The sequence below is a fragment of the Streptomyces sp. bgisy130 genome, assembly GCF_057708345.1.
In genome coordinates this window covers 226,576-284,246 of the sequence record NZ_JBYISA010000004.1, presented here as the reverse complement: position 1 = coordinate 284,246, position 57,671 = coordinate 226,576, and the positions used below count along the sequence as shown (strand labels likewise).

The 57,671-nt window shown below is 72.2% G+C and carries 37 protein-coding genes (2 of these 37 only partly in view); 26 read left to right on the top strand and 11 right to left on the bottom strand.

The genetic code is table 11. From position 1 onward, the window contains the following. Both AC3EUV_RS08485 and AC3EUV_RS08480 read left to right on the top strand, forming a co-directional pair. Positions 1-833, top strand: partial view of an ATP-binding protein gene (locus tag AC3EUV_RS08485; RefSeq protein ID WP_432140239.1) — the 3' portion only. It extends 370 nt beyond the left edge of the window; the window shows 833 of its 1,203 coding nt (coding positions 371-1,203); the start codon falls outside the window, past its left edge; the stop codon is at positions 831-833. Between the two features lie 159 nt (positions 834-992). After that, complete coding sequence (locus AC3EUV_RS08480) at positions 993-1,568, top strand: hypothetical protein (protein ID WP_435602559.1); 576 nt, start codon at positions 993-995, stop codon at positions 1,566-1,568. Between the two features lie 72 nt (positions 1,569-1,640). Here the strand turns inward: AC3EUV_RS08480 and AC3EUV_RS08475 are convergent, their stop codons facing one another. From AC3EUV_RS08475 to AC3EUV_RS08460, 4 genes are all read right to left on the bottom strand, one after another. Then, positions 1,641-2,345 (bottom strand): class I SAM-dependent methyltransferase, encoded by a 705-nt coding sequence (locus AC3EUV_RS08475; RefSeq protein WP_432140241.1) that lies wholly within the window; start codon positions 2,343-2,345, stop codon positions 1,641-1,643. Positions 2,346-2,452: 107 nt separating this feature from the next. Continuing rightward, positions 2,453-3,727: an acyltransferase family protein gene (locus AC3EUV_RS08470; protein WP_435602558.1), complete on the bottom strand. Its 1,275-nt coding sequence runs from the start codon at positions 3,725-3,727 to the stop codon at positions 2,453-2,455. Then, positions 3,720-4,715 carry an alpha/beta hydrolase gene (locus AC3EUV_RS08465; RefSeq protein ID WP_435602557.1) on the bottom strand — a complete coding sequence of 332 codons (996 nt, stop codon included), beginning with the start codon at positions 4,713-4,715 and terminating at the stop codon, positions 3,720-3,722. The genes AC3EUV_RS08470 and AC3EUV_RS08465 overlap by 8 nt, the downstream gene beginning before the upstream one ends. Positions 4,716-4,913: 198 nt before the next feature. Continuing rightward, the gene (locus tag AC3EUV_RS08460) at positions 4,914-5,066 is read right to left on the bottom strand and encodes a hypothetical protein (RefSeq protein ID WP_432140244.1); all 153 of its coding nucleotides are present in this window, start codon (positions 5,064-5,066) and stop codon (positions 4,914-4,916) included. Positions 5,067-5,605: 539 nt separating this feature from the next. Here AC3EUV_RS08460 and AC3EUV_RS08455 point away from each other — a divergent pair. The 13 genes from AC3EUV_RS08455 (at position 5,606) to AC3EUV_RS08395 (ending at position 22,459) form a co-directional block, all read left to right on the top strand. Next, complete coding sequence (locus AC3EUV_RS08455) at positions 5,606-8,575, top strand: AfsR/SARP family transcriptional regulator (RefSeq protein ID WP_435602556.1); 2,970 nt, start codon at positions 5,606-5,608, stop codon at positions 8,573-8,575. 101 nt (positions 8,576-8,676) lie between these two features. Then, positions 8,677-9,888 carry a cytochrome P450 gene (locus tag AC3EUV_RS08450; protein WP_435602555.1) on the top strand — a complete coding sequence of 404 codons (1,212 nt, stop codon included), beginning with the start codon at positions 8,677-8,679 and terminating at the stop codon, positions 9,886-9,888. A 113-nt stretch (positions 9,889-10,001) separates the two neighbouring features. Next, positions 10,002-11,546, top strand: a complete 1,545-nt coding sequence (locus AC3EUV_RS08445; RefSeq protein ID WP_432140247.1) for a tryptophan halogenase family protein — start codon at positions 10,002-10,004, stop codon at positions 11,544-11,546. A 145-nt stretch (positions 11,547-11,691) separates the two neighbouring features. Further along, a complete protein-coding gene (locus AC3EUV_RS08440; RefSeq protein WP_435602554.1) occupies positions 11,692-12,270 on the top strand; it encodes a flavin reductase family protein in 579 nt (192 codons plus the stop codon). Beyond that, on the top strand, positions 12,264-13,667 hold the full coding sequence (locus AC3EUV_RS08435) for a cation:proton antiporter (protein ID WP_435602553.1): 1,404 nt from the start codon (positions 12,264-12,266) through the stop codon (positions 13,665-13,667). The genes AC3EUV_RS08440 and AC3EUV_RS08435 overlap by 7 nt, the downstream gene beginning before the upstream one ends. A gap of 166 nt (positions 13,668-13,833) precedes the next feature. Then, on the top strand, positions 13,834-16,389 hold the full coding sequence (locus AC3EUV_RS08430) for a non-ribosomal peptide synthetase (protein WP_435602552.1): 2,556 nt from the start codon (positions 13,834-13,836) through the stop codon (positions 16,387-16,389). Beyond that, positions 16,373-17,368, top strand: a complete 996-nt coding sequence (locus AC3EUV_RS08425; protein WP_435602551.1) for a TauD/TfdA family dioxygenase — start codon at positions 16,373-16,375, stop codon at positions 17,366-17,368. Before AC3EUV_RS08430 ends, AC3EUV_RS08425 begins: the two co-directional genes overlap by 17 nt. Positions 17,369-17,432: 64 nt before the next feature. After that, complete coding sequence (gene sbnB / locus AC3EUV_RS08420) at positions 17,433-18,470, top strand: 2,3-diaminopropionate biosynthesis protein SbnB (RefSeq protein ID WP_432140252.1); 1,038 nt, start codon at positions 17,433-17,435, stop codon at positions 18,468-18,470. 14 nt (positions 18,471-18,484) lie between these two features. After that, a complete protein-coding gene (gene sbnA / locus AC3EUV_RS08415) occupies positions 18,485-19,480 on the top strand; it encodes a 2,3-diaminopropionate biosynthesis protein SbnA (RefSeq protein WP_432140253.1) in 996 nt (331 codons plus the stop codon). Further along, positions 19,477-19,713, top strand: a complete 237-nt coding sequence (locus tag AC3EUV_RS08410) for an MbtH family protein (protein WP_432140254.1) — start codon at positions 19,477-19,479, stop codon at positions 19,711-19,713. Before sbnA ends, AC3EUV_RS08410 begins: the two co-directional genes overlap by 4 nt. Next, positions 19,713-20,696, top strand: a complete 984-nt coding sequence (locus AC3EUV_RS08405) for a TauD/TfdA family dioxygenase (RefSeq protein ID WP_432140255.1) — start codon at positions 19,713-19,715, stop codon at positions 20,694-20,696. The genes AC3EUV_RS08410 and AC3EUV_RS08405 overlap by 1 nt, the downstream gene beginning before the upstream one ends. Positions 20,697-20,735: 39 nt before the next feature. Further along, complete coding sequence (locus tag AC3EUV_RS08400; protein WP_432140256.1) at positions 20,736-21,704, top strand: ATP-binding cassette domain-containing protein; 969 nt, start codon at positions 20,736-20,738, stop codon at positions 21,702-21,704. Continuing rightward, complete coding sequence (locus AC3EUV_RS08395) at positions 21,701-22,459, top strand: ABC transporter permease (RefSeq protein WP_432140257.1); 759 nt, start codon at positions 21,701-21,703, stop codon at positions 22,457-22,459. The genes AC3EUV_RS08400 and AC3EUV_RS08395 overlap by 4 nt, the downstream gene beginning before the upstream one ends. Before the next feature lie 163 nt (positions 22,460-22,622). Here AC3EUV_RS08395 and tgmC read toward each other — a convergent pair whose 3' ends face one another. The 5 genes from tgmC to AC3EUV_RS08370 all read right to left on the bottom strand — a co-directional run bounded on the left by tgmC (position 22,623) and on the right by AC3EUV_RS08370 (position 26,884). Next, positions 22,623-23,744, bottom strand: coding sequence for an ATP-grasp peptide maturase system methyltransferase (gene tgmC / locus AC3EUV_RS08390; RefSeq protein ID WP_432140258.1), 1,122 nt, complete (start codon positions 23,742-23,744; stop codon positions 22,623-22,625). Continuing rightward, positions 23,737-24,723, bottom strand: a complete 987-nt coding sequence (gene tgmB / locus AC3EUV_RS08385) for an ATP-grasp ribosomal peptide maturase (RefSeq protein ID WP_432140259.1) — start codon at positions 24,721-24,723, stop codon at positions 23,737-23,739. Before tgmB ends, tgmC begins: the two co-directional genes overlap by 8 nt. A gap of 10 nt (positions 24,724-24,733) precedes the next feature. Next, the gene (tgmA, locus tag AC3EUV_RS08380; protein ID WP_432140260.1) at positions 24,734-25,006 is read right to left on the bottom strand and encodes a putative ATP-grasp-modified RiPP; all 273 of its coding nucleotides are present in this window, start codon (positions 25,004-25,006) and stop codon (positions 24,734-24,736) included. A gap of 95 nt (positions 25,007-25,101) precedes the next feature. Next, complete coding sequence (locus tag AC3EUV_RS08375) at positions 25,102-25,587, bottom strand: recombinase family protein (RefSeq protein WP_435602550.1); 486 nt, start codon at positions 25,585-25,587, stop codon at positions 25,102-25,104. Between the two features lie 94 nt (positions 25,588-25,681). Next, positions 25,682-26,884: a helix-turn-helix domain-containing protein gene (locus AC3EUV_RS08370; protein ID WP_435602591.1), complete on the bottom strand. Its 1,203-nt coding sequence runs from the start codon at positions 26,882-26,884 to the stop codon at positions 25,682-25,684. A 292-nt stretch (positions 26,885-27,176) separates the two neighbouring features. Here AC3EUV_RS08370 and AC3EUV_RS08365 point away from each other — a divergent pair, with 292 nt between their 5' ends. The 4 genes from AC3EUV_RS08365 to AC3EUV_RS08350 all read left to right on the top strand — a co-directional run bounded on the left by AC3EUV_RS08365 (position 27,177) and on the right by AC3EUV_RS08350 (position 49,759). After that, complete coding sequence (locus tag AC3EUV_RS08365) at positions 27,177-35,384, top strand: non-ribosomal peptide synthetase (protein ID WP_435602549.1); 8,208 nt, start codon at positions 27,177-27,179, stop codon at positions 35,382-35,384. A gap of 70 nt (positions 35,385-35,454) precedes the next feature. Beyond that, entirely contained in the window at positions 35,455-43,332 is a 7,878-nt protein-coding gene (locus AC3EUV_RS08360) for an amino acid adenylation domain-containing protein (protein ID WP_435602590.1), read from the top strand. Then, entirely contained in the window at positions 43,332-48,983 is a 5,652-nt protein-coding gene (locus AC3EUV_RS08355) for an amino acid adenylation domain-containing protein (protein WP_435602548.1), read from the top strand. Before AC3EUV_RS08360 ends, AC3EUV_RS08355 begins: the two co-directional genes overlap by 1 nt. Then, positions 48,980-49,759 (top strand): aspartate/glutamate racemase family protein, encoded by a 780-nt coding sequence (locus AC3EUV_RS08350; RefSeq protein ID WP_432140264.1) that lies wholly within the window; start codon positions 48,980-48,982, stop codon positions 49,757-49,759. The genes AC3EUV_RS08355 and AC3EUV_RS08350 overlap by 4 nt, the downstream gene beginning before the upstream one ends. On the opposite strand, the gene AC3EUV_RS08345 is transcribed toward AC3EUV_RS08350, so the two are convergent. Continuing rightward, positions 49,696-50,475: a thioesterase II family protein gene (locus AC3EUV_RS08345; protein ID WP_435602547.1), complete on the bottom strand. Its 780-nt coding sequence runs from the start codon at positions 50,473-50,475 to the stop codon at positions 49,696-49,698. The two genes, AC3EUV_RS08350 and AC3EUV_RS08345, sit on opposite strands and share 64 nt — an antisense overlap. 227 nt (positions 50,476-50,702) lie before the next feature. Here AC3EUV_RS08345 and AC3EUV_RS08340 point away from each other — a divergent pair, with 227 nt between their 5' ends. From AC3EUV_RS08340 to AC3EUV_RS08320, 5 genes are all read left to right on the top strand, one after another. Beyond that, positions 50,703-51,902 carry an NAD(P)/FAD-dependent oxidoreductase gene (locus tag AC3EUV_RS08340; protein WP_435602546.1) on the top strand — a complete coding sequence of 400 codons (1,200 nt, stop codon included), beginning with the start codon at positions 50,703-50,705 and terminating at the stop codon, positions 51,900-51,902. Between the two features lie 238 nt (positions 51,903-52,140). Continuing rightward, positions 52,141-52,275, top strand: coding sequence for a keywimysin-related RiPP (locus tag AC3EUV_RS08335; RefSeq protein ID WP_018090024.1), 135 nt, complete (start codon positions 52,141-52,143; stop codon positions 52,273-52,275). A gap of 37 nt (positions 52,276-52,312) precedes the next feature. Beyond that, positions 52,313-54,151, top strand: a complete 1,839-nt coding sequence (locus AC3EUV_RS08330) for a lasso peptide isopeptide bond-forming cyclase (RefSeq protein WP_435602545.1) — start codon at positions 52,313-52,315, stop codon at positions 54,149-54,151. After that, on the top strand, positions 54,129-54,386 hold the full coding sequence (locus AC3EUV_RS08325; RefSeq protein WP_432140268.1) for a lasso peptide biosynthesis PqqD family chaperone: 258 nt from the start codon (positions 54,129-54,131) through the stop codon (positions 54,384-54,386). The genes AC3EUV_RS08330 and AC3EUV_RS08325 overlap by 23 nt, the downstream gene beginning before the upstream one ends. Next, the gene (locus AC3EUV_RS08320; protein WP_432140269.1) at positions 54,383-54,814 is read left to right on the top strand and encodes a lasso peptide biosynthesis B2 protein; all 432 of its coding nucleotides are present in this window, start codon (positions 54,383-54,385) and stop codon (positions 54,812-54,814) included. The genes AC3EUV_RS08325 and AC3EUV_RS08320 overlap by 4 nt, the downstream gene beginning before the upstream one ends. A gap of 87 nt (positions 54,815-54,901) precedes the next feature. Here AC3EUV_RS08320 and AC3EUV_RS08315 read toward each other — a convergent pair whose 3' ends face one another. Continuing rightward, positions 54,902-55,366, bottom strand: a complete 465-nt coding sequence (locus AC3EUV_RS08315) for an FtsX-like permease family protein (protein WP_435602544.1) — start codon at positions 55,364-55,366, stop codon at positions 54,902-54,904. A gap of 594 nt (positions 55,367-55,960) precedes the next feature. Here AC3EUV_RS08315 and AC3EUV_RS08310 point away from each other — a divergent pair. Continuing rightward, positions 55,961-56,782, top strand: coding sequence for a rhomboid-like protein (locus tag AC3EUV_RS08310; protein ID WP_435602543.1), 822 nt, complete (start codon positions 55,961-55,963; stop codon positions 56,780-56,782). Between the two features lie 127 nt (positions 56,783-56,909). Next, a protein-coding gene (locus AC3EUV_RS08305) for an AfsR/SARP family transcriptional regulator (RefSeq protein ID WP_435602542.1) crosses the window boundary here: on the top strand, positions 56,910-57,671 show its 5' end (the start). The gene runs 1,110 nt beyond the window's last position; only the first 762 of its 1,872 coding nucleotides appear in the window; the start codon lies at positions 56,910-56,912; its stop codon lies off the right edge, out of view.

Here is a 57,671-nt window from a genome sequence, read left to right as displayed (position 1 = left end):
ACCGGGTGCTGGTCGGCTCCGGTGCAGCCGTCACCGCGCTCGGCTGTGTGCTGGGCATCGTCGCGGCGGCCGGTGCGGGGCGGCGGATCACCGCGTCCGCGCGCACCGCGCAGCGGATCGCGGACGGCGATCTGACGGACCGGGTGGCGCCCCGCGGCAAGGACGAGATCGCCCGGCTCGGCACCGCCGTCAACACCATGGCCGACGCCCTGAGCGCCCGCCTGGAGGCCGAGCGACGGGTCACCGCCGATATCGCCCATGAGCTCCGCACCCCGGTGGCCGGTCTGGTGACCGCGGTCGGACTGCTGCCGCCGGGGCGCCCGGCCGAGCTGGTCAGCGGCGGTGTGGACACCCTGCGCGGCGTGGTGGAGAACGTCCTTGAGGTGGCCCGGCTCGATGTGCCGGGCGTCGAACAGGCGGAGTGTGAGGAGGTGTTGCCGAGCGCCCTGGCGCACCGGGCGGCGGCGCTGGCGGACGGGGACGTCGAGGTGCTGGTGCGCGGCGAGTCGGCGGTGACGACCGACCACCGCCGGGTCGAGCGGATCCTGGTCAACCTGGTCGCCAACGCCCGGCTGCACGGCGCCCCGCCGGTGACCCTGGAGGTGGCGGGGTCGGCGGTGCGGGTCCGCGACCACGGCCCCGGCTTCCCCGCCGAGCTGCTGGACCACGGCCCGCAGCGCTTCCGTACCGGCGCCCGCGAGCGCGGCGGAGGGGTCGGGCTGGGCCTGACCATCGTCGCCGGCCAGGCGCGGGTGCTGGGCGCCCGGGTGACCTACGAGAACCCGCCGGACGGCGGCGCCCTGGCGACGCTGGATCTCGCGCCTGACGGCTGACGGGCCGGGCCCGCGCGGCGCCGTGTCCCCCGCCGGGCGGCTCCGGGGGCGCCCGCTTGTAGGCCAAGCGGCCGTACCCGACGCCCTACCGCGGTACGGGTGCGGGGACACCGCCGGGGAGTGACGCGGGTGGGCGCGGGGCGAACTTACTGTCCCGGCATGACGAACCGACCCCCTGCCGCCGTACGGCGCCCGGACAGCTCCGCGGGCCCGCCCCGGCTGGCCGCGGCGGCCCGGCACGCCGGTCTCGCGGTGACCCTGTTCCCCGCCGGTGCCCTGGCCGTCTGCTCCACTCTCACCGGCCACCGGGAGGCCGCCCGGCGGCGGTGGCTGCGCGCCGGGCCGCTGCCGCTCGGCGCCCCCGCGCCCGGTGTCGCCCGGCTGGTGTTCCACGGCGCGCTGACCATACTTCTCGGCGTCCTCGCCCTGCTGCCGGCCGGCGTGCTCGCCCTCGCGATCGCCCGCGGGCTGCTGTACGGGTTCGTCGACCAGGCACCGCACGATCAGTCCTGGGGCGGCCCCTCCCTGGCGGGCGCCTGGCTGGCGCACTTCGCCGTCGCGCTGCCCTGCGCCGCCCTCGCCCTGGTCATACTGACCGGCCTCACCCGGCTGAACCGGCATACGACGGCTCCGCTGCGCGGCGAACGCCGCCCCGCCTGGGCGCTGCCCGCCGCGGCCGTGTCCTGCGCGCTCGGCCTGTTCTTCGTCATCGCCTTCGTGCACCAACTGCCGTAGCCCCCCGCACAGCACGAAGTCCCCCTCCCGGCGCCGGGAGGGGGACTTCGTCGTCAGATGCCGCGAACGGGCTCAGCTCTGCGGGAGGTTGAAGTAGATCATCGGGTTGTGGCGGCTCTCGCGGACCGGCTCGCTGAGGTTCAGCTCCTTCTTCACCTCGGCCAGTCGCGCCGTCACCTCGGGGGCCTTCGCCACGGACGGGGTGAAGTACTCGACGTTCTGGGCGGCCAGCCACTTGATGATGACCGAGCCCTCGCTCATGGGCTTCGGGCGGCGGCCGTGGAAGACGTCGTGGACGCTGGTGGGGGTCCCGGGACGGACCACCGGGAAGAGGTTGTCGATGTACCAGCGCGCGAAGCGGGCGCCGTGGTCGGCGTCGATGAAGAGGTAGTCGGTCTCCGCGGGGACCTTGGCGATGGTGTCCCGCAGGTCGCCCTTGGTGAACGTCCAGCGGCCCTCGGAGAGTTCGGCCGGCACGTTCTTCACGACGTTGTCGACGATGTCGAAGGAGTACAGGTGGCCGGTGCCGTTGTCGCGCAGCGCGCTCAGGATCCAGGTGGTGGACCAGCCGCGGAAGGTGCCCACCTCCACGACGACCTCGGGTGCCAGGTCCCGCAGCAGCAGGTAGGTGATCTCCGCCTCGTAGTCGTCGAGCTGCGCCTTGACCGTCTCCTTGTTGTCCTGGAGGAACTTCCGCTGCTGGTCGCGCACCGCCCTCAAGTCGTCCGCGTACTTCACGTAAAGCGTGCTTATCGATTCGAGCGTGAGGGTGGACATCAATCCTCCGGAGGGGAACGAGTGCGGGTGGTGCTGACGTACGGACAGCAGGCTTCGACGGGCCGACGCGGTGGCGAACTACCTTCTCATATCTCGTTATTGTTCAGTTATTGCTTCGGTGTGCGCCGGGAGTCCCGGTCCCGGAAGGCCGTGCCGAGCACGACGAGCACCACCACGAAGACCGGAATCCACCCGCACCGCGCCGCGAGCCAGCCCGGGGATGCCGGGCTGGTGTGCAGGCCGGGGAAGCTGTGCCCCAGGCCCAGCGTGATGACGGTGGTGGTGAGCATCGCGGTCTGGTGCCAGAGGAAGACGGTGATCGCCGAGAGGTTGAGCAGCGCCACCGCCGCCCAGAGGAACTGCGCTGGTGTGGCGCGGGTTCGGGGCGTCGTCGCGGGGGCCGGGGCGGTCACCGCCCGGCGCAGGGGGGCGCGCAGCAGCAGGGCCGCGCCGGCCTGTGCCAGGCCGAAGGCGACCGCCGCGACGGTGGGCGGGTTGAGGTGGGAGAGCGTGGAGCCCGGGACGCCGACCATGCTCGCGGGGTAGCCGCCCCAGAGGATCAGCGCCGCCAGGCCGCCGCCACCGCCGAGCAGCAGCGCCACCGCGCTTCTGCGGCGGGTGAACCCGCCGGCCGCCCAGACCGCGCCGAGGCAGTACGGGACCAGCCAGCCCGCCGGGATGTTCAGCAGGCGCAGGGTGTCGACCCAGCCGCTGTCCGGGAACACCGTGCGCGCGGCGTCCAGCGCGGCCACCACCAGGCAGGCCGCCACCGCGAGCCGGGCTCCGGCCCGGTGCACCAGCGGAGTTGCCGCGATCAGCAGCACATAGACGCCGAGGAACCAGAGGGGGGAGTACGCCAGCCACATCAGCGTGTAGATGGTCTCGTGTGCAGTGCCGGCCAGCACCAGGCCCAGCCAGACCAGCCCCCAGGTGAGGGCGAACGCCCGCGCCGGGCGGAGCAGGCTCGCCAGCCGCTGCTTCAGCCAGGTCCGGTAGCCGGTCCCGCGGGCCAGCGCCGCCTCGTAACTGCGGGCGCTGACCCGGCCGCCCACCAGGAAGAACACGGCCAGGGGCTGCAATAACCAAGTCAGCGGGGCGAGTTGGGGACGGTGTCCCAGCGGGCTGTCCCCGACCAGATGGCCGCCGGCCTGGAGGACGACACCGCTCACCAGCCAGTGGCCCAGAACCACCCCTGTGATCGCCAGTGCGCGCAGCACATCGGCCGCCCGGTCCCGTTCGGCCGGGGTCGCCGCGTCGAGGCGCAGCACCGCCGCGTGGAGGGCCTGCCAGGGGGTGCGCCGCGGGGGACGGGGGCGCAGCGGGCCGGTGGGCAGCGGGGGCCGGCGGACCGGTGTGGGCGGGCGCAGTTCCAGGTCAGTCATCGGAGACCTCCGTGCCCCGGCCGAGCGCGATCAGGGATATGTTGCGCAGCGGGAGTCCGCCGGGGCGGAGATAGTCGCTGTGGCTGCCGGGGCCCGCGGGGAAGGTCCGCGCGCCGAACGCGTCGGTGACGGGGTCGGTGCCGAACCCGACCTGTTCGCCCAGCAGATCGAGGCTGACGTGCGGCACGCCCTCGATCCAGTCGGTCGCGCCCCGGCCCGCCCACACCGGGACCCGGGTGCGCAGTTCGGCCCGGGAGCGCACGCCCGTTCCCGGGCTGCCGAAGAGCACCACGTCCGCGAGGGAGGACTCGGCCGGCGCATCCATCCGGCGCAGGGCGGTCGCGCACACCACGGATCCGTAGGAGTGGCAGAGCAGGGACACCCGGGCCGCGGCATTCACCGTCCGCAGGTCCCCGACCAGTCCGGCCAGCCGGCGGCCGCCGTCCAGGGCGCGGTCGGTGGACACGATGTCCCGGCTCATGGTGCGGGGCGCGGGGTAGCCGTACCAGGCCACCACGGCGGTCTTCCGCCGCGGCTGGAGCCTGGTCATCTCGGCGTGCAGAGCCCGCGCGCCGCCGTTCAGCGAGGCGTAGACGGTGCCCAGTTGGTCGAAGGTGTCGACGGTGGTGTCCGAGCCGGGCACCACGACCGCGATCCGGTCGGCGTGCGCGAGGTCGCCGAGCACCTCCACGACCTGGCCGTCGCCCCGCGGGCTGAAGGAGAGGAAGTGCCGGTCCTTCCGGGCGAGTTGGCCGAGGACCTTGGCCCGGCCGTCGTCGCCCATGGCGCGGGCCGCGCGCCGGGACTCGTCGATGAAGCGGTGGTTGGCCGCGTACCGCGCCGCCAGGTGGTCCGCCCGGACGGCGGGGAGTTCGGGCTGCACCGGCGTGCCCGGCACGGTGGACCGTGCCGCGGCGGCGACCGTCACCACGATGGAGCATGCGGTGAGGGCCATCGCCAGCCCACGCCTGAGACGTGCAGCGCGCATCGCCGGCCGTCCTTCCTGTCCGTTCGGGGAACTGGAAGAGGAGGTTAATGACATGACCGGCGGGAGGAATCACGCTGCGGAGCGCTCTTCGCGGTAGCTCTCAGGTAGGGGGTCGACTAGCCGGTGCGGGCCGGGGGCCGCCCGGCCGGGGCGCGGACGGGCCCGGGTCGCGGGCCCCGGGCTCCCCCTGCCCTGCTGTCACACCCAGTCCTGGTTGCCCAGGGGAGGCGCGGAGACGGCCCGGTACGGGACGTGGACGGTATCGGGGAACTCTAAGGCGGCGCAGGCGATAAGGGCCGGTGCGAGCACGAGAATGACACGCTGGGTGGTGGCGCCAAGTATCGCAGTCATGATTCCCCCTAGTGAATACGTGCACGGACGGTGGTCGACCGTCGATGCCATGAAGCATGAATTTATCCGGAGACGGCTTCACATCGTTATTGGCCGGCTTTTCGGGGCCGGCGGGAGGAAGCCGTGGGCCTTCAGTCCGACAGGCCGGGGCCGCATGCGGGTGTCGCTCCGGTGAACTCCGGTGCAACGAGGCCCGATTCAAAAATCGGCCGTCCCGTTGCGCCCTTCTGGCAGATGGCTTGATTGACCGTCAGTGCGGTGCGGCCGGACCGCCACCCTCCGGCCGGTCACCCCGGCCGGCGCCCGCAGGACACCTTCCCCTCATCGAGGGTGCTCCGCAACGGCGTTTACCGGCCATCACCCCGGCGCCGCGATGCCCCGTTCGGCGACAAAAATCACGGCGCGAAAGCCCGCAAAAGTGGTGGAGTAGACCTCTGCCCGGGCCCTCGGGAGGAGCCACGCTCAGTGACCGCGTTACGATCCCTATAGTGGCTGGATCACGGGCCTAGCGGTCGTGCTACACGGGGGGTAACACAGCCATGCCAGAAGACCGTTCCATACCTCGCGCCGTCAAATACTCCGTACTCCGACCGCTATTGGTCATCACCGACAGTGGCCGGATCGTAGGGGTCCACGGTCCACGGCAGCGCACCATTCTCACGATGCTGATCCTCGCCTGGGGTCGTGTCGTATCGGTCGACAGCCTGGTCGACGCGGTATGGGGTGATGAACCCCCGGCCACGGCCAGGACGCAGGTGGCAATTTGCATCGGGGCGCTGCGCAAGTCCTTCAAACAGGCGGGCGTCGACGGCGATGTGATTCTGACGACCCACCCCGGCTATCGGCTGGAGACCGCCGGGAGCGAACTCGACGCCCTCCAGTTCACCTCCCTCGTCGCCGAGGCCGCCGCGCAGGTCAAGCAGGGCCGCCACGAACAGGGCCGGGTCCTCTACCGGCAGGCCCTCGACCTGTGGACGGGACCGGCGCTCGCGGGGGTGACGGGACGGCCGGTCGAGGACGAGGCGACCCGGCTCGACGAGCGGCGCTACGCGGCCTACGAAGCCTGGTCCGAGGTCGAACTCGCCCTGGGCCACCACCAGGACATCATCTCCGAGCTGACCACCATCGCGAACAGTTCACCGCTGCACGAACAGCTCCGGTACAACCTCATGCTGGCCCAGTACCGCGCCGGTCTCCGGGCCGAGGCGACCGAGGGTTTCCGGATGTGGCGGCGCAACTTCGTCGATGAACTGGGCCTCGAACCGAGCGTGGCCATCAAGGAATTGCACGCCTCCATTCTTCAGGACGACCCGGGCCTGACCCTTCCGGTGCAGGTCAAGCCGATGGTGGTGCCCGCGCAGCTGCCCCCGGACGTGGACCTTTTCCAGGGCCGGGCGGGGGAACTCGTACGGCTCGACCGGCTGCTCGGGGAGAAATCCCCGCGTATCGGTCTGATCACCGGTGTGGCCGGAGTCGGCAAGACCGGCCTCATCGTGCACTGGGCCCATAAGGTCGCCGCGGAATTCCCGGACGGTCAGCTGTACGCCGATCTGGCGCAGTACGACGGCACCCAGCCGGCCTTCGTCGCGGCCGCCCTTCAGGGGCGTTTCCTCCGGGCGCTCGGGGTGCCCGGGGACCAGATACCGTCCGATCCCGCCGAGCTCGCCGCGCTCTACCGCAGTGTGCTCGCCGACCGGAAATCGCTCATCGTGCTTGACAACGTTCGCGCGATGCACCAGATCACGCCGCTGCTTCCGGGCAGCGGCCGCAGCTGTGTCCTCGCGGCCAGCCGGGAGCAACTCGCCGCCGATTCGGGCACGGTCCGGGTCGATCTGGGGCTGATGACCTCGCACGAGTCCCAGACCCTGATCACCAAGATCGCCGGGGCGGACCGGGCCTGCGCGGAGAAGGCCGCGGTCAACGAGCTCTGCCGGCTGTGCGACGGGCTGCCGCTCGCGCTGCGGATCGCGGCGGCCCGTCTGGTCGCCAAGCAGCACTGGTCCGTACAGCACCTGGTGGACCGGCTCCGCGACGAGCACCGCCGGCTCGATGAACTCAGCACCGGCGGCCTGGAGGTGCGCGCCAGCTTCGCCCTCAGCTACCGCGGCCTGACCGAGCAGACGGCGCGGATGTACCGGCTGCTCGGGCTGCTCGACGTACCGGACTTCCCGGCGTGGGTGGGCGGCGCGCTCCTGGATGTCTCACCGGCCGAGGCCGAGGACATGATCGAGCGGCTGGTGGACGCCCATCTGCTCACCCCGGTCGGCAGCGACGCCACCGGCAGCATGCGCTACCGCTTCCACGATCTGCTGCGGCTGTACGCACGGGAGCGGGCCGAGTCCGACGAGTCCGAGGACCGCCGCCGCGCCGCGCTGCACCGGGTGTTCCGCACCTATCTCACGCTGGCGGAGCAGGGCCATATCCGGGAGTACGGCGGCGACTTCGCGATCATCCACGGGTCGACCCCGCGCCGGCATCTCGATGCCCCGCTCGTCGCCCGGCTCCTGCGGTCGCCGCTCGACTGGTTCGAGGCCGAGCGCCCGTCCCTGGTGGCCTCGATCCTCCAGTCCTGCACGCTCCGGATGGCGGAGCTCGCCTGGGACCTGGCGATGTCCAGCGTGGTGCTCTTCGAGACGCGCAACTACTACGACGACTGGCGGGCCGTCAGCGAGAAGGCGCTGGAGGCGAACCGGAACGCGGGGAACGTCCGCGGTGAGGCGGCGATGTGCTACGAGCTCGCCTCCGTGGAGATGTTCCAGCAGCGCTTCGACGCCGCCATGCCGCTCTTCAACCGGGCCTTCCAGCTCTTCGACAGCGTGCGGGAGGTGCACGGGCGCGCGCTGACACTGCGCAATATGGCGATCACCGACCGGGTGCAGGGCGGTCTCCGGTCGGCCATGAGCCGGCTGGACGAGGCGCGCAACACCTTCCGGGTGGTGGGCGACGTGTCCGCCGAGGCCCACACCCTCAACCAGATGTCCCAGATCGAACTGGAGTGGGGGAACCCGGACGCGGCGGTGCGGCTCTCGCTGGAGGCCGTACGGATCGCCACCGCGCTGGGCGAGACCCGGGGCGCGGCCCAGGCGCTCAACCGGCTGGCCGCCGCCTATGTGAAGCAGCGCCGTTTCGAGGCCGCCAAGCAGTCGTACGACGGGGTGCTGCGGATCGTCCGCGGCAAGGGCGACACCCGCGGTGAGGCGTATGCGCTGATGGGCCTCGGGGAGACCCTGGTGGCCTGGGGCCAGTACGTCGAGGCGGAGAGCATTCTGTCCGACGCCCTGGAGATAGCCGAGCGGGTCGACGACCTCTTCCTCCTCGCCAAGGTCCATCTGGCGCTCGGCGCATGCAGTCAGCAGCTGAACCAGCTCACCCGGGCGAGCCAGCATTTGCTGATCGCGCGCAACACCTTCCACGAGATCGGCTCCGTGTGGGGGGAGTTGCAGGCGAGCGCGGACATCAGCCGGCTGTCGGCGGAGGCGTGCGGGGGGCGGTCACTGCCGGGGCGGTGACCGCGGGGGCGGCGGTGGGTGTGCCGTGCCGATAACGCGCGGAAAACGGCGCGGGATAGCGTCCGCTGCCGTTCGAGCCGGCACCACCGATTGAGGTTCAGATGACTGTGCGCGAGGAGACCGGGCGCGACGAGACCGGGCGCGACGAGATCGCCGTCCCGGATGCCGACGGCAGCAATGAGCTGTTCGACTGGCTCGGCAGGATGCGGGACGGGCATCCCGTGTGGCAGGAGGGGGACGGGCCGTACCACGTCTTCCGCTACGAGGACGTGCAGCAGGTCATCTCCGACCCGAAGACGTTCTCCAACGACTCCAGCCGGGTCATGCCCCATCTGAAGCCGCTGACCGCGGGCAACATCAACTCGATGGACCCGCCGGACCACGGCAAGCTGCGCCGGCTGGTCAATCAGGCCTTCACCCCGAAGACGGTGGCCGGGCTCGAACCCCGTATCGCGGCGGTGACGCACAAGCTGCTGGCGGCGGTCGACGCGGAGCGGTTCGACCTGGTGGATGTGCTGACGTATCCGCTGCCGGTGATCGTCATCAGTGAGCTGCTGGGGGTGCCCGCCTCGGACCGTGAGCTGTTCCGGGTGTGGGCGGACCGGTTCATCGCGCTGGGCGACCAGCCGATCGCGCCGGAGGATTTCGTTGCCACGTTCCAGGCCGCGACCCGCGAGATGGACGAGTATCTGCTGGGGCACTGCCGACGGCGCCGGACGGACCCGAAGGACGACCTCATCAGCCGGCTGGCCACCGCGGAGATCGACGGGGAACGGCTCACCGACGACGAAGTCGTGAAATTCACCGGAATCCTCTTTCTGACCGGGCACCTCACGACGACGCTGCTGATCGGCAATGCCATGCAGTGCCTCGACAGCCATCCGGACGCCTATGCACAACTCCGCGCCGACCGTTCGCTGATCCCCTCCGCGATTGAGGAAGTGCTGCGCTTCCGCTCACCCTTCACCACCGTCAGCCGGGTCACCGTGACCGATGTCGAGGTGGGCGGCCACCTCATTCCGGCCGACCGGATGGTCACGCCGTGGGTGATTTCGGCGAATCATGACGAGGACCAGTTCCCGGACGCGCACCGCTTCGATATCCGGCGGACGCCCAACCGGCATGTCGCCTTCGGGCGCGGCGGGCACTTCTGTGTGGGGGCGCCGCTGGCCCGGCTGGAGGCGGAGGTGGCGCTCAATGCCCTGCTGGACACCTTCCGTGAACTGCGCGTCGACCACGGCCGCGACGTCGCCTATCACGCCCGCGGAATGTATGGCGCGAAGAATCTGCCGATGACGGCCCGGCGTGACTAATATAGATCGCTCGTTTCCCGATAACGAAGTAAAAATGCACCTGTCTAACTTCTGTGCGTGAATCAGCCCACCCGCCCTTCTGAGGCCCGTTCACGAACAACAGGAGTCACAGCGTGATTAATTCAGTGGTCATTGTCGGCGGCGGCACTGCGGGATGGATGAGCGCCTCGTACCTCAAGGCGGCGTACGGTGACCGCATCAATGTCACTCTGGTGGAATCCGACCGCGTCCCGACGATCGGCGTCGGTGAAGCGACCTTCAGCACGGTCCGGCATTTCTTCGACTATCTCGGCCTGGACGAGCGCGAATGGATGCCGGAGTGCTCCGGTTCGTACAAGCTGGGCATCCGGTTCGAGAACTGGCGTGAGCCGGGGCAGCACTTCTACCACCCCTTCGAGCGGCTGCGGACCTCCGACGGGTACACGCTGGCCGACTGGTGGCTTCAGGAGGGCGACCGCAGCGAGCCGTTCGACCGTTCCTGCTTCATCACGCCGGCGCTGTGCGAGGCCAAGCGCTCGCCGCGGCTGCTCGACGGTTCGCTGTTCGCGGGGGGTCTCGACGGCTCGCTGGGCCGCTCGACGCTGGAGGAGCAGCGGGCCCAGTTCCCGTACGCGTACCACTTCGACGCGGCCCTGCTGGCGAAGTTCCTGACCAAGTACGGCACCGACCGCGGCGTCCGCCATGTCGTCGACGACGTGACGCAGGTGGGCCGCGACGAGCGCGGCTGGATCAGCCATGTCGCCACCCGCGAGCACGGCGACCTCACCGGTGACCTGTTCATCGACTGCACCGGCTTCAAGGGCATGCTGATCAACGAGACCCTGGACGAGCCGTTCGAGTCCTTCCAGGACGTGCTGCCCAACAACCGCGCCGTCGCGCTGCGCGTCCCGCAGCCCGACCAGGCCACCACGGGGATGAACCCGTACACCACGGCGACCGCGATGGACGCCGGCTGGATCTGGAACATCCCGCTGTTCGGGCGGAACGGCAACGGCTATGTGTACTCCGACGAGTTCTGCACCCCGGAGGAGGCGGAGCGCACCCTGCGCAACCACGTCGCCCCCGGCCGGGACGACCTGGAGGCCAACCACATCCGGATGCGCATCGGGCGCAACCGCCGCTCGTGGGTCAACAACTGTGTGGCCATCGGCCTGTCCAGCGCCTTCGTCGAGCCGCTGGAGTCCACCGGCATCTTCTTCATCCAGCACGGCATCGAGCAGCTGGTGAAGAACTTCCCGGACGAGCGCTGGGACCCGGCCCTGGCCGACGACTACAACAACCGGGTCGCCGAGGTCCTGGACGGGGTCAAGGAGTTCCTGGTGCTGCACTACAAGGCGGCGCAGCGCGAGGACACCCCGTACTGGAAGGAGGCGAAGACCCGCGCCCTGCCCGACGGGCTCGCCGAGCGCCTCGCCATCGGCAGCTCGCACCTGCTCGACGAGCGCACCATCTACCAGCCGTACCACGGCTTCGAGCAGTACTCCTGGATCACGATGATGCTGGGCCTCGGCCATGAGCCGGAGCGCCCGCGCCCCTCCCTCGCGCACATCGACCCGGCGAACGCGCGCGCCGAGCTCGCGCGGCTGCGGGCGGACGCGGACGAGCTGGTCGCCGCGCTGCCCAGCTGCTACGAGTACATCGCCTCGCTCAACAGCTGAGCCACCGGGCTCACTTCCGCTGCCGACGCCCCTACCCCCATCCCCCCGGCGGGTACGGGCGTCGGCGCTTCACCCGCCCGTGCGGCCGGGAGTCCGGGGCCGGCCCCGGGACGAACCGGCGCCCCCACCGGAGGACGACCTCACCATGGCAAGCCTTCCCCCACCCTCGTCCGCACCGGACACGGCCACCCGCCCGGTGCCGGCCGACGACTTCCGTTCGCTCATGGGCGCCTTCCCCACCGGCGTCGCGGTGATCACCACGTACGGGGCGGACGACCGGCCCCGCGGGCTGACGTGCAGTTCGCTGTCGAGCGTGACCACCGCGCCGCCGACCCTCTCGGTCTGGCTGACCACCCGGGGCGAGACGCTGACCGCGCTGCGCGAGTACGGCGCCTTCGCGGTGAACCTGCTGCACGAGCGGGGGGAGCGGGCCGGTGAGGTCTTCGCGCACCGCGTCGCGGACCGCTTCGCCCAGGTCGGCTGGCGGCGCTCGCCGGACGCCGGGCTGCCGTGGCTGGCCGACGACGCCTTCGCGGTCGCCGAGTGCCGGGTGACGAAGCTGGTCGAGGTCAGCGACCACACCCTGGTGGTGGGCGCGGTCACCGGTGTCACCCAGCTTCCCGGGACGCCGCTGCTGTACGGGGCGCGGCGCTTCGCGTCCTGGCCCGGCGGCGAGGTGCCCGCCGGGCCGCTCTCCGTCGGCAGCCCGGTGACCTCATGCTGAAGGTCGTCGCAGGCGTCGTCCTGCTGCTCGGGGCCGTGGGGCTGTGGTGGGGCCGGCTGGGCTCCGGGGGGTCGTCGGCCGAGGTCGACACGACGGCCAGGTTCCTGCTCGCCGTCATGGTGATCATTCTGCTCAGCCATCTGCTGGGCGCGCTGCTGGGCCGGCTCGGCCAGCCCCTGGTGATCGGTGAGATCCTCGGCGGCCTGCTGCTCGGCCCCTCGCTGCTGGGCTGGGTGTGGCCGTCCGGGCAGTCCTGGCTGCTCTCCCCCGATGTCGTCTCCGCCCTCAACACGGTGGCGCAGCTCGGGCTGATCGTCTTCATGTTCCTGCTCGGCTGCGAGTTGCGCATGGAGAGCCCCAGGAAGGCCGTCGGGACGCTCGGGGTGAGCGTGCTCGGCGCGATGGGCCTGCCGTTCGTGGCCGGGCTCGGACTCGCGGCCCTGGCCCCCGGGATGTTGCAGGGCTCGTCCCCGCACGCCGTCGGCTACCTCTGCTTCTTCGGGCTGGCCCTGTCGGTGACCGCCCTGCCGGTGCTCGCCAGGATCCTCACCGACCTGCGGCTGGACCGCACCCCCATCGGCCAGTTCGCGCTGGCCAGTGCGGCGGTGGGCGACGGGATCGCCTGGCTCGCGCTGACCGTCATCCTCGCCGCGACCGGGTCCGGTGCCTCCTCCGACATGGGCAGCACCATCGCGCTGGTGGTGGCCCTCGTCGTGTTCACCGCGCTGGTCGTGCGTCCGCTGCTGGCGACCGCGGTGCGCCGGGCGCAGGAACGGCCCGGCAAGGGGACGCTGCTGCCGCTGCTGCTGGTCGGCGCCATCAGCTATGCCGTCCTGACGCATCTGCTGGGGCTGCACGCCGTCATCGGGGCGTTCCTGTTCGGTACGGCGGTCCCGCGGGACTCCCAGGTCACCGAGCGGATGAACCAGCAGCTCCAGGGCTTCACGCTGACCGTGCTGCTGCCGCTGTTCTTCGCCGGTGTGGGGCTCAATGTCTCGGTCGGCGCCCTGGGACGAGACCCGTGGCACTGGCTGGTTCTCGCCGCCGTCATCGTCGTGGCGACCCTGACGAAGCTCATCGGTGCCGGGGGCGCCGCCCGGCTGATGGGGTACCGGCCGAAGGAAGCGCTGCGCTTCGGTGCGCTGATGAACTGCCGCGGGGTCACCGAGCTGGTGGTCGCCGGCATCGGCTGGCAGCGCCATCTGATCAGCACGACGGGCCTGACGGTGCTGGTCCTCATGGCGGTCGGCACCACCGCGATGACCGGCCCGCTGCTCAAGCTGCTGGGCACGAAACCGCCGGAGCCCCCGCCCGGGGAGAGCGACGGCCCGGCCGCGGAATCCGGCGGCCCGGCCGTCCCCGCTCTCCAGGGCGCACCGCTGCGGGCGGACGCCTGAGACGGGCGCCCGCGCGGCCGGCCGCCCTTTCCCGGCCGGTGCACTTCGGAGTATCGCCTGTGGTCGGCGGCGCGATATCTGGCCAATAAGCCGCCGACCTAGCGTCTTGTTCGCTCATGGACAGTACCGAGCCATGACAACCGGCATGGCCACAAGGGAGGTTGCGGTGACGGCTGCGGACCGCGCATTCTGGCAAAGAGTTCTCGGCGGCGGATACACCCCCTTGCCCCGGTGGCCGGGGAATCCGGCGGATTCCGCTGCCGTATGCCGCACCGCGATACCGGCCGGCACCGCGCAGGCGCTGCTTCTCCGGTCGCAGCGGCAGGGACTTTCTCCCGACATCCTGCTGCTGACCGCCTATGTGCGGGTGCTGGCGGCGGTCACGGGGGATTCCTCGGTGGTGACCGGATATCTGCCCGCCGGATATCCGCCCGGAAAGGGAGCTAAGGGAGCGCGGAAAGACCCGCAAAACGGCCCGGAGAACGGCCCGTTGCCGCTCTGGGTCGCGCTTTCCGGCGGCTCGTGGGCGGAACTGGCCACCGAGGTCGCGCAGGGGGCGGACGGGGTGCGGCGGCATTCCCCGCAGGTTCTCGACGCGCTGCGCAGGGAAACGGGCCGCACGGCGCCGCTGTTCGACACCGTCCTGGTCGAGGGCCGGGCGGCCGGCCCCGAGGACCTGACCGCCGGCACCGTGCTCGCCGCCGGCCTCTCCCGGACCGGGGACGAGCTGGACCTGGTGCTGAGCCACCGCCCCGGCGCACTGGACGGCGAGCAGGCCGGCCGGTTCGCGGGCTATCTCCTGGCCGCGCTACGCGAATTGGCCGAGCGGCCCGGGGCGGACCACCAGGAGTGGAGCCCGGTGCCGGAGCGGGAGATCGCCCAGCAGCTGGCCGAGTTCGCGGGCCCGTACCGGGAGCTGCCCGACCGCCGGGTGCATGAACTGTTCGAGGACCAGGTGCGGTTGCGGCCGGACGACATCGCCGCCGTCCACGGCACCGAGTCCTGGACCTACCGGGAGCTCAACGAGCGCGCCAACCGCGTCGCCCACGCGCTGCGCCACGGCGGGCTGCGCGACGAGGACGTGGTCGCGGTGGTCACCGAGCGCACGCTGCCGTGGCTGGTCGCCGTGCTGGCCGTGTTCAAGGCCGGCGGCGTCTATCTGCCGGTGGAGCCGCACTTCCCGGCCGACCGGATCAGCGGGATGCTGGTGCGCGCCGACTGCCGACGGGTGCTGACCGAGCGGGACGCGTCCGCTGGCCTGACCGAGGCGCTGGCCGGGCTGCCCGGCGTGCGCGCGGACCATCTGGCGGAGCTGCTCGCCGGGGACCACCCGGTCACCGATCCGGGTGTGCCGGTGGCCGCCGGGCAGAGCGCGTACATCTACTTCACCTCGGGCTCGACCGGGGCGCCCAAGGGCGCCGTGTGCGAGCACGCGGGCTTCCTCAACCATCTGCTCGCCAAGATCGACGATCTGGAGATCACCGAGGGCCGGGTGGTCGCCCAGACCGCGCCGCAGTGCTTCGACATCTCCCTGTGGCAGCTGGTGGCCGCACTGGCCGTCGGCGGGCGCACCCTGATCATCGGGCAGCCGGACATCCTGGACACCCGACGCTTCATCGAGACGCTCGCCACCGGCGGTGTCGAGGTCCTCCAGGCCGTGCCCTCCTACCTCGAAGTGGTGCTGACGGAGCTGGAGCGCAGCCCCCGCGCGCTGCCCCGGCTGCGCCATGTGTCGGCGACCGGCGAGGCGCTCAAGAAGGAGCTGGTGGAGCGCTGGTTCGCCACGTTCCCCGAGGTCGCGCTGGTCAACGCGTACGGCCTGACCGAGACGTCCGACGACACCAACCACGAGGTGATGCGCCGGGTGCCCGCACAGGGCTCGGTGCCGCTGGGCCGGCCGGTCGCCAATGTGCGGATCCATGTCGTCGACGAAAAGCTGCGTCCGGTGCCGCTCGGCTCCCCGGGCGAGATCCTCTTCTCCGGCGTCTGCGTCGGACGGGGCTACGTCAACGACGAGGAGCGCACCCGGGCCGCCTTCCTGCCCGATCCCCTGCTGCCCGGTGAACGGATGTACCGCTCGGGGGACTTCGGCCGGTGGCTGCCGGACGGGCGGCTGGAGTTCCTCGGCCGCCGGGACGCCCAGGTCAAGATCCGCGGCTTCCGGATCGAGATCGGCGAGGTGGAGAACCAGCTGCTCCGGGTCGACGGGGTGCGCGACAGTGCCGTCGTCGTCACGGGCGAGGGCGAGGGCCGGCAGCTGGTGGCCTTCCACAGCGGCGAGGAGCTGTCCGACGAGCGGCTCCTGGAGGCGCTCGGCGCGGCGCTGCCCAGCTACATGATCCCCAGCCGGTTCCGCCGGCTCGACGTACTGCCGCTCACCGCCAACGGCAAGATCGACCGCAAGGCGCTGACCCGGCTCGCCGGGCAGGAGGAGTCGGCGGACGGCGGCGTGGAGCTGCACACCGGCACCGAACGGCGGCTCGCAGAGCTGTGGTCCCAGGTTCTGAAGGTGCCGGCCGAACGGATCGGCCGGGCCTCCCATTTCTTCGACAGCGGCGGGACCTCGCTGTCCATGCTGCGGCTGGCGATCGCGCTGGACCGTGTGGTGACGCCCGTCGAACTCCAGCAGCACCCGGTTCTCGCGGACTGCGCGGCGTTGCTCGACCGCCGGGCCGCCGGGACTCCGAATCCAGGAAGGCAGCCAGTTGACAGCCACGTTTGACGGCCCGGCCGTCCCCGAAACCCTCGGCGACGGCGCCGGGTTGCTCCTCGGCGAGGGCCGGCCCCCGGTCCTTGGGCTGACCGGTCCGGAGCTTCCCGCCGAGACCGTGCGCAGCCTGATCGCCCGGCACGGCGCCCTGCTCGTCCGGGGCCTGGGTCTGGCGGCCCCCGCCGATCTGGGCCGCGCCGCGCAGGCGCTCGGGGTGACCCCGATGACCGAGCGGGAGGGCTTCACCGGCCGGACCGACTTCGGCGACGGCGTGTACGGCGCCTCGGAGTGGCCGGCCGACGAGCCGATGTGCATGCACCACGAGCGCAGTTACGGCGACGAGGTGCCCGGCATCGCGCTGTTCGGCTGTCTGACGGCGCCCCGCTCCGGCGGCGCGACCGCGGTGGCCGACGCCCGGACGGTGCTGGCGGCACTGCCCGCCGATCTGGTGGAGCGCTTCGCCCGCGAGGGCTGGCGGCTGGCCCGCAACTACCGTGACATCGGCGTCAGCTGGACCGAATCCTTCGGCACCGACGACCCCGCGCAGGTCGACGCGTACTGCCGGGCGCACGCCCTGGACCACGCGTGGCTGCCGGACGGCTCGCTGCGCACCGTGCAGCACCGCGCGGCGGTGGTGCGCCACCCCGCCACCGGCGAGCGGCTCTGGTTCAACCAGATCGCCTTCCTCAACGAGCTGACCATGGACCCGGCGGTACGCGAGTACCTGGTGTCCCTGTACGGGCCGGACGCGCTGCCGTTCACCACCTTCCACGGCGACGGCGAGCCGGTCCCGGCGCAGGTCGTCGAGGTCATCAACGAGGCGTACACGGCGGCGACCGTACGGGAGCCGTGGCAGGCCGGCGACCTGCTCGTGGTCGACAACCTGCGGATGGCGCACAGCCGCGAGGCGTACGAGGGCGACCGCGAGATCGTGGCGCTCTTCGGCGACCCGGTGCGCCTCGACGGACACGTCCTGCCCGCCGCCACCTGACAGGCCGGGCCGGTTCGGAAGGCCGGTCCTCCCTCCTCTCCTCTACGGTTCCACGGAGCTTCACATGCCCCAGCAGCACGCTGCGCCTTCGTTCTCCGTCCTTTCCGGAGCCCAGGTGCACCAGGTACTCGACGCGCACCACCAGGGCGTCGTCGACCTGATCGAGACGGCCTACCGGCTGCACGGCGGAGGTGAGACGGTGAACCCGCCGTCGTACTTCCTCCGCTTCCCCGACCGCCCGTCCTCCCGGATCATCGCGCTGCCCGCCTCGATCGGCGGCGAGCGGCCCACGGACGGCCTGAAGTGGATCTCCAGCTTCCCGGAGAACGTCGAGGCCGGGATCCCGCGGGCCTCGGCGGTGCTGATCCTCAACGACCATGACACCGGCTACCCGCTGGCCTGTCTGGAGAGCTCCATCATCAGCGCCGCGCGCACCGCGGCGTCCGCGGCGCTCGCCGCCGACCGGATCTCCGCAGCGCGCGGCACCCGGCCGGCCCGGGTCGGGTTCTTCGGCGTCGGGCTGATCGCCCGCTACATCCACACCTATCTCGCGCGCACCGGCTGGCAGTTCGACGAGATCGGGGTGCACGATCTGTCGGCGGCGCACGCGGGCGGCTTTGCCGACTACCTCCGCGAGTCCGGCGAGACCGGCACGGTCACCGTGCACGGCTCCGCCGAGGAGCTGATCCGCTCCTGCGACCTCGTGGTCTTCGCCACCGTCGCCGGCACCCCGCATGTCACCCAGCCCGGGTGGTTCGCCCACCACCCGCTGGTCCTGCATGTCTCGCTGCGCGATCTGTCTCCCGAGGTGGTGCTGGGTGCGGCCAACATCGTGGACGACGTGGAGCACTGCCTGAAGGCGGACACCTCGGTGCACCTGGCGGAACAGCGGGTGGGCCACCGGGACTTCCTCGACGGCACGCTGTACGACGTCCTCACGGGGAAGGTGCGGCCGCCGGCCGACCGGACGGTGATCTTCTCCCCGTTCGGCCTGGGGGTGCTGGATCTGGCACTCGGCAGGCATGTCTACGAATCCGTGAAGGAATCCGGCGAGTTGCAGGTCGTCGACGGTTTCTTTCACGAGATGCGCCGTTACGGCTAGGGCGGGAGGCACCCGTGCCGACTATTTCGGCTCCGCAGGAATTCAACGAGGAAGACCTGTACGTCGATCTCGACGCAGTCCTCGGTATCCCGCTCCACCTCAAGTGCGAGGGCTTCAACTTCACCGGATCGGTGAAGCAGAAGGCCGCGCTGGAAATGGTCGAGGCCGCGGAGGAGGCCGGGCGGCTGTCGCCCGGTTCCGTCCTGGTGGAATCCTCGTCCGGCAATCTGGGCGTCGCGCTGAGCGTCATCGCGGCCAGCAAGGGCTATCGCTTCGTCTGTGTCACCGACTCCCGGTGCAATCTGGCCTCCAAGCGGCTGATGGAGGCGCTCGGCGCCACCGTCCACACCATCGCGGAGCCCGCGGCCGAGGGCGGCTTCCTCGGGGCGCGGATCGCCTACGTACGCAAGCTCTGCGAGGAGGACGCGCGGTACGTCTGGCTCAACCAGTACGTCAACCCCGCCAACTGGCGGGCGCATTACCGGTACACCGCCCCCGCCATCCACCGGAGTCACCCCGGGCTGGACGTGCTCTTCGTCGGGGCGGGGACCACCGGGACCCTGATGGGCTGCGCCCGCTGGTACAAGGAGCACCGGCCCGGGGTCCGCATCGTGGCCATCGACAGCGTCGGCTCGGTCGCCTTCGGCCACCCGCCGTCCCCCCGGATGATCCCGGGCCTGGGCTCCGGGGTCCGACCGGCGCTGCTGGACGAGGACTTCATCGACGATGTGGTGCTCGTCCCGGAGCCCGACACCGTGCGCATGTGCCACCGGCTGGCCGGGCGCGGCTTTCTGTTCGGCGGCTCCACCGGGACGGTCGTCAGCGGCGCCGACCGGTGGCTGACGGAGCGCGGCAGACCGGCGGGGCTGTCCTCGGTCGCCATCTCGCCCGATATGGGCGAGCGCTATCTCGACACCGTTTACCACACCAACTGGGTGCAGGGCGTCTACGGCGAGAACACGCTCGGGCCCGCGCACCCCAGCCATGAGACGAGAGAGGCAATACGATGACCAACCCGTTCGAGGACGCCGAGGGCCGCTACCTGGCGCTGGTCAACGACGAGGGCCAGTACTCCCTCTGGCCGGCGTTCGCCGAGGTCCCGGACGGCTGGCGGGCCGCCCTGCCGGAGACCGGCCGCGCCGAGGCCCTGGAGTACATCGCCGCGCAGTGGACCGATATGCGTCCGCTGAGTCTGGTCCGTGCGATGGAGGGCTCCGAGGGCACCGCGAAGGCGGCGTCCTGATGACCGTGACACTCGACACCGGGGCGGCGGCGCGGGTCGCGTCGCTCACCCCGGACGAATCCGCGGCGGCGGAGCGGGCCGCCCGCCGGGTGATGGCCTCCGGTGCCGCCCTGGTGGACAGCGCCGGCTGGGTCGATGCCGCGCGCACCGGCTGGTCGGAGCTGCCGCTCGGGCTGCGCCGGCCGCTTACCGACTTCCGCCGGGACTCCGGGCGCAGCGGGGTGCTGCTGCTGCGCGGCCTGCCGGTGGACGAGGCCGGGCTGCCCGACACCCCGTCCGGCGCCGGTTCCGTCCAGCGGGCGGGCTCGGTGGCCGCCGCGGTGCTGACGATGGTGGCCTGCGGTCTCGGCGACCCGGCCGCCTTCCGGCCGGAGAAGACCGGCGCGCTGGTCCAGGACGTGGTGCCGGTGCCGGGGAAGGAGGAGTTCCAGGGGAACGCGGGCTCGGTCCTGCTGACCTTCCACAACGAGAACGCCTTCCATCCGCACCGGCCCGACTTCGTGATGCTGCTGTGCCTGCGCGCCGACCACGAGAAGGTCGCCGCGCTGCGGACCGCCGGTATCCGTGCGGCGCTGCCGCTGCTGAGCGAGGAGACCCGGGCGGTGCTGGCCGCGCCGGAGTTCGTCACCGCTCCCCCGCCGTCCTTCGGCGGGTCGGACGGCGGCACCGAGCCGCACCCGGTGATCTTCGGGGCGCCCGAGGACCCGGATCTGCGGATCGACTTCGCGGCCACCCGGCCGGTCACCGACCGGGCCCGCCGGGCGATGGACGAGCTCGGCGACGCCTTCGAGCGGACCGGGCAGAGCACGGTGCTGGCCCCGGGCGATCTGGCGATCGTGGACAACCGGGTCACCACCCATGGGCGCAGCGCCTTCCAGCCGCGCTACGACGGCCGCGACCGCTGGCTTCAGCGCACCTTCGTCCTCACCGATCTGCGCCGCTCCCGCGGCTCCCGGTCCGGAGACGGTTACGTCCTTGACTGACAGCCTCCGCACCGCAATTCCCGAAAGGACCCGGCACCCATGACCCCTGCCATCCGGATCGAGAATCTGGCGAAGAACTTCGGCAGTACGGCGGCGATCCGGGGGGTCAGCCTGGAGGTGCCGGCCGGCCGGGTGCTCGGGCTGCTGGGCCCCAACGGCGCCGGCAAGACCACGCTCGTGCGCATGGTCTCCACGCTCATCCGGCCGGACAGCGGGCGCATCCTGGTGCACGGGCACGATGTCGTGCGCGAGGCCGCCCGGGTGCGCCCGCTGATCGGACTCACCGGCCAGTACGCCTCGGTGGACGAGGACATCTCGGGCTGGGAGAACCTCTATCTCATCGCCCGGCTGTTCAACCTGCGCGGGCGCAAGGCCCGCGCCCGCGCCGACGAGATGCTGGAACGCTTCAGCCTGACCGAGGCCGGCAAACGGCCCGTCGGCGGCTACTCGGGCGGTATGCGCCGGCGACTCGACCTGGCGGCCAGCCTCACCGGCGACCCCCGCGTCCTGGTCCTCGACGAACCGACCACGGGCCTCGACCCGCACAGCCGCAACAGCCTCTGGGCGGAGGTGAACCGGCTCGCCGGACAGGGCACCACCGTGCTGCTCACCACCCAGTACATGGAGGAGGCGGAGGCGCTCGCCGACGCCCTGGTGGTGATCGACAGCGGCCGGGTCATCGCGTCCGGCTCCACCGCCGAGCTGCGGGCGCGCCTGGGCGGGCAGATGCTCCGCATCCAGCCCGAGGAGCCCGGCGATCTGGCGCGGATCTGCCAGGTCCTGATGGCCGCGGGCCACACCGAGGCCGCCGTCATGGCGGACGAGGGGCGACTCCAGCTGCCGCTGACCGGCGGGGGCAGCCAGCTCACCGCCGTGGTCCGCACCCTCGGCGAGGCGGATCTCCCGCTCGCCGCCCTCGACACCCACATTCCGAGCCTTGACGAGGTCTTCCTCAAGCTCACCGGACCCGCGGCCAGGGAACCCGTCGCCGCTAGGAGCGCGGCATGAGTGCACTGGTACGTCACTCGCTGGCGCTGTCGCGCCGCAATCTGCGCAAGTCGCTGGCCAGTCCGGGGCAGGTGCTGGACACCGCGCTGATGCCGGTGGTGCTGTCCGTGATCTTCATCTACGCCTTCGGCGGCGCGATCGCCGGGAACAGCGCGGACTACCGGCAGTATCTGATGCCGGGCATCATGGCGCTGAACCACACCATCGTCTCCCGCACCGCGGGCATCGCCCTCAACACCGATTTCTCCTCCGGAGTGATGGACCGCTACCGGTCGATGCCCGTCGCCCGCTCCGCCGTACTCATCGGCCGGGTCTCGGCGGACTCGGTACGGCTGCTGATCAGCCAGCTGGCGGTGTTCGCGTTCGCCCTGCTCATCGGCTTCCGCGCGGACAACGGCCTGCTGCCCACCATCGCCGCCTTCGGTCTGCTGCTGCTGTACGGGATCGCGCTGTGCTGGGTGAACGCCTTCATCGGCCTGGCCGCCCGGAGCATCGACACGGTGCAGAGCGTGAGCACCATCGCCATGCTGCCGCTCCAGTTCGGAAGTTCGGTGTTCGTCGCGCCGGACACCATGCCCAGCTGGCTGCGGATCTTCGTGGAGAACAACCCGATGACCCAGGTCGTCGACGCGTCCCGGAATCTGATGATCGGCGGCCCGGTCGCGGCGCACGCCCAGGGCGCGCTGCTGTGGATCGCCGGGCTGATCGCGGTGTTCATGCCGCTGTCGGTGTGGAAGTACCGGTCGCGGACCTGAGCCGGCCGCGCGGGGGGCCGTCGCCGGCCTGACACCGGCGACGGCCCGTCCACACAGGGATTACTTGCCGTCCCCGCCCTGCGGCTGCGGCTCGCGGGGTGCCTCCGGGGGCATGCCAACTCCCCGTCATATTGCGGGGGCACCATGGGGTGTCAGCTCGCGGTCACGCCCAGGTGAGGCGTTGTCCGTCGGGGCCGACGTGCAGCCGCATACGGTCGGCCGACGGGCGCCCGTCCGCCTGCCAGCGTGCAAGGTGCTCGGTGATCTCGTCCCACAGGAACGCCGCGCCGCCCTGCCGCACCATCCACCGCGCGCTGTCTTGGTAGACGACCGCCCATGACCCGGCGTCCACGTCGATCACGACGTGTTCCGTCCGGCCGTCCCGTTCCAGCGTGAGCCGCTGCGCGCGCGGCGCGGCGAACTGCGCGACGAATCGGGCTGTCCAGTCGTCGAGCACATCCGCGCCCAGCTCTGCGGGCATCGCCTCGCCCTCGGTGAGGTTCGGCAGCATCCCGAGCGGGGGCGGAAGGTGCGGACGGGCCAGCATGAACGAGACCTGTCCGCCGAGAACCGGGCCGCTGGCCGTGCCATCGTCGGCGACCGTGAGCCGTACGAGTTCGGAGGCATGCATCCATCCGCCGAGCGTGACCAGGACCTCACCGCCCGGCCGTGTCTGCGCGAGCCAGTCGGCGGGCACGGTGTGCACGCTGCACGTGGCGATCACGCGGTCATACGGGCGGCCCCCCTTGTAGCCCGCGAGTCCGTCACCGACCACGCGGGTAGGCCAGTATCCGGCGCCCGCGAGGGCCATACCGGCACGGGACGACACCTCGGCGTCGACCTCGACCGTGGTCACGTTGTCCTCGCCGACGACATGGCAGAGCAGCGCGGTTGAGTAGCCCGTGCCCGTGCCGATCTCAAGGACCCGCGTCCCTTCGGCCGCCCGCAGGTCTTCGAGCATCCGCACGACCAGACTCGGCAGGGTGGATGACGACGAGGGGGCCGCGTTGATGCGCCCCTCGACCTGGTCAGGGAAGACGCCCCCGGCGACCTGTGTCACAAGGCTGTCGTCTTCGTAGATCCGCGCGAGCCCTTCCGCGGAGTCGCCTGCCACGGGCCGGTACCAGCCGCCCTCCTCGTACTCGAACCAGCCGCGCGAGAGGAACGCCTCGCGGGGCACCGCCATGACAGCCGCCTCTCCTTCGGGGCTGCGCAGGACGCCGGACTTGGACAGGCGCCGCGCGAGGTCGGCCCGTAGGTGGTCCGAGTGCAGGGGGTCAGTCATGCCGACTCGCTCCGTTCTCCAACAGGTCTGCGATTGCGTGTGTGAGGGGCAGTCCGGCCGCGTCTTCGAGCCACGCCCATTGGCCGTTGGGGTTGCACTCCAGGAACCACCATGCGCCATCCGCGGTCACGGCGAAGTCGAAGGCGCCGAAGTTCAGCCCGAAGTCGGCGAGGAACCCCACCAGCGCCCCGCGCATCGCGTCCGGGCAGGCGACCGGCTCGTAGCTGAGGCTCTGGTACTCGGCTCTCCAGTCCACGACCCCGGGCGGTGCGGTGATGCGCGCCGCGAACACCTGCTCGCCGACGACGACCGCCCGCACGTCCGCCACCTTGGGCACCTGCGCTTGGAACAGGTGCGCGCTGTGGCTCACCGCACCGTCGATCTCGCCCGCCTCGACCGGTGCGGCCCAGATTCCGGCGGGCTCACCCTCGACCTCGTACGCCCCCGCGTGCAACGGCTTATAGATCGTGCGCTGTTCGGCGCAGAACTGCTTGGCCTCCCCCAAGTCGTTGGTGATGAGGGTGGCCGGGACCATGAGCCCTGCGCGGGTCGCTGCGTCTAACTGCGCGGGCTTGTACTCAGCCCGTGCGATGGCTTGCGGGTGGCTCAGGTACAGGCACCCCGGCAGTGCCCCCAGCACGCCGCCCAAGCCTCGCCGGTTCTCCTGCGCGGCGAACCGGGCCGCCTGCTCGCCGCTGGTTGTCGGGTAGGGGCTGGGCCGACGGTGGTAGAGGGCGCGTACGGCGGAAAGGTCGACCGTACGCTCCCCGACCGTCAGTCGCCCGTCCCACCCTCCCCCGGACTTTGTCCGGGAGGTGCCCCCAGCCCCGATGCGTGCGGCGAGCACCACGGGCGCCGGGAAGTCGCGCCCCGGGTCTAATCGGAGGACGGGCACCCGGCGCCGGTTCAACTCGGCGATGACCAGATCAGCGGTTGCATCCTCATACTCCGTGCAGACCAGCACCGGGCGTCCGTCCATGTCGCTCCCCCTAGTCCTGTGTCGCGTCGTGGCCGGAGTCGGGGTCCTGCTTCCCGTCCTTGCTGAGCTGCGTGGGCGGGTAGGTGTTCACGCTCGTGCCGTGCTTGCCGAGTTCAGCCGGAGTCATTGCTCCGTCCTCTCCGATCCATCGGCCGGTCTGCGTGGCCTGGTCGATGCCCGCGTACCGCCACGGCGAGGGAGAACCGTTGCGCAGCGGTGCCATACGGCGCAGCCCCCATGGGGCCGGTGCAGTGGTCTCCGTAGGTGCAAGGGTCGTTTGCAAGTCTCCTCCTTGGTCGATTCGTACGGTGGTGTCGTGCAGGACCCGCGCCGGCAGGCGCTCGATGGTGAACGGGATGCAAGGGAACACGCGCCGCGTCACCGCGCCACCCCCTGCGCACTGCGCGCCGAGTCCTTGACGTGCAGGAAGCCCCCGGCCTTCTCGATCTCGCGCGCTACCTCGTCGTACTCCTGCGGAACCGACGAGATCATCGAGCGCCACGCCGTGAGCACCGCCCCGGCCTCGCCGCTCTTGATGCGCTCGGCGGCCTGCCCCAGCCCGTCACGCCCTTGCGGCGGCAGCAACCCCACGCGTTCCTCGATCACGCCGGTGATCTCCCACCCGAACGCCTCGGCGTACTCCGTGCACTCCTCGCGAGGTCCCGCGAGGTTCGTGTGGGGAGCACCACACAGGTAGATCACGCAGCGGAACTGCTCGATCTTCGCGGCCTCGGCCGGTACATCGGCCTCGCCCGGCGTGATACCCGCCGCCACGTCCGCCAGCGCCTGACGCCGTCTCAGGTCGCCGCCACTTCGACGACCCCTGGCCTGTCCCTGCCTCTGCTCAGTTGCGTTGCTGACCATGCATCAAGGGTGCTCGCGCAACCACGCACAGTGAAGAGATGGTGGGTAGGGCCGAGCGAGGGCGCCCGACCTCAACTCGTACGCTCCGTAGGACTCACACGATCAAAGGCACGCCGATCGCTTCGCCGATCCTCCGCACGCGCGCCGTGGACACCTTCGCAAGACGCTTCCCGATGACACCGGGCAATGCCTGATGCTTGACCCACTCCGGAGCGTCGAGCCCTACCTCAATCAGCGTGTCTCCGGCCTGGTCATGGAGGCCGGCCGCGCACTGGGCGAGTGCGACATCGAGCTTGTAGCGGTTGCGGGCGAGCTTGGGCATGGACCGAGGCAGCTCCGTCTGCGCAGCCAGCCGCAAGGCTTTTCCGTGGTTCCCGAGCGCCACGGCGATTCCCACGGCTTCGGTATTCGCCGCAGTGGGCCCGAAGTGCGTGCCACACAGCGCCTCGTCGCTGCCGAGCCGGGCTGCCGCCGCATGCGCCTGTGACAGGTAGTCGTCCGCGGATGCGGCGTTGCCCCCACGGGAGGCCGCCACAGCGGCGGAGATCATCAGTCGCCCGTACGCGAGCAGTTGGGGACGGGAGGCCCTGCTGAACGACGGCTCGATCCGCAGGGCCGCCTGCTCGGCAACGGCAACTGCCCTTGGAAGCCTGGCGCTTCGCAGGTAGATCCAAGACAGCGTTGACTCCAGGAGTGCAGTCAGCACATCGTCTCCGGAGTCGTCCGCCAGGGAGCGTGCCGACGTGAGCGCACTCAAGGCGAGATCCCGCTGACCGAGCAGAATCGCAGCCGAGGACGCGAACTGGTACGTGCTGGCGAGTACGGAGCCCAGTCGCTCGCGTTCGTACCCGGTTGCCTGCCCGTACCGAACTCGTCCTTCGAGCAGGACCTTGGCGACAAGCTCGCCGAACTCCACGTAGTCGCCCCGCCAGTAAGTAGCGCAGACACGGTCATGAGCGGTCGACAACTCGCTGAGGGTGCTCGGGGCGTCGATGCCCTCCCACACTCCGAGCGCACTGTCGTGGACCGCGTCGGAAAGCCGCCGCACAGCGGCTCGGGTGCCCCTGTCCATGCCCCGGCGCGGCGCCTGCTGCCCCAGGATCACGGACACGTCCGTGTTCAGCGCGTGGGCGAGCTTGAGCAGTGAACCGACGGACAGCTCGCCGCGGTCCTGCTCGGCTTTCTGCACCAGGGCGAGGGACAGCCCCGCGGCCTCAGCGAGCCCCTGCTGTGTCAGATCGGAGCCCCGTAGGTGCTTGATGCGCTTACCGTTCGTCAGATCGGCCCAGTTGCTCACGATCACCCCAGATGCTTTTGCTCCGGCTGCTGTACTCCGAGGGTAGGTCCAGAGGCCCAGACTCCCAGGGCGAACGGAACAGGCGCCGGGCCCCGAGCACACCCGGCCCATCGGCTGCGGTGCAGCCTCGGCCGGGCCGCTTGTCTGAAGCCGGGTGCCGACGTACCCCGCCACACGCGGAAAAACCCCAGCTCAGCAAGCGAAATGGCTTCAATAGCGCACTGAAACCCGGGCTTCTTAGCCTCCGGACGGTTGATGTGCCGCGTTCTGCTGATGCACGAGGAGTTCCCCGATGAGTGGTCCGAAGGCCCAGGCGCAGTGGCAGGGAGTGGAGCGGTCGTTCGCCGCGCTGACGCTTCCCGAGCTCTTCGAGGACCAGGTACGGCGTACTCCTGACGCCCCGGCCCTCGGCTGTGGTGACGAGCAGCTCAGCTACCGGGAGTTGAACGCCCGCGCCAACCGGCTGGCCCGGCTGCTGACGGAGCGGGGCGTGGGTCCCGAGCGGATCGTCGCGGTCCTGGTGCCGCGGTCCGTCGATCTCGTGGTGTCGCTGCTGGCGGTGGCGAAGACCGGGGCCGCCTATCTGCCGATGGACACCGACTACCCGGCGGACCGCGTCGCCTTCATGCTGTCCGACGCCCGTCCGGCCTGTCTGCTCACCACGGCCGGGGCCGGGGCGGCGGCGGAGGACTTCGACGGGCGGGCCGTGCTGCTGGACGATCCTGCCGTGACGCAGGCGCTGTCCCGGGCCGCGGAGACGGACCTCGGTGACGGGGAGCGGATATCCCCGCTGCGTCCGGCGCACCCGGCCTACGTCATCTACACCTCGGGCTCCACGGGCGTGCCCAAGGCCGTCATGATCGAACACCGGGCGCTCGCCGACTATCTCGGCTGGTCGCGGCAGACGTACCCGAGCGCCCGCGGCACCTCGCTGTGGCACTCGTCGGTGTCCTTCGACATGACCGTCACCTCGCTGTGGGTGCCGCTGGTCAGCGGCGGCCGGGTGCTGGCGGGCCCGCTGGAGGAGGACGCGTTCGGCGGCGCGCCGGAGTGCACCTTCCTCAAGGCCACCCCCAGCCATCTGCCGCTGCTCGATGTGCTCCCGGCGGGCTTCTCCCCCACCGAGGAACTCATGCTGGGCGGTGAGGCGCTGATCGGTTCCGTGCTGGACGAGTGGCGGCGGCGTCACCCGGCGGCGACCGTGCTGAATGTGTACGGGCCGACCGAAGTGACCGTCAACGCGGCCGAGTTCCGGCTGGAGCCCGGTGAGCCGACCCCCGACGGTGTGCTGCCGCTGGGCCGGCTGATGGACAACGCGCGCGGCTATGTCCTGGACGCCGCGCTGCGGCCGGTCGGGGAGGGTGTCGCGGGTGAGCTCTACATCGCCGGGCCGGGGCTCGCGCGGGGTTATCTGGGGCGGGCGGGGCTGACCTCGGAGCGGTTCGTGGCCGATCCGTACGGTGCGCCCGGCAGCCGGATGTACCGCACGGGCGACCTGGCGCGCTGGCGGGCCGACGGGCAGCTGGAGTTCCTGGGCCGCACCGACCACCAGGTGAAGGTGCGCGGGCACCGGGTCGAGCTGGGGGAGATCGAGGCGGCGCTGCTGCGGCACCCGCTGGTCTCCCGGACCGTGGTGCTGGTCCGCGAGGACCGGGAGGGTGACCAGCGGATCGTCGCCTATGTGACGGGAGTGGGGGATGCGGAGGCGCCCGACCCGGCGGTGCTGCGGGAGCTGGTCGCGGAAGCGCTGCCCGACTACATGGTGCCGTCCGCCGTGGTGGTGCTGGAGCAGTGGCCGCTGACGCCGAACGGCAAGGTCGACCGGGGGCAACTGCCCGTCCCCGACTACGCCTCGCAGGCGGGGAGTGGTGGCCGGGCGCCCCGTGACGTCACCGAGGAGACCCTCGCCGCGCTCTTCGCCGACGTGCTGGGCCTGCCAGCCGTCACCATTGATGACAACTTCTTCCACCTCGGCGGACACTCGCTCCTCGCCACCCGTCTCATCAGCCGGATCCGGGCCACGCTCCACGCCGACCTCACCGTCCGCGCGCTCTTCGAGCACCCCACCGTCGCCGCGCTCGCGCCGGAGCTCGCCGCCGCCCCCACCGCCCGCGTCCCGCTCGCGCCCGTCACCCCCCGTCCGCCGCGCCTTCCGCTCTCCCCCGCGCAGCGCCGGCTGTGGTTCGCCTACCAGCTGGAGGGCCCGAGCCCCACCTACAACATCCCGCACGCGTTCCGGATCGGCGGTCCTCTCGACCACCCGACGCTGGCCACCGCCCTGGCGGACCTCACCGGGCGGCAGGAGGCCCTGCGCACCCGTATCGCCGAACACGACGGGGAGCCCCACCAGATCGTCCTCCCGGCCGAGCAGGCGCGCCCCGAGCTGCCCCTCGTCGCCACCACCGAGGACCAGCTTCCCGAACACCTCGCGGAGCAGGCCGGCCACGCCTTCGACCTCAGCCACGAGAACCCGTTCCGCGCCGTGCTCTACCGCCTGGCCGAGGACGAGCACGTGCTGTTTCTCCTCATGCACCACATCGCCGGCGACGGCTGGTCCACCGGCCCGCTGCTCCAGGACCTCGGCGCCGCCTACACCGCGCGCCGGGGCGGCAGCTCGCCGGCCTGGCAGCCCCTCACCGTGCAGTACGCCGACTACACCCTCTGGCAGCGGGAGATCCTGGGCTCCGAGGACGATCCCACCAGCCTCGCCGGGCGTCAACTCGACTTCTGGCGCGACCAGTTGACGGGCCTGCCGGAGCTGCTGGAGCTGCCGCTGGACCGGCCCCGTCCCGCCGTCGCCAGCCATCGTGGCGCGAGTGTGCGCTTCGCTCTGGACGCCGAGCTGCACCGGGGTGTGGCGCGGCTGGCCCGGCAGTGTGATGTCACCGTCTTCATGGTCTTCCAGGCCGCGGTCGCCGCGCTGCTGTCGCGGCTCGGCGCGGGCACCGACATTCCCCTGGGCACCGCCGTCGCCGGACGCAACGACGACGCCCTCGATGACCTCGTCGGCTTCTTCGTCAACACGCTGGTGCTGCGCACCGATGTCTCCGGCGACCCGAGCTTCCGCGCACTCCTCGCCCGGGTACGGGACACCGACCTGGCCGCCTACGCCCATCAGGACGTGCCCTTCGAGCGGGTCGTCGAGGCGGTCAACCCGGTGCGCACGCTCTCCCACACCCCGCTGTTCCAGACGATGCTCACCTCGCAGAACACGCCGGACCACGGCGCCGCGACGGCCGGGCTGAACGCCGTGGCCGAGGAAGTGCCGCGGCGGACCGCGCGGTTCGATCTGTCCTTCCACACCTGGGAGCGGCAGGCCGCCGACGGCTCCTGGACGGGGGTGGACGGTCTGCTGGAGTACGCCACCGACCTCTTCGACGCGGCCACCGCCGAGGCGCTGGCCGCCCGGCTGGTCCGGCTGCTCGGCGCGGCCGTCGCCGGGCCCGATCTGCCGGTCGGGCAGCTGAATCTGCTGACCGCCGCCGAGCGGGACCGGCTGCTGCACGCCTGGCAGGGCGAAGCGCGCGGGCTGTCCGGGCGGACGGTGCCGGAGCTGTTCGAGGACCGGGCCGCGCAGGCCCCGGACGCCCCCGCCGTCGTGCACGAGGGCACCGCGCTGACCTACCGCGAGCTGAACGAGCGGGCCAACCGGCTGGCCCGGGTGCTGGCCGGCCGGGGTGTGGGGCCGGAGAGTTATGTCGCCGTGGCGATGCCGCGGTCGGTGGAGCTGGTGGTCGCGCTGCTGGCCGTGCTGAAGGCCGGCGGCGCGTATCTGCCGCTGGACCCGTCCTATCCGGCGGACCGGCTCGGCTTCATGCTGGAGGACGTGGCGCCGGTGCTGGTGCTGACCGGGCGCGGGGTGATGGAGGAGGTCCCGGCGCCGTGCCCGCTGCTGCGGCTGGACGAGCCCGGTACGGCCGCCGAGGTGGCGGCGCGGTCCGCCGCCGACCTCACCGACGCGGACCGCAGCGGCCCGCTGTCGCTGGACAACGCCGCCTTCGTGATCTTCACTTCGGGCTCCACCGGCCGCCCCAAGGGCGTCACGGTCCAGCACCGCTCCCTCGACGGCTATCTGTCCTGGACCCGGTCCGCCTATCCCGGCGTCGCGGGCACCGCGCTGGTGCACTCGCCGGTCGCCTTCGACCTCACGGCGACCGGCCTGTTCGCCCCGCTCACCTCGGGCGGCTGTGTGCAGCTGATCGAGCTGGACGCGTCGAGCGCGGCGGCCGAGGGGCAGCAGAGCCCCAGTTTCGTCAAGGCGACCCCGAGCCATCTGCCGTTGCTGATCGAGCTTCCCGACGCCTTCTCCCCCGACGAACAGCTCGTGCTCGGCGGGGAGTCGCTGATGGGCGAGGTGCTGGACGAGTGGCGGGGCCGGCACCCCGGGGCGACCGTGATCAACGAGTACGGGCCGACGGAGACCACCGTCGGCTGCTCGGAGTACCGGATCGAGCCGGGGGACACCGTCCCGGCGGGTGTGGTCACCATCGGCCGGCCGGTCTGGAACACCCAGATGTTCGTGCTGGACGCGCGGCTCCAGCCCGTGCCGGTGGGCAGCCCCGGTGAGCTGTACATCGCCGGGGACCTGGTGACCCGCGGCTACCACCGGCGCCCCGACCTGACCTCCACCCGCTTCGTCGCCAACCCCTTCGGTCCGCCCGGCAGCCGGATGTACCGGTCGGGTGACCTCGGCAGGTGGCGGGCGGACGGACAGCTGGAGTTCATCGCCCGGGTCGACGATCAGGTCAAGCTCCGGGGCTTCCGGATCGAGCTCGGCGAGATCGAGGGCGTCCTCGGCGCCCACCCCGAACTCGCCCAGGCCGCGGTGATCGTGCGGGAGGACCGGCCCGGCGACAAGCGGCTGGTCGGCTACGCGGTCCCGGCCCCCGGATGCTCCCCGGACCCGGCGGAGCTGCGCCGCTACGCCGCCCGGCAACTGCCCGACTACATGGTGCCGGTGGCCTTCGTGCTGCTCGACGAGCTGCCGCTGACGGTCAACCGGAAGCTGGACCGCAGGGCGCTGCCGGTGCCCGACTACGGCTCCGCGCGCGCCCCGGGCCGGGGTCCGCGTACCGCGCACGAGGAGATCCTGTGCGGTGCGTTCGCCGAGGTCCTGGGCCTGCCGCGGGTGGGCGTGGACGACAGCTTCTTCGATCTGGGCGGCCATTCGCTGCTGGCGACCCGGCTGATCGCCGGGCTGCGCGGCACGCTGGGGGTGGAACTGTCCATCCGGGCGGTCTTCGAGACGCCCACGGTGGCGGGGCTCGCGGCCCGGCTCGACGAGGCCGAGCGGGCCCGTCCCGCGCTGGTGGCGGCGGACCGCCCGGAGCGGGTGCCGCTGTCCTTCGCCCAGCGGCGGCTGTGGTTCATCCACCGCCTCCAGGGCTCCAGCGTCACCTACAACATCCCCACCTGGATACGGTTGTCCGGCCCGCTGGACCACGACGCGCTGCGGGCCGCGGTCGCGGACGTGGTGGCGCGGCACGAGGTGCTGCGCACCGTCTACCCGGAGGCGGACGGTGAGCCGTATCAGCAGGTCCTGCCGGCCGGTGAGCTGACGCCGGAGGTGTCCTTCGTCCCGGTGGCGGGGGAAGCGGGGCTGGCCGAGGCGCTCTCACGGGCGGCCCTGCATCCCTTCGAGCTGGTCGGCGAACTGCCGCTTCAGGTCAGTGTGTTCTCGCTGAACGAACGGGAGCATGTACTGGCAGTGGTGATGAACCACATCGCGAGCGACGGCTGGTCCATGGCACCGCTGGCCCGGGATCTGTCGGAGGCGTACGGTGCGCGCCTCGCAGGCGAGCGGCCGGTGTATACCGCGCTGCCCGTCCAGTACGCCGACTACGCGCTGTGGCAGCGGGAGCTGCTGGGGTCGGAGGACACCCCGGGCAGCGTGATCTCACAGCAGCTGGCGTTCTGGGAACGTGAGCTGGCCGGCGCCCCCGAGCTGATCGAACTGCCGCTGGACCGGCCCCGCCCCGCGGTGGCCAGTCACCACGGCGGCAGTGTGCAGCTGGAGCTGGACCCCGAGCTGCACCGTCAGCTGGTCGCGCTGGCCCAGAGTTCCGGTGCCACCCTGTTCATGGTGCTGCACGCGGCGATCGCGGCGCTGCTGTCGCGGCTCGGGGCCGGCACCGACATCCCGGTGGGCACCGCCGTGGCGGGCCGTATGGACGAGGCGCTGGACGATCTCGTCGGGTTCTTCATCAACACCCTGGTACTGCGCACCGATCTGTCCGGGAACCCGACGTTCCGCGAGCTGCTGGCCCGCGCACGGAAGACCGCCCTGGCGGCCTACGCCCATCAGGACGTGCCCTTCGAGCGGGTCGTCGAGGCGGTCAACCCGGACCGGGTGCTGTCCCATTCACCGCTCGTCCAGGTCGCGGCGTCGCTCCAGAGCTACCAGCAGGGCGCCCTGGACTTCCCCGGCACGGAGGCGACCGCACCGAAGGTCACCAACGAGATCGCCAAGTTCGACCTGATCTTCTTCTGGGAGGAGCGGCAGGACGCGGACCTGGTCCCGGACGGGCTCGGCCTCGAAGTGAAGTACGCGACCGACCTGTTCGACCACGGGACCGTGGTGAACCTCGCGGACCGGCTGCTGCGGGTACTGCGGGCAGCCGTCGCCGACCCGGACCGCAGGGTCGGGCAGATCGAGATCCTCGCTCCGCAGGAGCGCGACCGGCTGCTCTCCGGCCGGAACGACACCACCCGCAGCACGGCCGGGGCGACGATGCCGGAGCTCTTCGAGAACTGGGTGGCCACCGACCCGCAGGCGCCCGCCGTGGTGTTCGAGGACCTCCAACTGAGCTATGCGGAGGTGGCGGAACAGGCGAACCGGCTGGCCCGGCTGCTGATCCAGCAGGGTGTCGGTCCGGAGCGGGTGGTGGCCCTTGCCCTGCCGCGCTCACCGGAGATGGTCGTAGCGGCACTGGCCGTGCACAAGGCAGGCGGCGCATACCTGCCCGTCGACCCGGAGTACCCCGCCGAACGCATCGCCTACATGCTCGACGACGCCCACCCCACCTGCCTGATCACTCTCACGGGTGTCGCCCTCCCCGAAACCGACTGCCCCCGCCTCCTCCTCGACGACCCCACCCTCGTCACCGCCCTCAACGACCAACCGACCACCCCCCTCGCCCCCCGCGCCGAACTCCGGCACCCCGCCTACGTCATCTACACCTCCGGCTCCACCGGCCGCCCCAAGGGCGTCGAAGTCACCCACGCCGGAGTGGCCTCACTGGCAGCCACCCACACCGAAGCCTTCGCAGTGGGCCCCCGCTCCCGGGTCCTCCAATTCGCGTCACTGAGCTTCGACGCCGCCGCCTGGGAACTGATCATGGCGCTCACCACCGGCGCCGCACTCGTCGTAGCACCCCCGCCCCGGCTGGCGCCCGGCGAACCCCTGGCCCGGCTGCTGGCAGAGCAAGGCGTCACCCATGCCACCCTGCCGCCCGCCGCGCTCGGCGTCATGGCGCCGGACAGCCTGCCGGCCGGTATGACGCTGGTGGTGGCGGGCGAAGCCTGCGCCCCGGAGCTGGTCGGCCGCTGGTCGGCCGGGCGACGGATGGTGAACGCCTACGGCCCGACCGAAACCACCGTCTGCGCCACCATGAGCGAACCGCTGTCGGGCACCCAGACACCCCCCATCGGCAGCCCGATCCGCAACGCGCGCGTCTACCTCCTGGACGCCGCACTCCAGCCGGTCCCCGCAGGCGTCCCGGGCGAGCTCTACGTCGCGGGTCCCGGGCTGGCGCGCGGCTATCTGCGGCGACCGGGACTGACCTCGGAACGGTTCATCGCCGACCCGTACGGCACCCCCGGCAGCCGGATGTACCGCACCGGCGACCTGGCACGGTGGCGGGCCGACGGACAGCTGGAATTCCTCGGCCGCACCGACCACCAAGTAAAGATCCGCGGCTTCCGCATCGAACTCGGCGAGATCGAGGCCGTGCTCGACACCCACCCGCGGGTCAAGCAGACGGTGGCGCTGGTCCGCGAGGACAGCCCCGGCGACAAGCGCATCGTGGCGTACACCGAGCTGCTCCCGGAGCTGTCCGGGCCGCTGCCCGCCGAGGCTCTCCTGGAGCAGATCTCCGGCGGCCTGCCCCGGCACATGGTGCCGTCCGCGGTCGTCGTGATGGAACAGTGGCCGCTGATGCCGAACGGCAAGATCGACCGCAAGGCACTGCCCGTCCCGGGCAGGCCGGCGCCGTCCGCCGAGCACCAGGCACCGCGGAGCCCGCGCGAGGAGGCGCTCTGCAAGCTCTACGCCGAGCTGCTCGGCCTGCCGGAGGTCGGCATCCACGACAGCTTCTTCCGGCTGGGCGGGCACTCCCTGCTGGCGACCAGGCTGATCAGCGGGATCCGTGCCGCGCTCGGCGCCGAGGTCACCGTCCGGACGATCTTCGAGAATCCGACGGTCGCCCAGCTCGCGCAGCAGCTCGACGGCGCCCGCAAGGCACGTCCCTCGCTCCGCACCATGCGCCGCCGTCCGTCCTGAACCGCCGGTGGCGCCTTTGCCCGGCCGGTCCCTTTCTGTTCAGTTCCTTGAGGAGTCCGCTTTGTTCCCCATGTCGTACGCCCAGCGCCGGCTGTGGTTCGCGTTCCAGCTGGAGGGACCCAGCCCGACGTACAACTGCCCGCTGTACGTGCGCCTGTCGGGCGAGCTGAACCGGGACGCGCTGGTGGCCGCGGTCGCGGAGGTGACCGGCCGGCACGAGGTGCTGCGGACCCGGTTCGCTGAGGAGGCCGGCGAGCCCTGCCAGGTCGTGCTGTCTCCCGAGGACGGGCGGCCCGAGGTCCGGTTCGTGGAGCTGGACGGGGAGGCGGCGCTGACCAAGGCGCTGGCGGAGCAGGCGCGCCACTGCTTCGACCTCACCGCCGAGGTCCCGCTGCGGGTCACCCTCTACCGGGTCGCCGAGCGGGAGCACGTACTGCTGCTGCTGATGCACCACATCGCGGCCGACGGCTGGTCGATGGCGCCGCTGGCCCGGGATCTGTCGGAGGCGTACGCGGCCCGGTGCGCGGACGCCGCGCCGCAGTGGGAGCCGCTGCCGGTCCAGTACGCCGATTTCGCGCTGTGGCAGCAGGACGTGCTGGGCTCCGAGGACGACCCGGAGAGCCTGCTGTCGGAGCAACTCGGCTACTGGCAGCAGCAGTTGACGGGTGCGCCGGAGCTCCTCGAACTGCCGCTGGACCACCCGCGGCCGGCGGTGGCGAGCCACCGGGGCGCGACCGTGCGCTACACCCTGGACGCCGGACTCCACCGGCGGCTGGTGGAGCTGGCCCGCGCCTGCGACGCCACGGTCTTCATGGTCGTCCAGGCCGGACTCGCGGTCCTGCTGTCGCGGCTGGGGGCCGGGCGGGACATCCCGGTCGGTACCGCCGTGGCGGGCCGTACCGACGAGGCACTGGACGACCTCGTCGGCTTCTTCGTCAACACCCTGGTCCTGCGCACCGATCTCTCCGGCGACCCGACCTTCCGCGAGCTGGTGGCCCGGGTCCGGGACACCGACCTGGCCGCCTACGCCCACCAGGACGTGCCCTTCGAACGGGTCGTGGAGGCGGTCAACCCGAACCGGTCGCTGTCCCACACCCCGCTCTTCCAGGTGCTGCTGACCCTCCAGAGCAACGCGGACAGCACCTTCTCCATCCCTGGCGTCGAGGCTTCCTTCGGCGATGTGGCGACCGGGGTGGCCAAGACGGATCTCACCTTCTACCTGGAGGAGCGGTACACCCCCGAGCAGGCCCCGGCGGGCATGGTCGGCGAGATCCAGTACGCCGTGGACCTGTTCCGGGAGGAGAGCGCCGAGATCCTGGCGCAGCGGCTGATCCGGGTGCTGGACGCGGTGACCGCGGCCCCGGACCGGGCCGTGAGCCAGGCTCCGGTGCTCGACGCGGCCGAGCACCACCAGCTGATCGTGGCGCGCAACGCGACCGGCCACCCGGTCCCGCCGGCGACGATGCCGGAGCTCTTCGACACCTGGGTGGGCACCGATCCGCAGGCGCCCGCCGTGGTGTTCGAGGACCTGGTGCTGAGTTACGCGGAGGTGGCGGAGCGGGCGAACCGGCTGGCCCGGCTGCTGATACGGCACGGGGTGGGCCCGGAGCGGGTGGTGGCCCTCGCCGTGCCGCGCTCGCCGGAAATGGTGATCGCGGCGCTGGCGGTGCACAAGGCGGGCGCGGCGTATCTGCCCGTCGACCCGGAGTACCCCGCCGAGCGGATCGCCTACATGCTCGACGACGCCCGCCCCGCCTGCCTGCTCACCGTCGGCGGCGTCGCGCTGCCCGAAACCGGCTGCCCCCGCCTGCTCCTGGACGACCCCGCCGTCGTCGCCGACCTGAACGACCTGCCCGCCACCCCGCTGGGCCCCCGCGCCGGGCTCCAGCACCCCGCCTATGTCATCTACACCTCCGGCTCCACCGGCCGCCCCAAGGGCGTCGAGGTCACCCACGCCGGAGTGGCGTCGCTGGCGGCCACCCACGCCGAGGCGTTCGCGGTCGGACCCCGCTCCCGGGTGCTCCAGTTCGCCTCGCTGAGCTTCGACGCCGCGGCCTGGGAACTGATCATGGCGCTGACCACCGGCGCCGCCCTGGTGGTCGCGCCCGCGCCCCGGCTGGCGCCCGGCGAGCCGCTGGCCCGGCTGCTGGCGGAACAGCGGGTCACCCATGCCACGCTGCCGCCCGCCGCGCTCGGCGTACTCGGGCCGGACGGGCTGCCCGCCGGGATGACGCTGGTGGTGGCGGGCGAGGCCACCGCCCCGGAGCTGGTGGGGCGCTGGTCGGCCGGGCGCCGGATGGTGAACGCCTACGGCCCGACCGAGGCCACCGTCTGCGCCACCCTGAGCGAGCCGCTGTCGGGCGCCCAGGTGCCGCCGATCGGCAGCCCGATCCGCAATGCCCGGGTCTATGTCCTGGACGCCGCGCTGCGCCCGGTGCCCGCAGGGGTCGCGGGCGAGCTGTATGTCACGGGGCCGGGGCTCGCGCGGGGCTATCTCGGTCGGCCGGGGCTGACGTCGGAACGGTTCGTGGCCGATCCGTACGGTGCGCCCGGCAGCCGGATGTACCGCACCGGCGACCTCGCGCGCTGGCGGGCCGACGGCCAGCTGGAGTTCCTGGGCCGCACCGACCACCAGGTCAAGATCCGGGGATTCCGTATCGAACTCGGCGAGATCGAGGCGGCGTTGAGCGCCACCGGGCAGGTGGCCGAGGCGCTGGTCACGGTGCATGACGACGCGGCCGCCGGGCGCCGGCTGGTGGCCTATGTGACGGCCGCGGGCGGTGCGGAGGCACCCGACCCGGCGGCGCTGCGGGAACTGGTCGCGCAGTCGCTGCCGGACTACATGGTCCCGTCCGCCGTGATCGTCCTGGAGCAGTGGCCGCTGACGCCCAACGGCAAGGTCGACCGGGCGCAACTGCCCGCCCCCGACTACGCCTCGCACGCCGGGAGCGACGGCCGGGCGCCCCGTGACGCCACCGAGGAAACCCTCACCGCGCTCTTCGCCGAGGTCCTGGGCCTGCCCGCGGTCACCATCGACGACAACTTCTTCCACCTCGGCGGCCACTCCCTCCTCGCCACCCGCCTCCTCAGCCGGATCCGCACCGCCCTGCACGCCGAGATCCCGCTCCGCGCGCTCTTCGAGCACCCCACCGTCGCCGCACTCGCCCCCCAGGTCACCGGCGCCCACACCACGGCCCGCGCCCCCCTCACGGCCGCCGACCCACGCCCCGCACACCTCCCCCTCTCCCCCGCCCAGCGCCGCCTCTGGTTCGCCTACCGGCTCGAAGGCCCCAGCCCCACCTACAACATCCCGCACGCCCTGCGCCTGACCGGACCGCTCGACCACAGCGCCCTCACCCAGGCCCTCGCCGACCTCACCGAGCGCCACGAGACCCTGCGCACCCGCATCACCGAGCACGACGGGGAGCCCCGGCAGACCATCGTCTCCGCCGATGAAGCGCTCCCCGGCCTCCCCCTCGTCACCACCACCGAGGACCAGCTCCCCCACCACCTCGCCGAACAGGCCGCCCACCCCTTCGACCTCACCCACGAGCACCCGCTCCGCGCCACCCTGTACCGCCTGGGCGACCAGGACCATGTCCTGCTGCTGCTCCTGCACCACATCGCGGGCGACGGCTGGTCCATCGCCCCGCTCCTGACCGACCTGTCCACCGCCTACACCGCGCGCCACCAGGGCACCGCCCCCGCCTGGCAGCCCCTCACCGTCCAGTACGCCGACTACACCCTGTGGCAGCGGGAGGTGCTGGGCTCCGAGGACGACCCCGACAGCCTGATAGCGGGCCAACTGGACTACTGGCACGAGCAGTTGGCGGGTGCTCCGGAGCTGCTGGAGCTGCCGCTCGACCACCCCCGGCCCGCCGTCGCCTCCCACCGGGGCAGCACGGTCGGGCTGGCCGTCGACGCCGAGGTGCACCAGGGGCTGGTCGCGCTCGCGCAGGCCACGGACTCCACGCTGTTCATGGTGCTGCACGCCGCGGTGGCCGCGCTGCTGTCGCGGCTCGGCGCGGGTACCGACATCCCGCTGGGCACCGCCGTTGCCGGGCGCACCGACGACGCCCTCGACGACCTCGTCGGCCTGTTCATCAACACCCTGGTGCTGCGCACCGATGTCTCCGGCGACCCGACCTTCCGCGAACTCCTCACCCAGGCCCGGGAAACCGACCTGGCCGCCTACGCCCACCAGGACGTGCCCTTCGAGCGCGTCGTCGAGGCGGCGCAGGTCTCCCGGGTGCTCTCGCACATCCCGCTCGCCCAGGTGATGCTGCACCTCCAGAACAACGCGGACGCGCCGGGCAGCCTGCACGACGAGGTGCGGATGGCCACCGAGCCGACCACGCTGGAGGCGGCCAAGTCCGATCTGTCCTTCGGGCTGCGCGAGCGGTTCACCGAGGCCGGCCGCCCGGCGGGGCTGACCGGCTCCCTCGAATACGCCGAGGATCTCTTCGGCCGCGACGGGGCGCGGGCCCTCGCCGAACGCCTGGAGCGGCTGCTGACGGCCGCCGCGGCCGCACCGGACCGCCCGGTGAGCGAGATCGATCTGCTGGCACCGGGCGAGCGGCAGCGGCTGCTGGTGGAGTGGAACGGCACCGCCGAGGAAGCGGCCCCGGCCTCGCTGCCGGAGCTGTTCGAGGCACAGGTGGCCCGCACCCCCGACGCGGTGGCCGTGGTGTACGAGGGGGCGTCGCTGACGTACCGCGAGCTCAACGCGCGGGCGAACCGGCTGGCCCGGCTGCTGGTGGCGCACGGCGCCGGCCCCGAGCGCTTTGTGGCGCTCGCGCTGCCGCGGACCGCCGACCTGGTCGTGGCGCTGCTGGCGGTGGTGAAGTCCGGGGCGGCGTATGTCCCGATGGACCCGTCCTATCCGGCGGACCGGACCGCGTACATGCTCGCCGACTCCGGCCCCGAGCTGCTGCTGAGCACCGCCGAAGCCGCGGCCGGACTGCCCGAGTCCCGGCCCCGGACCCTGCTGCTGGACGACCCCGGCACCGCCCGTGCGCTGGCGGGGTACGACGGCGACGACCTGACCGACGCGGACCGCGGCGGCCCGCTGTCGCCGTCGAACGCCGCGTATGTCATCTACACCTCGGGGTCCACCGGCCGCCCCAAGGGCGTCGTCGTCCCGCACCGCAATGTGGCGCGGCTGTTCGCGGCGACCGAGGAGTGGTTCGGCTTCGGACCGGACGACGTGTGGACGCTGTTCCACTCGTACGCCTTCGACTTCTCGGTGTGGGAGCTGTGGGGGCCGCTGCTGTACGGCGGGCGGCTGGTCGTGGTGCCGTACGCGGTGAGCCGTTCCCCGGAGGACTTCCTGCGGCTGCTGGCCGACGAGCGGGTGACGGTCCTCAACCAGACGCCGTCGGCCTTCTACCAGCTGATGCAGGCCGACGCGGAACACCCCGACCTGGGTGCGCAACTGACCCTGCGCCGCGTCGTGTTCGGCGGCGAGGCGCTGGACCTGGGCCGGATGGCCGAGTGGTACCGCCGCCACGGGGACACCGCGCCGGTCCTGGTGAACATGTACGGGATCACCGAGACCACCGTGCACGTCAGCCATCTGCCGCTGGACGAGCGGGCGGCGGCCGGGCAGACCCGGAGCCTGATCGGCCGGGGCATCCCGGATCTGCGGGTGTACGTGCTGGGCGACCGGCTGGAGTTGCTGCCGCCCGGCGTGCCCGGCGAGATGTATGTGGCGGGCGCGGGGCTCGCGCGGGGTTATCTGGGGCGGCCGGGGCTGACGTCGGAGCGGTTCGTGGCCGACCCGTTCGGCCCGCCGGGCGCGCGGATGTACCGCACCGGTGACGTGGCCCGCTGGACGGCCGACGGGCAGCTCGAATACCTCGGGCGCGCCGACGACCAGGTGAAGGTGCGCGGCTTCCGGATCGAACTCGGCGAGATCGAGGCCGCGTTGGAGTCCCATCCGGCGGTGGCGCAGGCCCGGGTCGTCGTCCGGGAGGACGGACCCGGCGAGAAGCGGCTGGTCGGCTATGCGGTCCCGGAGGCCGGGCCGGGCGGGCTGCCCGCCGCGGGGGTGCTGCGGGAGCATCTGGCCGGCGCGCTGCCGGACTACATGGTCCCGGCCGCCGTCGTCGCCCTGGACGCGCTGCCGCTGACCGCCAACGGCAAGCTCGACCACAAGGCGCTGCCCGCGCCCGAGTACACCGGCGCCGCCACCGGGCGGGCCCCGCGCACCGCTCGCGAGGAGACCCTGTGCCGGGTCTTCGCGGAGGTGCTCGGCCTCGCGCACGCCGGGATCGACGACAGCTTCTTCGAGCTCGGCGGGGACAGCATCAGCTCCATCCGGCTGGTCTCCCAGGCCCGGGCCGCGGGGCTGGACGTGACGGTCCGACAGGTCTTCGAGTGCCGTACGGCCGCCGCGCTCGCCGCCGTCGCCACCGAGATCACCCAGGACTCCGGGCCGCGCCCGGCGGACGACGGCGTGGGCGGCTTCCCCATGACGCCGATCATGCACTGGCTGTACGAGCAGGAGGGACCCACGGCGGGCTTCAACCAGTCGGTGACCGTCCGGGTCCCGGCCGGGCTCGGGGAGCAACGGCTCACCGACGCCGTACAGAGCTGGCTCGACCACCACGATGTGCTGCGGCTGCGGATGGCGCGGGACGGGGACGGCGCGGGACGGCCGGTGACCGGCCCGCCCGGGTCGGTGTCCGCGGACTCCGTCCTGCACCGGGTGGAGATCGCCGGACTGGCGGCCGGCGCCCGGGACCTGGCGCTCACCGAGCACGGGGAGAAGGCCCGGCTGCGGCTCTCCCCGCACGACGGGTGCGTGCTCCAGCTCGTCTGGTACGACGCCGGGGACGCGGCACCGGGGCTGCTCCAGATCCTGATCCACCACCTCGCGGTGGACGGCGTCTCCTGGCGCATCCTGCTGCCGGATCTGCGGACGGCCTGGGAGGCCGCCGGGGACGGGCGGGCACCGGCGTTCGCCGAGGTGCGCACCTCGTTCCGCCAGTGGGCACAGCGGCTGACCGAGAGCGCGCAGGAGCCCCGCTGGGAGGACGGCCTCGGGGTGTGGACCTCGGTCCTCGGCGACCCGGCGGCGGCCGCGCTGCCGGGCGTACGGCCGGTGGACCCGCGGACGGACACCGCGGAGACCGTGCGCCATCTGACGCTCGGCCTGCCGACGGAGCGCCTCGAACCGCTGCTGACGACGGTCCCGGCCGCCTTCCACGCGAACGTGAACGATGTGCTGCTGACCGGCTTCGCGCTCGCCGTCCTGGAGTGGCGCCGCCGGCGCGGCGACCGCTCGGCGTCGGGTGTCCTGGTCGACCTGGAGGGCCACGGCCGCGAGGACATCCTGGAAGGCGCGGACCTGTCCGCCACCGCCGGCTGGTTCACCAGCCTCTACCCGGCGCTGCTGGCCCCCGCGGCCGTCGACTGGGCGGAGCTGCGGGCGGGCGGCCCCGGCGTGGGCGCGGCCCTGAAGGCGGTCAAGGAGCAGCTGCGCGCGCTGCCGGGCAACGGGGTCTCGTACGGCATGCTCCGCTACCTCAACCCGGGTACCGCACCGCGTCTCGCCGAACTCCCCGCCCCCCGCCTCGGGTTCAACTACCTGGGCCGGTTCGCGGCGGCGGGCGGGAGCGACGGCGGGCTGTGGACCATGGCGAACGGGCTGCCCTCCCCCGCGCCGCGCGATGCCGGGGCCGCGGTCCCGCACGCGCTGGAGGTCAATGCGCTCACCGAGGACCTGCCCGGCGGTCCGCGGCTGAACGCCACCTGGTCCTGGCCGGCCGGCCTCCTCCCGGAGCCGGCCGTGCGCGAGCTCGCCGAGCTCTGGTTCGAGGCGCTGGACGCCCTGGTCGTCCACACCGCCGGCGCCGAAACCGGCGGTCACACACCCTCCGATCTCTCCCTCGGGCTCTCCCAGGACGAGATCGATGCACTTGAAGCAGAACTGGGGATCCTCTGATGAAAAAGCAGTCCGCGCTGGAAGACGTCCTTCCGCTGACGCCGCTCCAGGAAGGCATGTTCTTCCACTCCTGGTACGACGACGAGGCGGTCGACGTCTACGGCGTCCAGATGGTCCTCGACCTCGACGGACCGCTGCGCCCGGACCTGCTCAGGGCCTCGGCGGCGGCGCTCCTTACGCGCCACCCCAACCTGCGGGCGGGCTTCCGGCAGCGGGCGAACGGCCAGCCGTTCCAGGTGATCCACCGCGAGGTGCCGCTCCCGTGGGAGGAACTCGACCTCACGGCACAGGACGACGCCCCGCGGCGGCTGGCGGAGTTCCTCACCGCCGACCGCGCCCGCCGCTTCCCGCTCGACCGCCCGCCGCTGATGCGGTTCACCCTGGTGCGGCTCGGGCCCGACCGGCACCGGCTGGTGGTCTCCAACCACCATCTGCTGCTGGACGGCTGGTCCACCCCGGTCCTCGTACGGGAGCTGTTCACCCTGTACGAGCACGGCGGCGACGACCGGGCCCTGCCGCCGGTCGTGCCGCAGCGCAACTACTTCAGCTGGCTGGCCGCCCAGGACGAGGCCGGATGCGAACGGGCCTGGCAGCAGGCGCTGGACGCGCTGCCCGGCCCCTCGCTGGTGGCGCCCGCCGACCCGGGCCGGGTGCCGGTCGCACCGGAGCGGGTGGTGGCCGCGTTCCCCGAGGGCTTCGGCGGGGACCTCGAACGGTTCGCCCGGCAGCGCGGGCTGACCGTGAACACCCTGGTCCAGGGCGCCTGGGCGGTGGTCCTCGGCCGGCTCACCGGCCGCGACGACGTGGTCTTCGGCACCCTGGTCTCCGGCCGCCCGCCGGAGGTCGCCGGGATCGAGTCCATGGTCGGGATGTTCATCAACACCGTCCCGGTCCGGGTACGGCTCGACGCGGGCGCCCCGGTCACGGACAACCTCGCGCGGCTCCAGGACGAACAGTCCGCGCTGATCGGCCGGCACCACCTCAGCCTCGCGCGGATCCAGCGCCTGGCCGGCACCGGCGATCTCTTCGACACCTTCATGGTGTTCGAGAACGCTCCCGGGGATGACGGCGCCCGGCCCTCGTACGCGGGGGTGCGGGTCGAGATCGCCGAGGGCCACGACTCCGCGCACTACCCGCTGCGGGTGGTCGCCGGTCTCACCGGGCAGCGGCTCCAGATCGAGCTGGAGTACCGTCCCGACCTCTTCGACCAGGACGAGGCCGCGGCCGTACTCGGCGCGCTGGAAGGCGTACTGGGCGAGATCGTGGCCGGTCCCGGGCAGCCCGTGGCCGGCCTCGCCTGCCCGCTGCCGGCCGCCTTCCGGCGACTGGACACCGGTGCTCCGGATCCCGGGCCGGGCGCCGACGACGGGCCCGAGGCGCTGCCCCCGGTCGCCAGGACGGCCTTCTCGGCCACCGAGGAAATCCTCCGTGGCCTCTTCGAGAGCGTGCTGGGCCGCCCCTGCCCGGATGTCGACGACAGCTTCTTCACGCTCGGCGGGCAGTCGCTCACCGCGATCCGGCTGCTCAGCCGGATTCGCGCGGCCTTCGGCGTGGAGCTGCCGGTGCGGGCCGTCTTCGAGTCGCCGACCGTGGCCGGGCTGGCCGCCCGGCTGGCGCAGGCGGACACCACCCGCCCGGCCCTGGTGCCGGCCGTGCGCCCGGACCGGCTGCCGATGTCGTACGCCCAGCGCGGTCTGTGGTTCGCCTTCCAACTGGAGGGCAGCAGCCCCACGTACAACATCCCGCTGCCGCTGCGGCTGCGCGGCGCCCTGGACCGGGACGCGCTGCGGGCCGCGCTGGGCGACGTCATCGAGCGGCACGAGGCGCTGCGCACCCGCTTCACGGAGGTGGCCGGTGCGCCCTGCCAGATCGTGCTCCCCGCCGGGGAGGCCCGCCCGGAGCCGGAGTACGTCACGCTCGACGGCGAGGAGCAGGTGGCCGCCGCCCTGGCCGAGCGGACCGGGCACGGCTTCGACCTGGCCGGGGAACTCCCGCTGCGGGTCACGCTGCTGCGGATCTCGGACCGGGAGCATGTGCTGCTGCTCCTCATGCACCACATCGTGAGCGACGGCTCCTCGCTGGCGCCGCTGGTCCGGGACCTGTCGGTGGCGTACGGGGCGCGGCTGCGGGGCGGCGCGCCCCGGTGGCAGCCGCTGCCGGTGCAGTACGCCGACTACGCGCTGTGGCAGCGGGAGCTGCTGGGCGCCGAGGACGACCCGGACAGCGTGCTGGCGCGGCAACTCGCCTACTGGCGCGACCAGTTGGCGGGCTCGCCGGAGCTGCTGGATCTGCCGCTGGACCGTCCCCGCCCGGCGGTCGCCAGTCACCGCGGCACGACCGCGCCGTTCACCCTGGACGCCGGGACGCACGAGCGGCTGACCGAGCTGGCCCGGCGGTGCGACGCCACGGTCTTCATGGTGCTCCAGGCCGGACTCGCGGCCCTGCTGTCGCGGCTCGGCGCGGGCAGCGACATCCCGGTCAGCACCGTGGTGGCGGGGCGCACCGACGAGTCGCTGGAGGAGCTGGTCGGCTACTTCGTCAACAGCCTCGTGCTGCGCACCGATGTGTCCGGCGACCCGACCTTCCTGGAGCTGCTGGGGCGCGTCCGCGAGACCGATCTGGCCGCGTACGCGCACCAGGACGTGCCCTTCGAGCGGGTCGTCGAGGCGGTCAACCCCACCCGGACGCTGTCCCACGCACCGCTCGCCCAGGTGGCGCTGATCCTTCAGAACACCGGCAGCGCCACCCTCGAACTGCCCGGCCTCGACGTGTCCTTCGAGGGCGAGGCCGAAGGGGCCGCCAAGGTCGACCTCGCGTTCAACCTGAGCGAGTCCCGTACGGCCGAGGGCCGCCCGGCCGGGATCGGCGGTCAGCTCGAATTCGCCACCGATCTCTTCGACCCGGCGACCGCGCGACTGCTCACCGCACGTCTGGCCCGGGTGCTGGCCGATGCCTGCGCCACCCCCGAACTGCCGGTCAGCCGCCTTACGGTGCTCTCCCCCGACGAGCGGGACGCCCTGCTCCAGGACGGGCCGCACCGGCGCCCGGCCCCGCCGGCCGCCACCTTCGCCGAGCTCTTCGAGCGCCAGGTGCGCAGCGCCCCGGACCGTCCCGCGCTGGAGACGGACGGCGTCCTCAGCTACGCGGAACTCAACGCGCGGGCCAACAAGCTGGCGCGGCTGCTCGTCGCGCGCGGGGCGGGCCCCGAGCGTGCGGTGGCGGTCGCGCTGCCGCCCTCCGGGCACCTGGCGGAGGCCGTCCTCGCCGTGCAGAAGGCCGGTGCGGTGTATCTGCCGCTGGACCCGGGCTATCCGGCGGAGCGGCTGGCCGCGATGGTCGCGGACGCCGGCCCCGTCCTGCTGCTGACCACGGCCGCGCTCGCGGACCGGCTGCCGGAGACCGGTGCGGTGCCGGTGCTGTTGTTGGACGACGCCGCCACCGCGGCCGCGTGCGCCGCGCTGTCCGGCGCGGACCTGGTCGACGCCGAGCGGACCGCCCCGCTGCGGCTCGACCACCCGGCGTACACCATCTTCACCTCCGGCACCACGGGCCGTCCCAAGGGCGTCGTGGTCACCCACACCGGGCTGGCCGCGTTCGCCGCCAACCAGGCCGCGCACTACGGCGTCGGGGAAGGCAGCCGGGCGCTCCAGCTCGCCTCGCCCAGCTTCGATGTCTCGGTGGCCGAGCTCTTCTGGTCGCTGCTGTGCGGCGGATGCCTGGTCGTACCGGAGGCGACGCCCACGGGCGCGGAGCTGGTCGAGGTGCTCCGGGAGCGCCGGATCACCCATCTGATGATCCCGCCGTCGGTGCTGGCCGAAGTGCCCCGGACCGCACTGCCGGACCTGCGGGTGATGATCACCGGCGCGGAGGTGCTGCCCGCCGAACTGGCCGGGTTCTGGGGCCGCGGCCGGATGCTGATCAACGCCTACGGCCCCACCGAGGCCACCTGCGACGTCAGCTTCGCGATCCGCGGCCCGCGGACCGCGGACGGCACGGCGGTCATCGGGCGGCCGATCGACGGCGCCCGGGTGTATCTGCTCGATGCGGCCCTCCAGCCGGTGCCGTCCGGTGTGGTCGGCGAGCTGTATGTCTCCGGCACCGGAGTGGCCCGCGGATATCTGGACCAGCCGGCGGTGACCGCGGACCGCTTCGTCGCCGACCCGTTCGGCGCCCCCGGCTCCCGGATGTACCGCACCGGCGACCTGGCGTACTGGGACGGTGCAGGGCAGCTCCGTTTCTGCGGCCGGGCCGACAGCCAGGTCAAGGTGCGCGGCTTCCGGATCGAACTGGGCGAGGTGCAGGCGGCGGTGAGCCGGTGCGCCGGGGTGGGCCGCGCCGTGGTGACCGTCCGTGAGGACCGGCCGGGCGACCGGCGGCTGGTGGCGTACGTCCAACAGGAGCCGGGTGCCCGGCCGTTGGACCCGGCGGCGCTGCGGGACGAGACCGCCGAGCGGCTCCCCTCGTACATGACCCCGTCCGCGTTCGTCGTCGTCGACAGCTGGCCGCTGACGCCGAACGGCAAGCTCGACCACCGGGCGCTGCCGGCGCCCGCCCCGGTCACCGGGCGGTCCACCCGGCCGCCGGCCTCCCCGCAGGAGGAGCTGCTGTGCCGGCTCTTCGCGGAGGTCCTGGGGGCCGAACAGGTCGGCGTGGACGACAACTTCTTCGAGCTGGGCGGCCATTCGCTGCTGGCCACCCGGCTGGTGAGCCGGCTCGCGGCGCTCCTGGGCGGCGCCCCGGCGCTGCGCGACGTGTTCGCCGCACCGACCCCGGCCCGGCTCGCCGCCCAGCTCGACGGCGGCGGCAGCAGCGCGTTCGAGGTGATGCTGCCGCTGCGCACGGCGGGCCGCACCGCGCCGCTGTTCTGTGTGCACCCGGTCGCCGGATTCAGCTGGCGCTACTCGGCGCTGCTCGGCGCGCTGAGCACCGAGCACCCGGTGTACGCCCTCCAGTCCCGGGGCCTGGACGGCACAAAGGCGCCCGCCTCCTCCCTCGACGCGATGGCCGAGGACTACGTCCGCGAGATCCGCCGGGTGCAGCCCGAGGGCCCGTACCACCTGCTGGGCTGGTCGCTCGGCGGGAACATGGCGCACGCGGTGGCCACCGCGCTCCAGGCGCAGGGCCACGAGGTGGCGCTGCTCGCCGTGCTCGATGCCTACCCGGCGCCGGCCGACGGCCCCGGCACCGGCGGCCCCCAGGAGATCCTCACGCAGATGTACGAGGGCTATGCCGGGATCTACGGTCTGCCCGAGGGCGCCTCCCCGGAGCTGCCGGACACCGAGGTGATGCGGGCCCGGATCACCGACTGGCTGGGCCGCGGCGAGAGCGAGCTGCGCCATCTCGACGACCGGCAGCGGGCCGTGGCGCTGGACATCATGGTGAACAACGTGACGCTCACCAACGCGCGCCGGCTCGACCGGTTCCGCGGCACGATGCTGCTGGTGGTGGCCACCCGGAAGCAGCAGGAGTGGACCAGCCCGCAGTCCTGGAAGGAGTTCCTCGACGGCGAGCTGGAGATCCACGAGGTGGACTGCGAGCACGCCAGGATGATGGAGCCGGAGCCGGCCGCCGAGATCTGCGCCGTCCTCGCACCGCGGATCGCCGGGCCGGGGAGCACCACGGCCGGTGCGACGCCGGGGAGCACCCGATGACCACCTCGGTGCTCCCCGCCGCGGGAGTCCTCGGCGTCCTGGGCGGGATGGGCCCGCTGGCCTCGGCCGAGTTCCTGCGGACGCTGTACGCGGGCGAGTGGCACGGGCCGGAGCAGTCCCGCCCGCGGGTGCTGCTGGACTCCGACCCGGCCTTCCCCGACCGCACCGAGGCCATCCGGCAGGGCAGGGCCCGGGAGATGACCGAGCGGCTGGAGGACCGGCTGGCGCAGCTGCTGGAGCGGGGCGCCGATCAGGTGGTCGTGGTGTGCTTCACGGCGCACCACTTCCTCCCGCTGGTCGATCCGGCGCTGCGCGGGCGGGTGGTGTCCCTGGTGGAGACCACGGCGGCCGAACTGGCCGGTGCCACCGGACGGTTTCTGATGCTGTCCACCGAGGGCAGCCGCCGGGCGCGGATCTTCGAGTCGCAGCCCGGCTGGGACACCGTGGCCCACCGGGTGGTGCGCCCCGACGAGGACGCGCAGGCCCGGGTCCACCGGCTGATCTACCGGATGAAGCGCTACGGCCCGCTGCCGCACGAGGCGCTGCCGGAAGTGGAGCACCTCATGCGGCGCCATGACTGCACCGGCGTCGTGCTGGGCTGCACCGAATTCCACCTGGTGTCCCGGGATCTGACGGAGCGGTACGGCCCGGACCGGACGGTGGACGCCCTGCGCACCCTCGCGGTCCGCTTCTCGGCGGGTCTGCCGGCCCCTCAGCGGCTGGTGAGCAGCCTGCCCACCTCGGCCACCAGAGAGGGCGCCTGCTCCAGCAGGTAGAAGTGGTCCCCGGAGCGGACCCGCAGCCCGAAGTCCCCCTCGGTCACCTCCGCCCAGGCCCGCATGTCCGCCTCGTGGACATGCGGGTCGCGGTCGCCGAGCAGGGCGGTCACCGGCACCCCGAGCCGGGGCAGCGGGACGGGCGGCCGGTAGTCGTCGATCAGCCGGTAGTCGGCGCGGATGGCGGGCAGCAGCAGCTCCCGCAGATCCGGGTGGTCCAGGGCGGCGGAGAACGTCCCGCCGAGCGCCATGACATCGGCCACCAGCACCTCGTCGCTCTCCCGGGAGATCCCGGAGGGCCGCAGCCGGGACGGTGCGTTGCGGCTGGAGACCAGCAGCCGGCTCAGCACCCGGCCGTGCCGCTGCTCCATCCGCAGCGCCACCTCGTGCGCGACCGACGCCCCCATGCTGTGCCCGAAGAAGGCCAGCGGCCGGTCCAGGGCAGGCACCAGCTCCTCGGCGATCCGGTCGGCCAGCTCCTCCATCGTCTCGACGGAGGGCAGCACTATCCGGTCCTCCCGGCCGGGATAACAGACCGCGACGACCTCGATATCGGCCGGCAGCCACTGCGGCCAGTCCCGGAAGAAGCTGGCCGCGCCGCCGCCGTGCGGAAAGCAGACCAGCCGCAGCCGGGGGTCGGGAACGGGCCGCGGGCGGCGGAACCACTCCTGGTCAAGGGCGCGGTGCACACCCCTCGCGGCGCGGGAAACAGTCATGGTCAACCCTTCGGGGAGATACGGCACGGGGGAGGTACGACCGGGGCCGGACTCGGCCGGGGACGCTAACGGACGCCCCTATCGACGCCGTATCAAGACCCCGCCGGCCCCGCGGAACCGGCCAGGAATAACGACACAATGACGCCGCGATTGCCGCCCTCCCTAGCGTCCTGATCAAGAACTCGGCCCGCCCAGCAGCGGGTCACGAGCGGGTCAGGGAGTCGACTGTGTACGACGTCATCGTGGTCGGGGCGCGCTGCGCCGGTGCCTCTACGGCCATGCTCTTCGCACGTGCCGGATATCAGGTGCTGATGGTGGACCGCGCCGAATTCCCCCGGGACACGCTCAGCACGCTCTACATCCACCAGCCCGGGGTGGCGCTGCTGCGGCGCTGGGGTGTGCTCGACAAGGTGATCGCCACCGGCTGCCCGCCGCTGGACCGGGCGGTCTACCGGATCGCGGACATCCGCATCGAGGGCTGCTCGATCCCGGTCGACGGCCACCGCACCGCGTACGCCCCGCGCCGCTATCTGCTGGACGGGATCCTCGCGGACGCCGCGGTCGCCGCGGGCGTGGAGTTCCGCCAGGGCTGCACCGTCACCGAGGTGCTGTCCGACGACGAGGGCCAGGCCACCGGAGTGCGCTGCCGTACCTCCGACGGCACGATCACCGAGGAGCACGCCCGGCTGGTGGTCGGTGCCGACGGGATGCGCTCCCGTTTCGCCACCATGGTCGACTCCCGCATCACCACCGAGCACCCGCCCGCGACCTGCGCCTACTACACGTACTGGGAAGGCGTCTCGGACCGCTTCCAGCTCTACGAGGCCCCGGGCCGCTGGGTCGGCACCGTGCCCACGAACGACAACACCACGCTGATCGCGGCCTACTTCCCGCAGTCCGAGTTCGAGCGGGTCCGCAAGGACGCGATGGGCGCCTACCTGGAGGCGGTCCGCGACACCGCTCCGGACCTCTACGCGAAGATCGCGTCCAAGACCCCGCTGGAGCGGCTGCAAGGCACCGGCGACCAGCGCAACTACTTCCGGGAGGCGGCCGGTCTCGGCTGGGCCCTGGTGGGGGACGCCGGCCATCACAAGGACTCCATCACCGCCCGCGGCATCACCGACGCCTTCCGCCAGGCGCAGCTGCTGGTGGACTGCGTCGGCACGGGTCTGCGCGACCCCGAGAAGCTGCTCGACGGGCTGGAGGAGTACGCCTACCAGCGCGACGAGATCCTCATCGACGCCTACCACTCGACGCTGTCGGTGGCGTCCCTCGAAGTGGCCGAGCACCGGCTGTCCATGCTGCGCACCGTCGCCGGGGACCAGGAGCAGATGGACCGCTACTTCGCCACGCTGGCGGGCGTCATCGGCGTGGAGGAGTTCTTCACCCCCGAACTGCACGCGCGCGAGCACCTCACGCGCCAGTAGGAGCCCGCCACCCGGCGCGCTCCCCAACCAACCTTCGTCCGGCGGCGGCCCGTTCACCTCACCACGGGACCACGGGCCGCACCGGACGGCTGATCAAGCGTCGTGCCCCGCACCCAGCGGGACACACGGACGGACACCTCGGTCGGGATCAACGGCAAGTTCGCTCACGACCCCGGCAGAGGTGCCGCCTTACCGCAGGTGGCCGCATGACCACCTGCTTTCACTGAAGGAGGCTGTGATGGAAGAGCAGAACGAGCTGTCCACCGTGGAGCCCTACGCCGCCCCGATGCTGGTCGAGGTCGGCGAGTTCAACGAGGACACCCTGGGCTTCATCGGCTGGGGCAAGGACATCTTCGGCCACTACGGCGGCTGACCGTCCCGTCCCTGATCACGCTCAGGAGTATGTGTAGATGACCGGTGCCGGATTCGTGGTTCTGCCGGACACGGCGGCCGCCGCCGAGGCTCACGCGGCGGCGCCCTGGGCGTCCCCGCGGGTGCTCTCGCATGCGTCGGGCCGGCCGTGGCTGGTGGGCGATTGGTCACCCGCGGAACTGCGGGTGACCACCGCGGGCCCGGTGCAGGTGGCGGTGGCCGGGGTCTGCCCGGTCACCGCCACCCGGTTGTCCGAACTCACCGCCCGGATACGGACGGTGTCCGATGTGGACGCGCTGGCCGCCGCCCTGCCGGGCGCCTGTCATGTGGTGGCCTCGGTCGGCGGGCAGGTCCGCGTCCAGGGCAGCCTGACCGGACTGCGCCGGGTCTTCCACACCCGGATCGCCGGGGTGGACATCGCCGCGGACCGGGCCGATGTGCTCGCCGCGATGACCGGTGCCGGGATCGACACCGGCGCCCTGGCCGTACGCATCGCCTGCGGCGGCCTCCTGCCCTCCCCGCTCGCCGATCAGCCCCTGTGGTCCGGCATCACCGCCCTGGACCCCGACCACTGCCTGGTCTGGGACCGCGAACGGGCCCGCACCCTGCGCTGGTGGCGGCCGCCCGCCCCGCAAGCCCCGCTGTCGGCAGGGGCGGCAGCCGTACGGGACGCCCTCACCACCGCGCTCCACGACCGCACGCCCGACGAAGGCCGGCTCAGCAGCGATCTCTCCGGAGGCATGGACTCCACCTCCCTCTGCTTCCTCGCCGCCCGGAACACCCCGGATCTGCTGACGTTCCGCTGGGGCGAGGCCGAGGCGGGCAACGACGACGCCGCCTTCGCCGCCCGCTCCATCAGCGCCCTCGACCGCGCCGAACACCTCGTGGTGCCCCCCGGCGACCTCCCGCCGCTGTTCGCCGACCCGGACGCCCTCATGGACACGGAGGAGCCCTACCCCTTCGTCCGCACCGCCGCGCGCACCCGGCACACCGCCCGGCTCCTCGCCGACCGCGGCGCCCGCCGCCATCTGGCCGGCCACGGCGGCGACGAGCTGTTCACCCCGTTCCCCGGCTATCTGCACCCGCTGCTCCGCCGCCGTCCGCTGACCGCCCTCCGGCACGTCCGCGGCCACGCCGCCCTCAAACGCTGGCCCGTGCTGCACACCCTGGCCGCGCTGACCCGCCCCGGCGACGAAGCCGCCTGGTGGCGCGCCCAGGCCGAGCACCTCACCGACCCGCCGTTGCGCAAGCGCCGGCCCAGCCTCGGCTGGGGCCTGTGGCCGCTGCGCGCCCCCTCCTGGGCCACCGCCGCGGCCACCGACGCGGCCCGTACGGCGCTCCGGCAGACCGCCGACCACTCCCGTCCCCTCTCCACCGACCTGGGCCAGCATCAGACCCTGGTCGCCCTGCGCACCAGCGCACCCTGGTACCGCCTGCTGGCCCGCCCGTTCGCCGAGGCCGGAGTGCAGCTGGACGCCCCCTTCTTCGACGACCGGGTCGTCGAAGCCGTCCTGGGCGTCCGGGTGCACGAGCACGCCGGCCCGTGGCGCTACAAGCCGCTGCTGGCCGACGCGATGCACGGCATCGTCCCCGGCAGCGTGCTGGGCCGCGGCACCAAGGGCGAGTTCAGCGACGAGGCGAGCACGGGCCTGCGCCGCAACCTCCCCGCGATCCTCGACCTGTTCACCGATTCCGCGCTGGCCGCCCACGGCCTGATCGATCCCGGGAAACTGCGCACCCAACTGCTCTCCCCCCAGGCCGACAACGCCATGGGCATCGCGCTGGAGCCGCTGATCGGCTGCGAACTCTGGCTGCGCGCCGCCACCCGCCCCACCCCTGCTCGGAGGTCCGACGATGCCCGTACGCCTGCACCCTGACGTGGTGGCCACCGACACCGACGACGGCACGGTCCTGCTCAACGAACGCACCGGCCGGTACTGGCAGCTCAACGCCACCGGCGGCCTGGTCCTGCGCCAACTGCTCGACGGCCACGAGGCCCCCCGGATCGCCGCCGAGGTCGCGGACAAGCACCGCATCGACCTCCATCGGGCCGAGGCGGACGTCACCGCAGTGATCGAGCAACTCCACGCCGCCCGGCTGGTGACCGCGTGAGCCTGCCCGTCGCCCTGTCCGAACGGCGCAGACTCCCGCTGCACCGCCGCCTCCTCCCCCTGCTGGCCGTCGGCATCGCCCGCCTGCTGGCCAAGGCCAAGCCCGCCCGGCTGCGCACCGTCCTGGAGTTCGCCCGCCGCGGCGCACCCCCGGCCACCCCCGACCAGGCCCTCGCCGCCCGCGACGCCGTCGTCTCGGTCAGCCTGCGCTGCGCCGGCCAGGGCTGCCTGCAACGCTCCATCGCCACCGCCCTCCTCTGCCGCGCCCACGGCTCCTGGCCCACCTGGTGCACCGGCATCCGCACCCACCCCTTCGCCGCCCACGCCTGGGTGGAAGCCCACAACCACCCCATCGGCGAACCCCACCCCAAGGGCCACTACAAGCCGCTGATCGCCATACCTGCGGTGGGGGCGGAGGGTGGGGGCTGATGTCGAGTTCCTCGGCAGAACACCGGCATCCGAAGACACCGCACCTGTCCAGCAGTTGTGTACAGGGATCATTGTCAACGCGGGCTGTCACTGCTCCACCGCTCGTGCGGGGTTGACACAAAGCACCAGCACTCCGGGGGCGAGCACTCCTAGCATTCCCAACCCGGCCCAGCCCGCGGCCACTTGGGCCAGGGCTCCCCAGGGCAGCACGGCAGGTACCCCCGTGAGGTGGGGCGCGATGCGGGCCGACAGCCCGGCCAGGAAGACCACCATGACCACCCCGGCCGTCAGTAGCCCGCTGAGCACCACGACGACGGATTCCCAGCCCAGCATGCGCAGCATCTGACCTCGTGTGCTCCCGGCCAACCGCAGCGCCGCGAACTCCTGTCGGCGCTGGCGGGTGGCCAGCAACAGGGTGTTGAGGATGCCCAGGGCTGCGCAGACGATCAATGGGGTCATGAGGATGCGCATTCCCACGTCGTTGCTCTCCTGCTGGAGTGCGTCCCGTGCGGCGGCGGTCTGCTGTGATACGGCGTTGCCGCACAGCAGCATGGTGCTGAGCGGCCACCGGGCGCACCACGAGCGGAAGCAGCAGCCAGACCGCGATCAGCAGGGTCAGGCACAACGCCATCGCACCGTTGAGTGCCTCGTGCGCACCGCTCTTGCGGCCGTAACGGTCCCAGACCGCCCCGGCCAGGAACAGCATGGCCGCAGCCGCAAACGCGCGCCCGAGGGGCAGCGTACGCCGCTCGACCGTGGCCTCCCGGAGGGCGGCGACCGCGGACGTACGCAAGGGGCCGCGCACCGCGGCCAGCGCCGCCGGGACGGCGATCACGAGGGTAGAGACCAGGCCGAGCAGGGACTGCGCCGACCGCGTTCTCCGTGCCGACGAGGATCACTCCGGCAGCGTCCTCGGCAGGGCAACGCCGTCGTTTGCCTCTTCTCGGATTGCCCTCCTTGGGTGTCGATCGGCCCTCACGGCCCGCGCCGGGGATGACAACCTGCTGCCACCGCAGGATGCTGCCATGCGGTATCGGTGAGGGGGCGAACACGGGGCGAGAGGATTCCTGGGTGATACGGAGTGGTGATGACGGATGATCAATGGTGTTGTACGAGTCGAGGCCCGGAAGGGCCGTTGATGAAGTGATGGCATCCGAGGCACCCCAGGCGGCCGTCTTATGGCCCGTTGCAGAGATCGCGATCGTTCTGTCGCTGTTCTTCGCCGTCCTTGCGGTCAAGCGGGGTTGGCCCGGTGAGGCCCGTATCCGCCGCATCGCCTCGTGGATCAAGGCGTGGGTTCTGTCGGCCCCGGCCACCGCGGCCCTGTGGATCTTTCTCACGCTCCACTCGTTCACCCTGGGCGAGTTGACGTCGAGCGTGCGGACCGAGGTCCTGCGCTCGCACAGCACCAACCTCACCCAGCTTGCCGAGCATCCCGTCTCGGCCCTGATCAGCTCCGCCCTGTGGATCGAGATACCGGATCTGCCGATGGTCGCCCTGCTGGCAGTCTGCGTCCTTGCACCCGCGGAACGCTGGCTCGGCACCTTCCGGACCGTCGTCGTGTTCTTCCTCGGCCATGTGCTGGCGACGCTCATCACGGCGGGAGTGCTGACCGCCCTGCTCAGGGTGGAGACCGAGCGCTACGCGGACCGCGGATTCGGCAGCGTGGTCGATGTCGGCGTCAGCTACGGCAGTCTCTGCGTGGCCGGGCTGCTCTGCTACCGCGTGCGCAGCCTCCCCCTGCGCCTGCTGGTCATGGCCGGCCTCCTGATCGGGGTGGTCGCCTCGGGCGCATTCTTCGAGGACTACACCGCGTTCGGGCACAACACCGCCGTGGTTCTCGGCTTCCTCCTCCGCCCGCTCGCCTCTTCGGCGATGGCAAGAATCGCGGGGCGCGGAGCGAGTCCTCCGCCACATCCGGACGAACAGCCCGGTCTTCGGTCGGAAGAACGTTCCGGGGCCACCTAACCACCGCGGCCTGGCAACCTCCTGCGGCGGCAAGTTACTGACCGGTCGGCCGGCGGCTCCGGTGCTTTTCCGTGCAGACAATGGCTGAGCCGGGGTGCTTCCGGCCGTTCGATGTCTTGGGGGAGTCATGGAGTTCCAGCTGCTCGGAAATGTGGTTGCCAGCAACAGCAGAGGCCAGGTCGCGCTCGCTGGAGCGAAGATCCACACAGTTCTCGCCACGCTGGTTCTGGCACATGGCCGAATAGTTTCGGACAGTCGGCTGAGCAGGTCGTTGTGGGGATGGAATCCACCGGCGACGATGAGCGCCCAGATCTACACGTACATCTCACGGCTGCGGAGCCTGCTCGGTGACGAGGCGGACCTGACGCGGGGGCAGGCGGGATACGCACTGCAGACCGACAGCCCGGTGATCGACGTGGTGGACTTCGAGCGGTTGGCGAGGTCCGGTGGCGAGGCGCTGAGGGCGCGTCGGTACACCGAGGCCGACCGGGACCTGCGGGCGGCTCTGGCGCTGTGGCGAGGGGCCGCGCTGGGGAACGTCACGGAGTTTCTGGCCGACGAGCAACGGCCGCGGCTGGAGGAGGCCCGGGCCGGGTCCCTGGAAGACCGGATCGAGACCGACCTGGCCCTGGGACGGCACCGGCAACTGGTCCCCGAGCTGACCGGGCTGGTCAACAGCCACCCGGTACGGGAGCGGCTGCGGGCGCAGCTGATGACCGCGCTCTATCGCTGCGACCGGCAGGGCGATGCACTGGCCGCCTACCACTGCGGCCGCAAGGTGCTGTCGGACGAGCTCGGGGTGGACCCGGGCTCCCTTCTGCACAGCACGTACCTCTCGGTGCTCAACCAGGAGTTGGGCCTTCCCTCCGGTGCCGGCGAACCGGTGGTG

What these genes read in the sequence shown, in the direction of transcription:
- AC3EUV_RS08480 (WP_435602559.1), top strand. Translation starts at nt 993, where the DNA reads ATGACGAACCGACCCCCTGCCGCCGTACGGCGCCCGGACAGCTCCGCG.
- AC3EUV_RS08475 (WP_432140241.1), bottom strand. Translation starts at nt 2,345, where the DNA reads ATGTCCACCCTCACGCTCGAATCGATAAGCACGCTTTACGTGAAGTAC.
- AC3EUV_RS08470 (WP_435602558.1), bottom strand. Translation starts at nt 3,727, where the DNA reads ATGACTGACCTGGAACTGCGCCCGCCCACACCGGTCCGCCGGCCCCCG.
- AC3EUV_RS08465 (WP_435602557.1), bottom strand. Translation starts at nt 4,715, where the DNA reads ATGCGCGCTGCACGTCTCAGGCGTGGGCTGGCGATGGCCCTCACCGCA.
- AC3EUV_RS08460 (WP_432140244.1), bottom strand. Translation starts at nt 5,066, where the DNA reads ATGACTGCGATACTTGGCGCCACCACCCAGCGTGTCATTCTCGTGCTC.
- AC3EUV_RS08455 (WP_435602556.1), top strand. Translation starts at nt 5,606, where the DNA reads ATGCCAGAAGACCGTTCCATACCTCGCGCCGTCAAATACTCCGTACTC.
- AC3EUV_RS08450 (WP_435602555.1), top strand. Translation starts at nt 8,677, where the DNA reads ATGACTGTGCGCGAGGAGACCGGGCGCGACGAGACCGGGCGCGACGAG.
- AC3EUV_RS08440 (WP_435602554.1), top strand. Translation starts at nt 11,692, where the DNA reads ATGGCAAGCCTTCCCCCACCCTCGTCCGCACCGGACACGGCCACCCGC.
- AC3EUV_RS08435 (WP_435602553.1), top strand. Translation starts at nt 12,264, where the DNA reads ATGCTGAAGGTCGTCGCAGGCGTCGTCCTGCTGCTCGGGGCCGTGGGG.
- sbnB (WP_432140252.1), top strand. Translation starts at nt 17,433, where the DNA reads ATGCCCCAGCAGCACGCTGCGCCTTCGTTCTCCGTCCTTTCCGGAGCC.
- AC3EUV_RS08410 (WP_432140254.1), top strand. Translation starts at nt 19,477, where the DNA reads ATGACCAACCCGTTCGAGGACGCCGAGGGCCGCTACCTGGCGCTGGTC.
- AC3EUV_RS08405 (WP_432140255.1), top strand. Translation starts at nt 19,713, where the DNA reads ATGACCGTGACACTCGACACCGGGGCGGCGGCGCGGGTCGCGTCGCTC.
- AC3EUV_RS08400 (WP_432140256.1), top strand. Translation starts at nt 20,736, where the DNA reads ATGACCCCTGCCATCCGGATCGAGAATCTGGCGAAGAACTTCGGCAGT.
- AC3EUV_RS08395 (WP_432140257.1), top strand. Translation starts at nt 21,701, where the DNA reads ATGAGTGCACTGGTACGTCACTCGCTGGCGCTGTCGCGCCGCAATCTG.
- tgmC (WP_432140258.1), bottom strand. Translation starts at nt 23,744, where the DNA reads ATGACTGACCCCCTGCACTCGGACCACCTACGGGCCGACCTCGCGCGG.
- tgmB (WP_432140259.1), bottom strand. Translation starts at nt 24,723, where the DNA reads ATGGACGGACGCCCGGTGCTGGTCTGCACGGAGTATGAGGATGCAACC.
- AC3EUV_RS08375 (WP_435602550.1), bottom strand. Translation starts at nt 25,587, where the DNA reads ATGGTCAGCAACGCAACTGAGCAGAGGCAGGGACAGGCCAGGGGTCGT.
- AC3EUV_RS08365 (WP_435602549.1), top strand. Translation starts at nt 27,177, where the DNA reads ATGAGTGGTCCGAAGGCCCAGGCGCAGTGGCAGGGAGTGGAGCGGTCG.
- AC3EUV_RS08360 (WP_435602590.1), top strand. Translation starts at nt 35,455, where the DNA reads ATGTCGTACGCCCAGCGCCGGCTGTGGTTCGCGTTCCAGCTGGAGGGA.
- AC3EUV_RS08355 (WP_435602548.1), top strand. Translation starts at nt 43,332, where the DNA reads ATGAAAAAGCAGTCCGCGCTGGAAGACGTCCTTCCGCTGACGCCGCTC.
- AC3EUV_RS08350 (WP_432140264.1), top strand. Translation starts at nt 48,980, where the DNA reads ATGACCACCTCGGTGCTCCCCGCCGCGGGAGTCCTCGGCGTCCTGGGC.
- AC3EUV_RS08345 (WP_435602547.1), bottom strand. Translation starts at nt 50,475, where the DNA reads ATGACTGTTTCCCGCGCCGCGAGGGGTGTGCACCGCGCCCTTGACCAG.
- AC3EUV_RS08335 (WP_018090024.1), top strand. Translation starts at nt 52,141, where the DNA reads ATGGAAGAGCAGAACGAGCTGTCCACCGTGGAGCCCTACGCCGCCCCG.
- AC3EUV_RS08330 (WP_435602545.1), top strand. Translation starts at nt 52,313, where the DNA reads ATGACCGGTGCCGGATTCGTGGTTCTGCCGGACACGGCGGCCGCCGCC.
- AC3EUV_RS08325 (WP_432140268.1), top strand. Translation starts at nt 54,129, where the DNA reads ATGCCCGTACGCCTGCACCCTGACGTGGTGGCCACCGACACCGACGAC.
- AC3EUV_RS08315 (WP_435602544.1), bottom strand. Translation starts at nt 55,366, where the DNA reads ATGCTGCTGTGCGGCAACGCCGTATCACAGCAGACCGCCGCCGCACGG.
- AC3EUV_RS08310 (WP_435602543.1), top strand. Translation starts at nt 55,961, where the DNA reads ATGGCATCCGAGGCACCCCAGGCGGCCGTCTTATGGCCCGTTGCAGAG.